This is a genomic window from Microbacterium sp. MMO-56 (assembly GCF_037146215.1).
GTDB lineage: Bacteria > Actinomycetota > Actinomycetes > Actinomycetales > Microbacteriaceae > Microbacterium.
This window is the reverse complement of record NZ_JBBCVW010000007.1, coordinates 1-56,730: the sequence shown is the minus strand read 5'-3', so window position 1 is coordinate 56,730 and position 56,730 is coordinate 1. Positions and strand designations below refer to the sequence as shown.

The window sequence follows — 56,730 nt, the reverse complement described above, 5'->3', positions numbered from 1 at the left end:
CTCCCGACGATCGATGCCGTCACGGGCGCGATGGCCGTGATGACCGCGGGCCACGGGATCGCCGCCGCGCTCACGATCGTCGTCCTCGCCTGGGGCGAGCACCTCCTCGCCGCGATCGCGCGGGGCATCCGGCGCCTGCTCGCCCAGCCCGAGGGCCCCGCCCTGCCGGGCCCCGTCGCGTCCCTCGGCATCGTCTCGTCCCGGCGCATCGCTGCGACGACCCTCCTGGAGTGCATCACGCGGAGGGGTCCTCCGGCGCGTCCGTCGACCGCCCGTTGAGACCCCGCATCCGCATCATCCACCAGGAGACCACCATGTCCACGACCGCTCCGGCGCGCCGCTCGCGCCTCCCCCTCATCCTCTCCGGCACCGTCGTCGGCGCCGCTCTCGTGCTGGCCGCGCCCCTCGCCGCCTCCGCCCACGTCCATGTCGACCCCGACGAGTCGCCCGCCGGCGCCAAGACCCGCCTCGGCTTCTCGTTCAGCCACGGCTGCGAGGACTCGCCCACGACCGGTGTGGTGTTCACGATCCCCGACGGCGTCGACGGCGTGACTCCCGTCCTCGACGGCGCCTGGACCATCTCCCGGCAGCTGGGCGACGACGGCGTGCCCACCCAGATCACCTACACCGCGATCACCCCCGTGGAGAGCGGGACCGCCGCGACGATCTCGCTCGACGTCATCTTCGCCGCCTCCGCTGCGAACACGTCGGTCGCCTTCCCCGTCCGGCAGACGTGCGTCACCGGCGAGACGGACTGGTCCGAGGTCGCGTCGGAGGGCCAGAGCGAGGACGACCTCGCCTCGCCCGCGCCGGTCGTGGCCGTCGGCGCCGTCGCGCCGACGGGTGACCATCACGCGGCGACCTCCACCGGCACGCCCGGTGCGCATGCCGACGTCGACGGCGATCACGCGGCCGCGGCGCCGGATGCCGACCCGGTGGCCCGGTGGCTCAGCGGCGGCGCTCTCGTCGCGGCCGTCGCCGCCCTCGCGGTGGCGCTGATCGGACGGCGCCGGCGCAGCTGAGCGCCCGGGGGTGCGGGACACGTCGTAGACGCGTTGTGGTCAGGCCACAATCGAGCGCCCGCACCCACCGCTTCCTTTGGAGGATCCCGGCAGGTTCCCAATAGTGGTCTGACCACAGGACTACGCTGAGATCACGGTCCCACGGATGGGTGCGGACCGGTCCCACGAGGATCGAAGGAAGCGAAGACCATGACCACCGTCACCCCCGCCGCGCAGGACGCTCTCCCCGCCGCCTGGACCGGATTCACCGCCGGCCCCTGGCAGGACGAGATCGACGTGCGCGACTTCATCCAGCGCAACTACACGCCCTACGAGGGCGACGCCGGCTTCCTCGCGGGAGCCACGGCGCGCACCACCCGCATCTGGGACACCCTGTCGGCGATGTTCCCCGAGGAGCGCGAGAAGGGCATCTACGACGTCGACGCCCACACCCCCGCGGGCATCACCGCGCACGGCCCGGGCTACATCTCCCGCGAGGACGAGGTCATCGTCGGTCTGCAGACGGATGCTCCGCTGCGCCGGGCGATCATGCCCAACGGAGGCTGGCGGATGGTCGAGGGCGCGCTCGAGACCTACGGCTACGAGGTCGACCAGACCCTCAAGACCGTCTTCAGCAACTACCGCAAGACCCACAACCAGGGCGTCTTCGACGTCTACTCTCCCAACGTCCGCGCCGCCCGCAGCTCGCACGTGATCACGGGCCTGCCGGACGCCTACGGCCGCGGCCGGATCATCGGCGACTACCGCCGCGTCGCCCTCTACGGCGTCGACCAGCTGATCGCCGCCAAGAAGGTCGACAAGCTGGGCCTCGACACGACTCCGTTCACCGAGACCATCGCCCGCGAGCGCGAGGAGCACGCCGAGCAGATCCGCGCCCTCCAGGAGCTGAAAGAGATGGCGGCCTCGTACGGCTGCGACATCTCGGGCCCCGCGGCGACGGCGAAAGAAGCGGTCCAGTGGCTCTACTTCGCCTACCTCGGAGCCGTGAAGGAGCAGAACGGCGCGGCGATGTCGCTCGGTCGCACCTCGACCTTCCTCGACGTGTTCATCCAGCGCGACCTCGAGGCCGGAGTGCTCACCGAGACCGAGGCGCAGGAGATCATCGACGACTTCGTCATCAAGCTGCGCATCGTGCGGTTCCTGCGCACCCCCGAGTACGACTCGCTGTTCTCCGGCGACCCGACGTGGGTCACCGAGACCATCGGCGGCATGGGCGAGGACGGACGACCCCTGGTCACCAAGAACTCGTTCCGCTACCTGCAGACCCTGTACAACCTCGGCCCGGCGCCCGAGCCGAACATGACGGTCTTCTGGAGCCCGGCCCTGCCCGACGGCTTCAAGGACTTCTGCGCACAGGTGTCGATCGACACCTCGGCCGTGCAGTACGAGTCGGACGAGATCATCCGCCCCGCCTGGGGTGACGACGCCGCGATCGCCTGCTGCGTGAGCCCGATGCGCGTCGGCAAGCAGATGCAGTTCTTCGGCGCCCGGGTCAACCTCGCCAAGACGCTGCTGTACGCGATCAACGGCGGACGCGACGAGGTCTCCGGCAAGCAGATCTCGCCGATCGCCGCACCGGTCGGGGACGGCCCGCTCGAGTTCGACGACGTCATGTCCCGATTCGACGCCACGATGGACTGGCTCGCCGAGACGTACGTGGAGGCGCTGAACTGCATCCACTGGTCGCACGACAAGTACGCGTACGAGCGCCTCGAGATGGCCCTCCACGACAAGGAGGTGCTGCGGACGATGGCCTGCGGCATCGCGGGGCTGTCGGTCGCGACCGACTCGCTGTCGGCGATCAAGTACGCGACGGTGACGCCGGTGCGCGACGAGCGCGGCATCGTGGTCGACTACGTCACGGAGGGCGAGTTCCCGACGTACGGCAACGACGACGACCGGGCGGACGGCATCGCCGTCGATCTCGTCGAGCGCTTCATGGCGAAGATCCGCAGCCACCCGATGTACCGGAACGCGCTCCCTACCCAGTCGGTGCTGACGATCACCTCGAACGTCGTCTACGGCAAGGCCACGGGCAACACGCCCGACGGCCGCCGCGCCGGCGAGCCGTTCGCGCCGGGAGCCAACCCGATGAACGGTCGCGACACCCACGGGATGCTCGCCTCCGCCCTGTCGGTCGCGAAGCTCCCCTACTCCGAGTCCCAGGACGGCATCTCGCTCACCAACACGGTGGTCCCCGCCGGCCTCGGCCGCACCAAGGCGGAGCAGGTGGCCAACCTCGCCGGCCTGCTGGACGCCTACGTCGGCTCGCACGGGTACCACATGAACGTCAACGTCCTCAACCGCGAGACGCTCGAGGACGCCATGGAGCACCCGGAGAACTACCCGCAGCTGACCATCCGGGTCTCCGGCTACGCCGTGAACTTCGTGCGACTGACCCGCGAGCAGCAGCTCGACGTCCTGTCGCGCACGTTCCACGGCGCGATGTGACCGACCGCACGAGCCGCATCCGAACAGCAGAGAGAAGCTGAGGACCATGGCCGCGACGATGCTCCGTCGCCATCCGTGCAACACGGTGCCCGCCTCGCCCCCCGATGACGCGGTGCGCCTGGAGGTCCCCCTCCCGGCGCCCGCCCATCGGCGGGCCGGCGCGGGCGCCGACGGGCTCGAGGTGTCCGACGCCGACCGGCACGAGCGGCTCGCCGCGATGCGCGACGGGCGTCTCGGCTCCGTGCACTCCTGGGAGCTGGTCACCGCCGTCGACGGACCCGGCACCCGCCTCACGACGTTCCTCAGCGGATGCCCGCTGCGCTGTCTCTACTGCCACAATCCCGACACGTTCGCGATGAAGGACGGTACGCCGGTCACCAGCGACGAGCTGCTCGCGCGCATGGCCCGCTACGTCGGCGTCTTCCGCGCCACCGGGGGCGGGATCACGCTCTCCGGCGGAGAGGTGCTCATGCAGCCCGCCTTCGCCGCACGCGTCCTCCGCGGCGCCAAGGAGCTCGGCATCCACACCGCGATCGACACGTCGGGCTACCTCGGCGCTGCGGCCACGGACGCCATGCTCGACGACGTCGACCTCGTGCTGCTCGACGTGAAGAGCGGCGACCCGGAGACCTACCGACGCGTCACGAGCCGCGAGCTCGAGCCGACGCTCGCCTTCGGCCGGCGCCTGGCCGAGAAGCCGGACGGTCCGGAGGTGTGGGTGCGGTTCGTGCTCGTCCCCGGGCTGACCGACGAGCCGGAGAACGTCGAGAGGATCGCCGAGTACGCGGCATCCCTCAACGGGATCCGTCCGGGGACGGTGACCCGCGTCGAGGTCCTGCCCTTCCACCAGATGGGGCGCGACAAGTGGGCAGCCCTCGGGCGCGAGTACCTGCTGGAGGAGACGGAGCCTCCCTCCGCCGCCCTCACCGAGAGCGTGCGCGACCGGTTCCGGGCGCACGGCCTGACCGTCTACTGACGCCCCGACCCACCCGGTTCCTCGTCCGGGTGCACCGATCGGCCCGCCCTCCCATCCGGGCGGGCCGATCGGCGTCGCGGCCTCAGCCGGCGGCGATCACCCGGTCCGCCTCCGCGCGCGCCCAGCGCTCCGCGTCGGCCAGCGACGCGCGGGACAGCTCGGCGGGCGGACGGTGGGCGTCCACCACCCGGCGGATCGTGTCGACGATGCCGAGGAAGCCGAGCGCACCCTCGTGGAACGCGTCCACCGCCTGCTCGTTCGCGGCGTTGAACACCGCGGGGTAGGTGCCGCCGGCACCCCCCACCTGCTTGGCCAGCGCCACCGACGGGAACGCGACCTCGTCGAGCGGCTCGAACGTCCAGGACTGGGCCGTCGTCCAGTCCAGCGGCGCCCCGACCCCCGCGACCCGGTGCGGCCAGTCGAGACCCAGCGAGATGGGCAGTCGCATGTCGGGCGGCGACGCCTGGGCGATCGTCGAGCCGTCGACGTACTCCACCATCGAGTGGACGATCGACTGGGGGTGGACGGTGACGTCGATGCGGTCGTAAGGCACCCCGAACAGCAGGTGGGCCTCGATCACCTCGAGCCCCTTGTTCACGAGCGTCGCGGAGTTCGTCGTCACGACGCGGCCCATGTCCCACGTGGGATGCGCGAGCGCCTGGGTGGGCGTGACGTCCGCGAGCTCGCGCGCGGAGCGGCCCCGGAACGGACCGCCCGACGCCGTCAGGACGAGCCGGCGCACCTCCGTGTCCGTCCCGGAGCGGAGCGCCTGTGCGATCGCGGAGTGCTCGGAGTCGACGGGGACGATCTGCCCGGGCGCCGCGAGAGCGGTCACCAGGGGCCCGCCGACGATGAGCGACTCCTTGTTGGCGAGGGCGAGCGTGCGACCGGCCTCGAGCGCGGCGAGTGTCGGACCGAGTCCGATCGACCCCGTGATGCCGTTGAGGACGACATCCGCCTCGACGTCCCGGACGAGCCGCTCGACGTCGGCGATGTCACCGAGCGCCGTGCGGTGCACGCCGAACTCCGCCGCCTGCGCCGCGAGCAGGTCGGCGTTGCGCCCCGCGGCGAGCCCGACCACCTCGAACCGGTCGCGGCGGGATCGGATGACGTCGAGCGCCTGGGTCCCGATCGAACCGGTGGAGCCGAGGATCAGGACGCGACGCATGGCGCCAGCTTATCCGGGCTGTGCGGGCTCTCCGGGGCGTTACTGGGCGGCGTTCGGTGCGACGGCCAGGATGTCGACGACGAACACGAGCGTCGAGTTCGCCGGGATCGCACCCTGCTCCTTGTCGCCGTAGCCCTCCGCGGCGGGGATCACGGCGAGCACCTGCGATCCGACCGTCTGGCCCTCGAGCGCCTTCTGGAAGCCGGCGACCACCCCGGTCGTCGTGAAGCTCACCGGAGTGCCCTTCTTCCAGCTCGAGTCGAACTCGGTGCCGTCCTTCAGGACGCCCTTGTACTGGACGAGCACGGAGTCGCCGCTCTGCACGACCGGGCCGTCGCCCTTCTTGAGCACCGAGACCTCCGTCGTGGCCGGGTCCGCCAGGTCCGCCGGGACCGTGATGGACGGCGCGCCGGAGTCGTCGAGGGTGACCGTCGGCATCCCGGCCTCCGGCTGCTGGGGCTCGCCCCACGCGGCGGTGGGCGTGACGCCCAGGACGTCCACGACGTACACGACGGTGGGCATCTTCTCGTCGCCCGTCGCGGTCGCGATCGCGATCCGCGAGCCGATCGTCGCGCAGCCGAAGATCGACCCGCCGCTCTGCGCCGACACCTGCTGCGGCAGCAGCTGCCCGGGCTGGTAGCCCGACTGCGACAGGACGTCGCCGGTGGTGCCGTCGAGGATCGTGGCGGCGTAGTCGACGAAGTCGCCCGCCTTCAGCGCCGCACCGGTCCCCTCGACCGTGACGGTGCGCTGCAGCGTGAGTCCGTCCGCGCTCAGCGGCTTGGAGAAGTCGACGGTCGGCACGGAGCCGACATCGCCCGTCGCCGTGACCCCGTCCGACACCGCACCGCTCGGGGCGGCGGATGCGCACAGATCGGCCCCGGCGCCGGTGGTCGACGCTTCCGGCGACGGATCGCCGCCGCCGGAGCATCCGGCGAGCAGGAGCGCCGACAGGGCGACGGCGGACAGGGCGACGAGCGGACGCAGGCGCACGGATGACCTCACAGGAGTGGCGGAGCGAAGATGCCGGGACACCCGGCGCGTCCCATCCTCCCCCACTTTCTTCTGTCCCGGCTGAGAGCATGCCCGGCGGGCCATGCGCGGGCCGGAATGCGCCGGGGTCTACGATCTATGCGTGACGCAAGAGCACGACAGCGCACCCGACGCGCCCGAGACGCCCGCGCCGTCCGCACCCGAGGAGGTCGACGGCGTCGGGTTCACCTACTACTTCGGCCGAGCCGTCCTGGTGCCGCTGACGCGACTGATCTACCGCCCCCGCATCGAGGGCCGCGCGAACATCCCCCGCACCGGCAAGGTGATCTTCGCGAGCAACCACCTCTCGTTCATCGATTCGCTGATCATCCCGATGTTCGCCCCGCGGCCGGTCTACTTCCTCGCGAAGTCGTCGTACTTCGAGGGCACGGGATTCCGCGGCTGGGTGAGCCGGCAGTTCTTCACGGCGATCGGCGCCACGCCCGTCGAACGGGGCGCGGGCCAGGCCGCTCTGAACGCGCTCGACCAGCAGCGCCGGATCCTGGCCTCCGGGAGGGCGATCGCGCTGTACCCGGAGGGCACGCGCTCCCTGGACGGGCGACTCTACAAGGGCCGCACGGGCGTCGCCTTCCTCGCACTCGAAGAGGGCGCGCAGGTCGTCCCGGTGGGGCTGGTCGGCACGAACGAGGCGATGCCCGTCGGCGCCAAGCTCCCCTCCCGTCGTCCCCGGGTGACGGTCCGCTACGGCGCGCCCATCGACCTGTCGCACCTCGGCCCCGCCTCGAGCGGCAAGGCGCGTCGCCTCGCGACCGACGAGATCATGGCCGCCATCCACGAGCTCTCCGGCCAGGAGCTGGCCAACGCGTACAACGAGGCGCCGGCCTCGAATCCGGTCGAGCGCCTCAAGCAGGTGCTGCCGCACGAGCGCCGCTGACGGCGGCATCTCTGCGTCCGGCCAGGGCGATCCGGCCAGGGCGGTCACGCCCCTCGGCTCAGGCGGTGACGGTCGCCTCGTGCCGCACGGGGAAGTTCACCGAGTTGGCGATGAAGCACCAGGCGTTCGCCTGCGCGTGCGCCGCCTCCGCCGCCTCGATCATCGACGCGTCCGCCACCACGACGTGCGGACGCAGCACGACCTCGGTGAACGCCCCGCCGCCCCGGCCGTCCTCGCGCATCGTGCCGGTGGCGTCGTCCGTGTAGGACACGACGACGACCCCCGCCGTGACGCACGCGTGCAGGTACGAGAGGAGGTGACACTCCGACAGGGCCGCGAGCAGCAGATCCTCGGGGTTCCATTTGGTCGGGTCCCCGCGGAACGGCTTGTCGCTGGACGCGGCGAGATCGACCTTGCCGTCCACCATCAGCGTCACGGACCGGTCGTATCCCCGGTACCCGTCCGTTCCGGCGCCCCGGTTGCCCGTCCAGACGCTGCGGACGGCGTAGTGGTGTTCTCCGATCACCTCCCCAGTCTGCCAGCACGGCCGGAACGCGCGTCAGCGGCGAAGTAGGCTCCTGTGCGTGGCAGTTTCTCCCTCGACGCCCCCCGCACCCTCCGCACGTGCCGGCACGATCGCCGTCGACCGCGCCGTCGAGCTCGCCGTCGTCGAGCGCAACGGCTTCATCGAATCCCGGCATGCGGGTGCGGCCGTCGTCCTCGACCCGGACGGCGCGGCGATCCTGAGCCTCGGCGACGTGGAGGCGCCGATCCTCCCCCGTTCGAGCCTCAAGCCGCTGCAGGCGCTCGGCTGCCTCACCGCCGGCGCCGAGCTCGAGGGCGAACAGCTCGTGCTCGCCACGGCGAGCCACGCGGGCACCGACCGCCACGTGGCCGTCGTCCGCGAGATCCTCGGGCGGGCGGGACTGGGCGAAGACGACCTCGGGTGCCCGCCGGCCTGGCCCACCGACAGCGCGACGCGGGACGACCTCGTGCGCGAGTTCGGCCAGCCGAGCCGGATCCGCATGACCTGCTCGGGCAAGCATGCGGCGATGCTCCTCGCGTGCACGGCCAACGGGTGGGACGTCGGGAGCTATCTCGACCCGGCCCACCCGCTGCAGGCCCACATCCGCGAGGTGATCGAGCGTCTCACCGGCGCACGCCCCACCACGACGGCGATCGACGGCTGCGGTGCCCCCGTGTACGCGATGAGCCTCACGGCCCTCGCCCGCGCCATGCATCGCGTCGGCACGTCGTCGGAGCGTTCTCCGTTCGCCCTGCACCGCCAGGCGGGGGCGCTCGTGCGGACGGTGCGGGAGCTCCCCTGGGCGATCGAGGGCGAGGGCCGCCCCGACACGATCGCCATCGAGCGCCTGGGGGTCTTCACGAAGTTCGGCGCCGAAGGCGTCATGGTCATGATCGCGCCGAACGGCACCACCGCGGTCCTCAAGGTGCTCGACGGAGATCGCCGCGCGACGACGGCGGTGGCGATCACCCTGCTCGTCCGCGTCGGCGCACTCACGGCCCGCGACGCCGCGGACGCCGTGGCTCGCCTCCCCCTCGCCGTCACCGGCGGCGGCCGCGACGTCGGGATGATCCGCCCGACCGTCTGAGCGTCGCCGGCGCCGCGACCGGGGCGCGATCCGTCGCCCCGGCTCAGCGACGCGCGCCCGTGGGTAGCGCGACGCGACGCGGGGGCGTGTCCGCGCGGACGGACCACGCGCGGCCGGCACCGGGGGCGACATACGGCGGGAGTTCGCGTCGTCCCGTGACGGCGCGGTACTCGGCGGCGCATCCCGCGTCCACGACGAGTTCGCCGCGCGAACGCGTCGTGCCGAGCAGCCGCCACTGGGCGAGCCAGTCCTCGGGCGCGCCGAGCACGACGCGTGGCACGGCTTGCGCGGAGCCGGCGTCGGCGACCGCGGCGATCGGGATCACCTCGACGCCCGACGCCGTCAGCCCGGCCCGCACGGCGTCCGCGCGGGGGCCGTCGGCGATCACGAGGCCGGCTGGCTCCCCCGCGCCCACCCGCCACACGGGCGCGCGATCTCCGCTCGCGGTGCCGTCCGGCCGCGACGCGTCCTCGCCGCCTCCGCCCGAGTCCGGAAGCGCGAACTGGACGAGACGGCTCCCCCACCGTCCGCGGCCGGGCGGCTCGTCCCGCAGGTGCTCGCCCGGAGCACCACCGGCGGCGACGTGATCGGCGCGCGTCGGCAGGGCCAGGATCGCGCGCCCCGGCAGCAGGTCGACGACCCTCCCGAGCGGGCCCGTCGCGCGGGACGCCGTCAGTGCGATGACGATCCCGCGGCTGCGCGCCTCCCGCGCCGCCCGCTCGAGCGCCGCCACCCATGCCGCGGCGTGGTCGGGCGGGAGGCGCGCGGCGATCGCGTCCGCATCGTCGACGAGGACGACGGTGCCCGGAGGGGCGCCGTCGAGCGCCATGACGCGGTCCCACGCATCCTCGAGGTCGCCCTCCACCCGCACGCATCGCTCCGCCTGCGCGGCGACCGTCCGCAGGAGGCTCGACCGGCCGCTCCCCGGCCCGCCGATCACCGCGAACCCCGCCGTGCCCGCGTCCAGCACGAGCGCGGACCGGCGCTGCCGGTCGGGCTCGTCCACCACGCCCAGCACGAGCGGCACGGGCGCCCTGCGGTCGGATCGCCGCCGACGTGCGGCGGGAGAGTCCTCCCGGCCAGCCGCCGTCGGCGCGGCGTCCGTCCCGACGTCCGGCGCGACGACAGCGCGCGCCTCGGCGATCGAGATCCGCTCCGGCAGGGGCGGCAGCCACGGGCGGCGGGCGGGCGCGTGGTCCGCGGAGGCGACCCGGAGGGCGTCGATCGCCGCCGGTCCGCAGCGGGCGACCCGCACCGTGCGGGGCGCACTGTCGGCGGCACGCCGCACGAGCGCCGTCCCCCGCGCCGCAGCCGCGCCCGAGAGGTGGACGGCGTCGTCCCGCCCGAGGATCGTGCGGGCGTCGGCGGCATCCGTCACCCGGAACGCGATCCGCAGGGGCGCGTTGGCCAGGACCCCGTCACGGAACGCCCCGGACGCACGCTGCGAGGCGAGCAGCAGGTGCAGGCCGAGCGCGCGACCTCGCGCGGCCAGGTCGGCGAACAGCTCGTGCAGGTCGGGGTGCGCGCCGACGAGCGCGGCGTACTCGTCGACGACGATCACGAGGCGCGGCAGCAGCCCCCGAGCCTCGTCGATGTCGCGCGCGCCGGCCGTGCGGAGCACGCGCTCCCGGTGACGGACCTCGGCGCGCAGGCTGTCCACGGCGCGCACCGTCCGGGCCTCGTCCAGATCGGTGAGCACCCCCGTCACGTGGGGAAGCATCGCCAGCGCATCGAACGTGCGGCCGCCCTTGAAGTCGACCAGCAGGAACGACACCTCCTGCGGCGTCCGGCCGCGGCACATCCCGACGATCCAGGTCGTCAGCAGCTCGCTCTTGCCCGAACCGGTGACGCCGATCACCACGGCGTGAGGTCCGTCGTCCACCAGATCGAGCACGACCGGATCCCCCGCCGTCGTCCCGACGACCGCACCGAGCGAGGACGCCGCACCTCGGTCGGCGACGGGCAGCTCGTCCACCCACGCCGCCCCGTCCACGCGATGACCGAGCGTGGTCGCGCGGGCGGCCAGCATCGCCGCGATCCGCGCCGCCTGCTCCCGCGAGACGGCCTCCACGCGCACGCGTCGCGACACCCCGCCGTGGTCCAGGCGGGCTCCGTCGACACCGCCCGCGTCGTCGAGGGTGAGCACCGCGGCGCACCGCGGCGGAGGCGGAGCTCCCGGCGCGACCCGCACGATCGGGACGTCGACGTCCGCAGGAACGGGACGATCGCCGGTGCCCACGGACACGACGATTCCGGCGGTCGCCTCCGCGTGCGGGAGGGCGGGGCCGTGCGCCCCGTCGCCGGCGAGACGCAGCCGTCCGGGCGGCTGGGCGAGGCACAGCTGCAGCAGGAGCGCTCGCGCGACCGCCGCCGCCGCGAGCGCGGGACCGACGACGGCGACCCCGGCGGCGACCGGCACCACCACCGGCGCATCGGCGAGGGTGGCGGCCCGCCCGCGCAGCGCGCGGGCCTCCCGCGTCGTCGTCTCGCCCTCGATCCGCAGCGCGCTCGTCACCTCGCCACGCCCGACGACGAGCAGCTCGTCGCGCCCCGGCACGACCCGCCAGATCTCGTCGGGGTCCGTCACGTATCCCGCGACGTCCGGCGTGCGCCGCCAGGCACGCCGTCGCTCCGCCTCGTGACGCTCCTCGATCGCGCCGGTCAGGCGGACGAGCGTCGCGGCCGCCGCGCGCCGCGCCCGGCGGCGGGTGCGGCGCGATCCGCGAAGCCCGTCGAGGAAGGAGGCCGCCGCCATCAGCGGCCCGAGCGCCGCCATCCACCACACCGTCGGGGACGCCGTGAGCCACCAGAGAACGGCGGCGCCGGCCACGGGGACGAGCGCGGCCGCCAGAGGCAGGACCGGACGCGGCGGCTCGGGGACCGATGCCGGCAGGCGCAGGGTGTCGTCGAGGTCGTGCATGGCGCACAGTCAACCGCCGCGCGGCGCCGCCCGGCGCGGCATCCCGGCGATCCGTGGACGCGTCTCCGGTGGGCTCCGATGGGGAGGAGCGGTCGAGCCCCGCCGCGGACGGAGCGGATCAGTCCTCGACGGGCGTGCGCTCCCCGGTGTACGTCCTGTGCACGTTGAGCACGATGATCGTCACGTTGTCCCGGCCGCCGTTCTCCAGGGCCGCCTCGAGCATGTCGTCGGCGGCCTCGGTCGGGTCCTCGTGCTGCAGCAGGAAATGGAGGATGCCGTAGTCGGTGAGCTCCTTGGTGAGTCCGTCGCTGCAGATGACGAACCGGTCGCCGTCGACGACCTCGAGGCGCACGTAGTCGGGAGAGACGCCGTCGGAGGGGCCGACCGCGCGGGTGATGACGTTGCCGTAGGGGTGGTTCTCCGCCTCTTCCGGCGTCAGACGCCCCGCCGAGATGAGCTCCTGCACCACCGAGTGGTCCGTCGTCACCTGGGCCAGCCCGCCGTCGCGGAAGAGGTACACGCGCGAATCGCCGATGTTGAGGGTCACCCACGTCGGCTCGGGCCCGGTGAGGTCCAGGTACACGCCCGTCACCGTCGTGCCCGTGCCCTCGTCGGTCGTCTCCGGGTGGCTCGCGATGTCGGCGACGGCCCGGGCGAGCGCCTTCTCGATGGTCTTGGGGGTCACGTCGCCCTTGTCCGCCACGGCGCCGAGGCGTTCGACGGTGCTCGCACTGGCGATCTCGCCGCCGATGTGTCCGCCCATCCCGTCGGCGACGACGAACAGCGGGTAGCGGGCGAGCACGGCATCCTGGTTCACCTCACGCCGACGTCCGCGGTGGGTCACCTCGGACCACTGCAGCTCGAGTGCACCGTCCGCGAGCGGGACGGTGCACGACGGGGTCGTGGCTTCGGGCACGGTCACACTCTAGTGGACGCGTCCCCCGGCTCCTCCGCGACGGGCGGGATCGCCGGAAGCGGGGGGACGGCGCCGGGTGAGACGATCGGCGGGACGTCTCCGGCGAGCTCCTCCCGCTCCTCCGCGCGGTCGATGGCGGCGACGAACGCGGCTCCCCCGTCGACCCCGCCGTCGGTGTCGTCCGCGGGAGCGTCGAACTGCGCGTTGTACAGGCGCCAGTACGCCCCGCGGGCCGCGAGCAGCTCGTCGTGCGACCCCTGCTCGACGATCGCGCCGGACTCCATCACGAGTATGAGGTCGGCGTCGCGGATCGTCGACAGACGGTGCGCGATGACGAACGCCGTGCGGTCCTCGCGCAGGCGCGACATCGCCCGCTGGATCAGCAGCTCGGTGCGGGTGTCGACGGAGCTGGTCGCCTCGTCGAGGATGAGGATCCGCGGATCGGACAGGAACGCCCGGGCGATGGTGACGAGCTGGCGCTCCCCGGCGGAGAGGTTCGTCGCCTCGTCGTCGAGGACGGTGTCGTACCCGTCGGGCAGAGCGTGCACGAACCGGTCCACGTAGGCGGCCGTCGCCGCCGCGACGATCTCCTCCTCGCTCGCATCCGGACGCCCGTAGGCGATGTTCTCCCGGATCGACCCGGAGAACAGCCACGTGTCCTGCAGCACCATGCCGGTACGTCGGCGCAGGTCGTCGCGGGTCATCTGCCGCGTGTCGAGGCCGCCGAGGGAGATCACCCCGCCGTCCACCTCGTAGAACCGCATGATGAGGTTCACCAGAGTCGTCTTGCCGGCTCCGGTCGGCCCGACGATCGCCACCGTGCTGCCCGGATCCGCGTGCAGCGACAGCGCGTCGATGAGGGGGACGTCGGGCACGTAGCGGAACGAGACGTCGCGGAAGGCGAGGTCGGCCGCGGCGGCCGGCGCCGTGCGTGCGGGGTCGGCGTCGGCGCCCTGCTCGTCCTCGTCGAGCAGTTCGAACACCCGCTCGGCACTCGCGACGCCGGACTGCAGCAGATTCGCCATCGAGCCCAGCTGGCTGAGCGGCTGCGTGAACTGCCGCGAGTACTGGATGAACGCCTGCACGTCGCCGATCGACATCAGGCCGCCCGCGACCTGGAGGCCGCCCACGACGGCGATCGCGACGTAGACGAGGTTCCCGATGAACATCATCGCGGGCATGATGATCCCGGAGAGGAACTGCGCGCCGAAGCTCGCGCGGTACACGTCGTCGTTCTCCGCGGCGAAGTCGCGCTCGACCTCGCGCTGGTGGCCGAACACCTTCACGACCGCATGACCGGAGAAGGTCTCCTCGACGCGCGCGTTCAGGACCCCGGTCGCCGTCCACTGAGCGACGAAGAGCTTCTGGGAGCGCTTGGCCACGGCGGTCGTGATGACGATCGTGAGCGGGATCGTGACGAGGGCGATCACCGCGAGCAGGGGCGAGATCACGAACATCATGACGAGCACCCCGACGACCGTCAGGATCGACATGATGACCTGCGACAGCGTCTGCTGCATGGTCTGGCCGATGTTGTCGACGTCGTTGGTCACGCGGCTGAGGAGCTCTCCGCGCTGCACCCGGTCGAAGTACGCCAGCGGCAGGCGATGGATCTTGTCCTCCACCGCGACCCGCAGACGGTCCATCGCGCGCTGGACGATCCCGTTGAGCAGCCGAGCCTGCAGCCACCCGAACAGCGCCGCGAGGAGGTAGACGACCAGCACCACGGAGATGACTCCGGCGAGGGCGCCCAGGTCGATGCCCGCACCGGGGGTGAACGACATGGAGGAGAGCATGTCGGCCTGCTGTTGATTGCCCGCTCGGACGAGCTGGTCGATCACCTGCTGCTTCGTCGCGGTCGCGGGCACCTGCAGCGACACGAAGCCCGCGAAGATGATGTTCGTCCCCTCGCCCAGGATCTTCGGGCCGGCGACGCTCAGGGCGACCGACAGTGCCCCGAGCACGAGGGTCGCGATGAGCCGCGCCCGGTCCGGGCGGAGGGTGCCGAGCAGGCGCCGCGCGCTCGGACCGAAGTTCTGCGCCTTGGCGCCCGGCGCCATCGCCATCGGGCCCCGCCCCATGGGGCCGCGCGGCCCGGCGGGGGCGACCGGCGCCGGGCGCGCGGAGGTCGAGCCGCTCATGCCGCCTCCTTCGCCGACAGCTGCGAATCGACGATCTCCCGGTAGGTCGGGCAGCTCTCGAGCAGTTCGTCGTGCGTGCCGAGCCCCACCGTGCGTCCGTGATCGAGCACGAGGATCTGATCCGCGTGCCGGATGGTCGACACCCGCTGCGCGACGACGATGCGCGTCGCGTCGGGCAGCTCCGCATCCAGCGCCCGGCGCAACGCCGCGTCGGTGGCGAGGTCCAGCGCGGAGAACGAGTCGTCGAAGACGTAGATCTCGGGCCGCTTCACCAGGGCGCGCGCGATCGCGAGACGCTGGCGCTGACCGCCCGAGACGTTGGTCCCGCCCTGTGCGATGGGCGCGTCCAGTCCGCCGTCGAGCGACGCCACGAACCCGCGCGCCTGGGCGAGCTCGAGCGCGCGCCAGAGGGCGGCGTCGTCGGCGTCCGCATCTCCGTAGCGGAGGTTGGATGCCACGGTGCCCGCGAACAGGAACGCGCGCTGCGGGACGAGTCCGATCCGCGCCCAGAGGGCGTCGGGATCCATCGTCCGCACGTCCTCCCCGTCGACGGTCACCGCACCGCCGGTCGCGTCGAACAGCCGCGCGATGAGACCGACGAGGGTCGTCTTGCCCGAACCGGTGGAGCCGATGATCGCGGTCGTCGTGCCCGGCTCGGCGGTGAAGGAGATGCCTCGCAGGACCGCGTCCTCCGCGCCCGGGTAGGTGAAGTCGACATCGTCGAAGACGATCCGGCCCCCCGTGAGCGGGGCGGGGACGGGGGTGTCCGGGGCATGCACCGACGGCTCGGTCTCGAGCACCGCACCGATCCGGTCGGCGCAGACGGAGGCTCGCGGGATCATGACGAACATGAACGTGGCCATCATGACGCCCATGAGGATCTGCATCAGGTAGTTGAGGAACGCGAACAGCGTGCCCACCTGCACGCCGTGGTTCTGCACCTGATCCGCGCCGAACCAGATGACCGCCGCCGACGACAGGTTCATGACGAGCATCACGACCGGGAACATCAGCGCCATGAGGTTTCCGGCGCGCAGCGCGGTGTCCATGACCTCTGCGCTGGCACGGCCGAAGCGCGCCCGTTCCTCGTCCTCGCGTACGAACGCGCGGACGACGCGGATGCCCGTGAGCTGCTCGCGCAGGATCTGGTTGACGCGGTCGATGCGGGCCTGCATCTTCGTGAAGGCCGGGACCATCCGCACGACGATGAGCGAGACCGCGAGGAGGAGCACCGGGATCGCGACGGCCATCAGCCAGGACAGTCCGGCATCCTGGCGCACCGCCATGATCACGCCGCCGATCGCCAGCATGGGCGCCGACACCATGACGGTCGCCGACATCTGGACCAGCATCTGGACCTGCTGGACGTCGTTCGTGTTGCGCGTGATGAGCGACGCGGCACCGAACTGACCCATCTCGCGCTGCGAGAACGCGACGACGCGATGGAACAGAGCCCCGCGCAGATCCCGGCCCACCCCCATCGCGAGGCGGGAGCCGAAGTAGACCGCGACCAGCGAACACGCGATCTGGGCGAGGCTCACCGCGAGCATGATCCCGCCCGTACGCCAGATGAACGGGATATCGCCGGTGATCACGCCGTCGTCGATGATGTCGGCGTTGAGCGTGGGCAGGGCGAGAGAGGCGATCGACTGCCCGAGCTGGAAGACGATGACCAGGAGCACCAGCGGCCACGCCGGAGCAGAGAAACGGACCAGGATCCTGCCGAGCACGGCGCCTCCTCCCGCGACCGCGAGCGCAGGCGCGGATCGACGTTACGCCTGAGCGCGCCCTCGCTCAAGCAAGGGCGCGCTCAGTGGTCGTGCGGTCAGACGCGCGGGGCGTCGTCGTCGCCGCGCGGGGCCGCGGGCGGCTCCGTCGTCGGCGGCGGGGTCACCGGAGGGGTGACCGGGGGCTGCGCCGGCGGCTGGTAGCCCGCGGGAGGCTGGTATCCGGCCGGGGGCTGGTAGCCGGCCGGGGGCTGGTAGCCGGCGGGAGGCTGGTAGCCGGCGGGAGGCTGCGCGCCCGCGGACGCCTGGACGGGGATGCCCTGCCAGACCGTGCGGTCGGCGAAGAACCCGTTGCCTGCCCACGGGGCGGGGGCGATGTTCGAGTTCCAGCGCGACGAGTCGAAGGCGAGGATGCCGAGCCAGACCGCCTGCAGGAGGATGTACAGGACGACCCAGGGGGTCTCCTTCTGCAGCTTGAGCCCGACGCGCCACGCGGCCAGCGCCGTCGTCACGATGATGAGGAGCGAGCCCAGGAAGCCCAGGCCGAAGGGGGCGAGGACGATCGCCGCGCCGAATCCGATGAGCGGGAGCCACGGGCTCACGTCGCCGAGCTTGTTGAACACCATGAAGTTGTAGATCGGCACCCAGGCGCGCCAGCCGCCCTGCACGCCGGCCTTGTTGAAGATCCTCATCAGGAACCAGGACGACAGGACGTACCAGCCGACGGCGAAGAGGAAGCCGAGGAACGCCGCGAACAGAGCGGCGGCGACGACGGCGGTCGAATCGGAGTAGTCACTCATGTGGGCATTCCTTCCCTCGCGGCCCCAGCCGCACGAACGGGGCCGCACCGGCCCCGTCTGCAGTCATCGTAGGGCCGACGGGCCCGGCGCCACCAGATGCGGGATCTCGCGCGTGTCGTGCGCGGCTGGATACCCTGGCCACAGCACTCCTCGGAAGGACGCCCCATGACCGACCCCCAGCCCACTCCCCCGCCGCTCCCCGACCGACCCGCCGCCGCGGGGGCGCAGGCGGCGGCGACCTCCGCCGGTCCGGCACCCGATCGCACGGGGGGCATCGCGGGCGTCGACGACACGGGCGTCCCGAGGCTCGTCGGCGAGCTCGACGACATCGGCCGCGGCTTCGTGTCGGCGCTGTTCGACATCACGTTCACCCGCTTCATCACCCGGCGCCTCGCCAGCGTGTTCTTCCTCGTCGGCCTGGTCGCGATCGGTATCGCCTTCGTCTCGGCCCTCGCCGGCGGGATCGTCTCCGGCGTCGGCGCGCTGCCGTGGAACCCGGGCGGAGGGATCGCCCTCATCGCCTCCACGGTCGTCGTGGTTCCCGTCCTCGCCTTCTTCGCGGTCGTGCTGCTGCGATTCGTGATCGAGGCCGGGGTCGCGCTCGTCGCGATCGCGGAGAACACCGAGCGGACCGCCGCGAACACCGCGCGCGACTGACGCGTCGCGCCGACCCGCGCCGGGCGTCCTCCGCCCCTCACACGACGAGGTCGAGCTCCCCTGGCGCACCGTGCCGCACGTGGAGGCCGCTCTGCTCGGCCCAGCGGACGAACGCGTCCGGCGAGGCCACGCGGGGGCGCGACAGCGCGAGCCGCCGCACGAGGTCGCCCTTCGCGTGCTTGTTGAAGTGGTTGAGGGCGCGCACCGCCCCGTCCGGGCCCGCCGTGACGACGCGCACGTACGCCGAGCGCACGCCCCCAGGCACGGGGCCCAGGGCCGCATACGCCTCCGAGCGCAGGTCCAGCACGAAGCGGGGCGCCGCCTCCGCGAGCGCGGCGGTCGTGGCATCCGCCCACATCTTCCGGAGCGTCGGGACGCCGGGCAGGGAGGCGCCCGCCGCCAGGCGGTACGCCGGGATCGGATCGAGCGCCCCGACCGGCCCGAACGGCGCCGACTGGATCAGGACGTGCGCGCCGAGCCAGCGTCGCGCCGGAGCGGGGAGCGACGCGGCATCCAGCGCGTCGAACAGCACGCCCGTGTAGCGGTCGACCGCGGGCATCGTCGGCGCAGTGCGCAGGGCGGCGTTGGCGGCGACCTCACCGCGCTGGCGCGCGGACAGCTTCAGGACCTTCGCCGCACGCTCCTCGTCTCCGCACAGCGCCACGAGCGCATCGATCACCCGCGTCCGCTCCGGCGCGAGCCCCCGCAGCGCGAGCCCTCCGACGTCCAGCGCCGGCCCGTCCCCTCCTCCACGCTTGGTCTCCGACGGCGGCAACAGGATCAGCATGCGTCTCCGATACAGCGAGAAACCACCCTCGTCGCGAGAAACACCCGCAGGGGTGGTTTCTCGCGCAGAGAGTGGTTTCTCAGCGGGTGGGGTCAGGACTGGAGCGCGGCGTGGCCGGCCACGATGGTGAGCTCGTCGGCCTCCATCGACAGGAAGCCGTCCTGCGCGCTGGCGACGACCTTCGTGCCGTCCTGCTGCGTGATGCGCACCTGGCCCTCGGCGAGGATCGCCAGCACGGGCTCGTGCCCGGTCATGAAGCCGATCTCGCCCTCGACGGTCTTGGCGACGACGAGGGACGCCTCGCCGTGCCAGACCTCCTCCTCGGCGGAGACGAGGGTGACGGTCAGCGCCATGTCAGCTGTTCTCCTTCTGGATCTGCGCCCACTTCTCCTCGACGTCGGAGATGCCGCCGACGTTGAAGAACGCCTGCTCGGCGACGTGGTCGAAGTCGCCCTTGACGATCGCGTCGAAGGACTCGATGGTCTCCTTGATCGGGACCGTGGAGCCCTCGACACCGGTGAACTTCTTCGCCATGTAGGTGTTCTGCGAGAGGAACTGCTGGATGCGGCGCGCGCGGGCGACGACGATCTTGTCCTCTTCGGAGAGCTCGTCGACACCGAGGATCGCGATGATCTCCTGCAGTTCCTTGTTCTTCTGCAGGATCTGCTTCACGGCGGTGGCCACGCGGTAGTGGTCCTCACCGATGTAGCGCGGGTCGAGGATGCGGCTCGTCGAGGTGAGCGGGTCGATGGCCGGGTACAGACCTTTCGACGCGATCTCACGCGAGAGCTCGGTCGTCGCGTCGAGGTGCGCGAAGGTCGTGGCCGGGGCCGGGTCGGTGTAGTCGTCGGCGGGCACGTAGATCGCCTGGAGCGAGGTGATCGAGTGACCACGCGTCGAGGTGATGCGCTCCTGGAGCACACCCATCTCGTCGGCGAGGTTCGGCTGGTAGCCGACCGCGGAGGGCATACGGCCGAGGAGGGTCGACACCTCGGAACCGGCCTGCGTGAAGCGGAAGATGTTGTCGATGAACAGCAGCACGTCCTGCTTCTGCACGTCGCGGAAGTACTCCGCCATCGTCAGGGCCGAGAGGGCGACGCGCAGACGCGTCCCCGGCGGCTCGTCCATCTGGCCGAAGACGAGGGCGGTCTTGTCGAAGACGCCCGCCTCCTCCATCTCGCCGATGAGGTCGTTGCCCTCGCGGGTGCGCTCGCCGACGCCGGCGAACACCGAGACGCCGCCGTGGTCCTGCGCGACGCGCTGGATCATCTCCTGGATGAGGACCGTCTTGCCGACGCCGGCGCCGCCGAACAGGCCGATCTTGCCGCCCTGGACGTACGGCGTGAGCAGGTCGATCGACTTGATGCCGGTCTCGAACATCTCGGTCTTGGACTCGAGCTGGTCGAAGTTCGGCGCCTGACGGTGGATGCCCCAGCGCTCGGTGACCTCGACGGTCTCGCCCGGAGCGGCGTTGAGCACGTCACCGGTGACGTTGAAGACCTTGCCCTTGGTGACGTCGCCGACGGGGACCGTGATGGGGCCGCCCGTGTCGCGCACCTCCTGGCCGCGGACCATGCCGTCCGTGGGCTTGAGCGAGATGGCGCGCACGAGGTCGTCGCCGAGGTGCTGGGCGACCTCGAGCGTGATCTCGGTGGACTCGTCGCCGATCGTGATCGTCGTCTTCAGCGCGTTGTAGATGTCGGGGATCGCATCGTGCGGGAACTCGATGTCGACGACCGGGCCGGTGACGCGTGCGACGCGCCCGACGACCGTCGTCTCGGCCTTTTCGGCGGTGGCGGTGGCAGTCATTGTCTGTCTCTTTCGGTGGGAACGTTACTTGCCGGATGCCAGGGCGTCGGCGCCGCCGACGATCTCGGCGATCTGCTGGGTGATCTCGGCCTGACGGGCGTTGTTGCGCAGGCGCGTGTAGTCGGTGATCAGCTTGTCCGCGTTGTCGCTCGCGCTCTTCATCGCCTTCTGCGTCGCCGCGTGCTTGGCCGCGGAGGACTGCAGCAGCGCGTTGAAGACGCGGCTCTGCACGTACACCGGCAGGAGAGCGTCGAGCACGACCTCGGGGCTGGGCTCGAACTCGTAGAGCGGATACACCTGCGAGGAGGATGCCGAGGCATCCGTCACCTCGTCGGCCTCGACGACCTCGAGCGGCAGCAGACGCACGGTCTGCGGCTCCTGCGTCATCATGCTGACGAAGCGGTTGTAGACCAGGTGGATCTCGTCCACGCCGCCCTCGACGTCGCCGCCGCGGTCGTACGCGTCCAGGAGTGCCCCGGCGATCTGCTCGGCGGTGTTGAAGTGCGGCGTGTCGGTGTCGCCGACCCACTCGCCCGCGGCCGCCATGCGGCGGAACTGGAAGTAGCCCACCGCCTTGCGACCGACGAGGAAGTACTCGACCTCCTTGCCCTGCGACCGCAGGAGCTCGGCCAGCTGCAGGCCCTCACGGAGGATCTGCGAGTTGAACGCGCCGGCGAGGCCACGGTCGGAGGCGAAGATGACCACCGCGGAACGGCGGATCGTCTCGCGCTCCGTCGTGAGCGGGTGCTGCGTGTTGGAGTGGGTAGCCACGGCGGAGACGGCCCGGGTCACGGCCCGCGCGAAGGGCGAGGACGCGCGCACGCGCGCCATCGCCTTCTGGATGCGCGAAGCCGCGATGAGCTCCATCGCCTTCGTGATCTTCTTGGTCGTCTGAGCGGAAGAGATCTTCTGCTTGTAGACCCGGAGTTGTGCGCCCATAGGTTCTGTGTGTCAGGGATTCAGTCGTCGGGACCCCGGCCTCAGCCGCGGCGACCCTTGACGATCTGCTCCTGGTTCACATCCTCCTCGTGCGCCGACGCGACCTCTTCGTGACCGGGCTTGTTGATGGCCTGCCCCTTGCCGCCCTGGAATTCCAGGATGAAGGAGTCGGTGACCTTGCCCAGCTCTGCGACGGTGTCGTCGTCGAGCACGTTGGTCTCGCGCAGCCGGTCGAGGATCGTCGTGTTGCGCTTGAGGTAGTCGAGCAGGTCGCGCTCGAAGCGGAGCACGTCCTCGACCGCGATCGTGTCGAGCTTGCCGTTGGTACCGGCCCAGATCGAGACGACCTGCTCCTCGACGGGGTACGGGTCGTACTGGGGCTGCTTGAGCAGCTCCGTCAGACGCGCACCGCGCTCGAGCTGACGACGCGAGGCCGCGTCGAGGTCGGAGGCGAACATCGCGAACGCCTCGAGCGAGCGGTACTGGGCGAGCTCGAGCTTGAGCGTGCCGGAGACCTTCTTGATCGACTTCACCTGGGCGTCACCGCCGACGCGGGAGACCGAGATGCCCACGTCGACCGCGGGGCGCTGGTTCGCGTTGAACAGGTCGGACTGCAGGAAGATCTGGCCGTCCGTGATCGAGATGACGTTCGTCGGGATGTAGGCCGACACGTCGTTGGCCTTCGTCTCGATGATCGGCAGACCCGTCATGGAGCCCGCGCCGAGCTCGTCGGAGAGCTTCGCGCAGCGCTCCAGCAGACGCGAGTGCAGGTAGAAGACGTCGCCCGGGTAGGCCTCGCGGCCCGGCGGGCGGCGCAGCAGCAGCGACACGGCGCGGTAGGCCTCGGCCTGCTTCGACAGGTCGTCGAAGATGATCAGGACGTGCTTGCCGCCGTACATCCAGTGCTGGCCGATGGCCGAGCCGGTGTAGGGGGCCAGGTACTTGAAGCCGGCGGGGTCGGAGGCGGGAGCGGCGACGATCGTCGTGTACTCCATCGCGCCGGCGTCCTCGAGCGCACCCTTGACCGAGGCGATCGTGGAGCCCTTCTGACCGATCGCGACGTAGATGCAGCGCACCTGCTTGGTGACGTCACCCGAGTCCCAGTTGGCCTTCTGGTTGATGATCGTGTCGATCGCGATGGCGGTCTTGCCGGTCTGACGGTCGCCGATGATGAGCTGACGCTGGCCGCGGCCGACCGGGATCATGGCGTCGATCGCCTTGATGCCGGTCTGCATCGGCTCGTGCACGCTCTTGCGCTGCATGACGCCGGGAGCCTGGAGCTCGAGGGCGCGGCGACCCTCGGTCGCGATCTCGCCGAGGCCGTCGATCGGGTTGCCGAGCGGGTCGACGACGCGGCCCAGGTAGCCGTCGCCGACGGCGACCGAGAGCACCTCGCCGGTGCGCGTGACCTTCTGGCCCGCCTCGATGCCGGAGAAGTCGCCCAGGACGACCACACCGATCTCGTTCTCGTCGAGGTTCAGCGCGAGGCCCTCGACGCCGTTCGCGAAGCGGACGAGCTCGTTCGCCATGACGCCGGGGAGGCCCTCGACGTGCGCGATGCCGTCGGCGGCGTCGACGACCGTGCCGACCTCGGTCGCGGCGGCTCCGGACGGCTCGTACGCGGCGACGAAGTCCTTCAGCGCGTCGCGGATGACGTCGGGGCTGATGGTGAGATCTGCCATGGTGTTCCTTCTGTTCTAGCCAGCGAGGCGCTGGCGCAAGTCATTGATTCGAGAGGAGACGGTCCCGTCGATGACGTCGTCACCGATCTCCACGCGCATGCCGCCGAGCACCTGAGGGTCGACGACGACGTTCAGGGTGACATCGGCGCCGTACCGGGAGCGCAGCGCCGCGGCGAGGCGGTCCTGCTGGGCGGAGTCGAGCGCACCCGCGACCCGGACGGTCGCGACCTTCTTGCCCCGCTGGTCGGCCACCAGCTGCAGCGCCCGCTGCAGCAGGGACCGGACGCGGCGTTCGCGCGGCTGCTGGACGAGCTGCGACGCGATGAGCGTCGTCGCCTCGCCGGCCCGGCCGCCCAGGAGCTTCTCGACGAGCGCGCCCTTGGCGGACGCATCGCCGAGGCGGCTGCCGAGGGCGAGCTCCAGCTCGGGGTTGGCAGCCACGGTGCGGGCGACCTGGAACAGCTCGCCCTCCACGTCGGTACCCGGTGCCCCGATCGCCGCGGCGCGGATCGCGAGCTCTTCGATGCCCGAGACGAGATCCTCGGTCGAGGACCAGCGCACCGCGACGGCGGAGGCGAGCAGCTGGACGACCGTGGGGCCGTACCCGGCGAACACCGTCCGGGCCACCTGCGCACGCGCCTCGCCGGGAGCGCCCCACGCGGAGAGCGCGCCGCTCAGCTGCGCCGAGTCGGCGATCTCGCGCGCGGCCGCGAACAGCCCGCGGGCGACCGAGAGGTCGCTCACGGTCGCCGCCGACAGCTCCGCCGTGGTCGTCGCCAGTGCCTGAGTGGTCGCGCTGCCCATTACTTCTGAGCCTCCGCCGTGGACTCCGCCTTCTCGAGGTCGGCGAGGAAGCGGTCCACGACGCCCTTGGCCTTGGCGTCGTCGGACAGCGACTCGCCGATCACGCCGCCGGCGAGATCGAGCGCGAGCGTGCCGACCTCGCTGCGCAGCGAGACGAACGCCGACTGGCGCTCCGCCTCGATCTGCGTGTGCGCGGCCGCGGTCACGCGTGCGGCCTCGGTCGATGCGGCGTCCTTCGCCTCGGCGACGATCTTCTTGCCGTCCTCACGGGCGGCGTCGCGGATCTCTCCGGCCTCCTTGCGAGCCTCGGCGAGCTGCGCCGTGTACTCCTCGAGGGCGGCCTCGGCCTTGCGCTGAGCCTCGTCGGCCTTCGCGATGTTCCCCTCGATGGCGGCGGCGCGCTGGTCGAGGAGAGCCTTCATCTTGGGAAGGGCGACCTTCCACACGACGATGAGGATGACGATGAAGCAGACACCCGACCAGATGATGTCGTACCAGGCGGGGATGAGCGGGTTGTGCGCCTCGCCCTCTTCCGCGGCGTACGCGACAAGATTCAGCATCCTGTCTCCTTAAGACTGGGGGGCGACTTACTGGAAGATGAAGCCGGCAGCGATGCCGATGAAGGCGAGCGCCTCGGTGAAGGCGATACCGATCCACATGAGGACCTGCAGGCGACCGGCCAGCTCGGGCTGACGGGCCACGCCCTCGATCGTCTTGCCGACGACGATGCCGACGCCGATCGCGGGGCCGATGGCGGCGAGGCCGTAGCCCATCGTCGCGACGTTGCCGGTGAGCTCGGCGAGAACCGTAGTTGCGTCCACGGGGTGTTTCCTTTCGGGGTTGGGTGGGAGAGGCGGAAGCCTCGCCCGCTCAGTGCTCTTCTGCCACCGCGAGCTGGATGTAGACCGCGGTGAGGATGGTGAAGACGTAGGCCTGGAGGAAGGCGACCAGGACCTCGAACAGCGTGAAGGCGAGGCCGAAGGCGAGCGAGCCCGCCGCCAGAGCCGACCACCAGCCGCCGAGGGTGATGAGGAAGAACTGCGTCGCGGAGAAGAACAGCACGAGCATGAGGTGCCCGACGATCATGTTCATCAGAAGTCGCAGGGTCAGCGTCACCGGCCGGATGATGAAGGTCGAGAGGAACTCGAGCGGCGTGACGATGATGTAGAGGAACGGCGGCACCCCGGCGGGGAACAGCGCGTTCTTGAAGAAGTTCTTCGGGCTCTTCTTGATGCCCGCGTAGATGAACGTGACGTAGCTGATGACCGCGAGCATCAGCGGCACGGCGATGATGCTCGTACCGGCCAGGTTCAGGAACGGGATGATGCCTGTGATGTTGAAGAACAGGATCATGAAGAACATGGTCGTCAGGATCGGCAGGAACCGCTGACCGTCCTTCTTCCCGAGGAGGTCCTCGGCGATGTTGACCCGCACGAAGTCGAGGCCCATCTCGGCGATGCTCTGGAACCGTCCGGGGACGATCCGCATCCGGCGGGTGCCCGCCCAGAGGAAGATGATCAGCCCGACGGTGGCGAGGAACTGGATCAGATGGATCCGCGTGACCGGGATGCCGAACACCTCGAACAGAACGTCCGGGAAGAACTCATCGATGGAAGGTCCGTGGAAGCCGCCGTCTTCGGCGGTCTTGGCGATCAGGGTCGCAGCTTGGGTAAACAGCGCTGGCTCCAGCTTCGGGGCACCGGCGAACCGGGGCGACGATGGTCGGTGTGAGCGTCACTGCGCACGCGTCGCACTGCTGGTGTGGGCGGCGCGAACGGGCGCAGACGACAGCCTATCAGTCCCGCGGGGGGTTCTCGCGCGCCGCCTCCGCGGCGCCCTCGGCCTCCCCCTCTTCCGGGGGCGTCGACGTCGACGGACGGACGCCGTGGCGGGCGTCGTCGATGATGTCGGAGAGCGTCGGCAGCGACACGTCGCCGACGTGCGGCACGCGCATCCGGAGCATGACGACGACGTCGACGGCGAGCGAGGCGAGGACGCTCACGACCAGGGCGACGAAGAACACGGTGCCGTTGAGCCAGTCCGCGCCGCGCAGGACGAGCAGGACGACGATGAACAGGGCGAACTTCACGATCCATCCGCCCATCACCGCACCGAAGAAGATCGGGACGTACAGCGGGTCGCCGTACCAGCGGTTCGCGACGAGGATCGTCCCGGAGGTGAGCCCGAGGAAGACCGCGGCCAGGAGCACGGCGACCAGTGCGCTCCACAGCCCGGAGGTGCCGTCGACGGCGAAGCCGACGAGCGCGCCGACGACGGCGAGGCCGACGGCCACCGCGGCCGACCAGAGCAGGGTCGTGCGGAACAGGCGGTTGCTCGACACCTCGCGGGGCGTCGAGGGATCGTTCGGGGCGGATGCCTCGGTCATGCGGTCCTCCGGGGGTCGCCGGCCGGGGTGCCGGCCGGGTCGGTGGGATCGGTGGGATGAGTGGGGTCGCGAGGATCCATCGGGTCGGTCGGATCGATCCCCGCGGTCGCGACGGCGCGCGGACGCTCGGAGGGCAGGAGCGTGACGATGACGCACGCGACCGCGCCGACGAGCAGATACGCCACGCCCGGGAGGTAGTCCCCCGGCCAGTCCTGGGTCGTGCCGAGGTACATCAGGAGCACGCCGACCGAGACGACGGCCGTCCACGCGTAGAAGATCAGGACGGCGTCCCGGTCGCTGTGGCCCATGTCGAGCATGCGGTGGTGGAGGTGCTTGCGGTCGGGCGAGAACGGCGAGAGCCCCTTGCCCATGCGACGGATCACCGCCATCCCGAAGTCGAGGAGCGGCAGCAGCAGCACCACGATCGGCAGGAGGATGGGGATGAACGCACCCAGGAGCTGCGAGCGACCGAAGACGTCGTTGTCGCCGAGCAGGCTCGGCGGGAGGCTCCCCGTGAACGCGATCGCCGAGGAGGCCATCAGCAGCCCGAGCAGCAGAGCGCCGGAATCCCCCATGAACAGCTTCGAGGGGTTCCAGTTCAGCGGCAGGAAGCCCGCGCAGACGCCGATCAGGACCACCGCGATGAAGGATGCCAGCGAGGAGTAGCTCGAGGCACCCGTGTCGCGGGCGACCATGTAGGAGTACACGAAGAAGACCGCGTTCGCGATGAGGGCCACGCCGCCCACGAGCCCGTCCAGGCCGTCGATGAAGTTGATGGCGTTCATGACGATGACGATCGCGAGCACCGAGAGAGCGAAGCTCACCCAGCTGGACACGACGAGTTGGATGCCGAGGGGGATCGCGAAGATCTGGATGCCCCCGAAGCCCACGACGATGCCGGCGGCGAGGAACTGCGCACCCAGCTTGATCATCCAGTCCAGATCCCACAGGTCGTCGGCGACGCCGACGACGACGATCAGCGTCGCCGCACCCAGCAGCGACCAGATCGCCGCGGGCTCCGCCCAGAAGATCGCGAAGTAGGGGATCTGCGACGACAGCGCGAACGCGGCGAGGACGCCCAGGTACATCGCCACACCGCCGATGCGCGGCTTGGGCGTCGTGTGCACGTCGCGATCGCGGATCTCCGGGTACAGCCGGTACCGCAGCCCCACCCGCCAGACGATCGCCGTGAAGGCGAGGGTCGCGATCGCCGTCACGACGACGGTGAGGACGTAGTACCTCACGCGGGGCCGCTCGCCGCCGACTCGGCGTCGAGCGGGTCGGGCTCGAGCAGGTCGCCGAGCACGTCCCGCAGGCGCGCGCGACCGATGGCGCCGTCGCGCAGCACCCGCACGGGGCGGGTGCTGCCGGCCGCGAGCCCCGTCGCGTCGACGATCGTGGAGGACAGCCCCGTCCGCACCGGGCCGCCGTCGAGGTAGACCGACACCGCGTCGCCCAGCATCTCGATCGCACCGTGCACGTCGAGAGCGGCGGGACGCGTCGTGAGGTTCGCGCTGGAGACCGCCAGCGGCCCGCACTCCTCGAGCAGTTCGAGCGCGAACCGCTCGGCGGGCATCCGCACCGCCACCGTGCCGGCGGTGTCGCCGAGATCCCACGACAGCGACGGCTGCGCGGGCAGGACGATGGTCAGCCCACCCGGCCAGAACTCCTCGACGAGCCGCTCCACGGGCTCGGGGACCTCCGCCACGAGCGCACGCATGGTGGCAACGCCGGCGACGAGCACGGGCGGCGGGGACTGGCGACCGCGGCCCTTGGCGGCGAGCAGGCGTGCGACCGCAGCCGCGCTGAACGCGTCGGCGCCCACGCCGTAGACGGTGTCGGTGGGCAGGACGACGAGCTCGCCCCGGCCGATCGCCTGGCGCGCCTTGCGCATGCCGGGGAGCAGCTGTTCGGCGTCGCGGCAGTCGAAGAGCTCATACATAGCGCTCCCAGTCTACGGCGGGCATCCGCGCGGTCCGGGCGGCCCGCCGGGCCCCGGCCCCGGCCCCGGTGCGCCGGGCACCTGCGGTCAGGGCCGGATGGCCGTGGTCGCCCGGTCACGCGTCGTGAGGTCGGGATGCGTCGCCGCGGCGCGCCAGCCGTCGCCGCCCAGCAGCTCGCGGATGGGGGCTCCCTGCCACTCCCCGTGCTCGATGACGAGCATGCCGCCGGGACGCAGCAGGCGCATCCCCACCTCGGAGAGCACCCGGACGACGTCGAGACCGTCCTCTCCCCCGTAGAGGGCGGACGGCGGGTCCCAGAACCGCACCTCGGGATCGCGCGGGATCGCCTCATCGGGAACGTACGGCGGATTGGAGACGAGGACGGCGACCTGGCCGTCGAGCTCGGGGAACGCCGCGGCGAGATCGATGAAGGCGAGGCGGGTCTGCGGCGCGATCCGCGCGACGTTCTCCTTCGCCCAGACGAACGCGTCGACGGAGTTCTCCGCGGCGTGGATGCGGGCGTGCGCGACCTCGGTCGCCAGAGCGAGCGCGATGGCACCCGACCCCGTGCCGAGGTCGACGCCGATGGGCTCGGCGTCGGGGCATGCGCGCAGGGCGTCGATGGCGAGCTGCGCGACCATCTCGGTCTCGGGCCTCGGAACGAACACGCCGGGGCCGACGCGCAGCTCGAGATGGCGGAAGGGGGCGACGCCCGTCAGGTGCTGCAGGGGCTCGCGCGCGGCCCGCCGCTCGACGAGGGCGTCGAAGTCCCCGAGGTCGAGGTCCGCGTCGCCGCCGCGGAGCGCGATGGCGGCGAGCTCTCCGCGCGAGCGACCGAGGACGTGGGCGGCGAGCAGTTCGGCGTCGACCTCCGGGGTCGGCACGCCCGCCGCAGCCAGCGTCGCAGCCGCGCGCCGGAGCACGTCGGAGAGGGCGGGCGCGGCGGAGTCGGGACGGTGGTGCGGTGCGCTCATGGGTCCTGCCAGCCTATCGGCGCGGTGGCAACCCTCGGCGTGATGATTCGTCACATTCAGCCCGCGCATCGTCGCGCCCGCTTAGGCTCGACAACGAATCTGGGTACCTCACGAAAGGCATTCCATGTCCGGCATCCATCCCGACATCACCAGCGCGTTCGGCAACACCCCGCTCGTCCGGCTCAACCGCGTCAGCGAGGGTCTGCCCGGCACGGTCCTCGCCAAGCTCGAGTTCTACAACCCTGCCTCCTCGGTCAAGGACCGCCTCGGCATCGCGATCGTCGACGCCGCCGAGGCCTCGGGCGAGCTGAAGCCCGGTGGAACGATCGTCGAGGGCACCAGCGGCAACACCGGCATCGCGCTGGCCATGGTCGGTGCGGCGCGCGGCTACAAGGTCATCCTCACGATGCCGGCCTCCATGTCGATCGAGCGACGCCTGCTCCTGAAGGCGTACGGCGCCGAGCTCGTCCTCACCGAGCCCGGGCTGGGCATGAAGGGCGCCGTCGCCAAGGCCGAGGAGATCGCGGCGGAGACTCCCGGCGCGATCCTCGCGAAGCAGTTCGCGAACGAGGCGAACGTCGCGATCCACCGCAAGACCACCGCGGAGGAGATCCTCCGCGACACGGACGGCGAGATCGGCTACTTCGTCGCCGGCATCGGCACGGGCGGCACCATCTCCGGCGTGGGTCAGGTGCTCAAGGAGCGCGTTCCCGACGCGAAGATCGTCGCGGTCGAGCCCGCCGACTCGCCGCTGCTGACCAAGGGCACGCCCGGTCCGCACAAGATCCAGGGCATCGGGCCGAACTTCATCCCGCCGATCCTCGACCAGGGCGTCATCGACGAGGTCGTCGACGTGGAGTTCGACGACGCGATCCGGGTCGCGCGCGAGGTGGCCACGACCGAGGGCATCCTCGTCGGCATCTCCTCCGGCGCGGCCATCTGGGCCGCGCTCCAGGTCGCCGCCCGTCCCGAGGCCGAGGGCAAGAACATCGTCGTGATCGTGCCGTCCTTCGGCGAGCGCTACCTGTCGACGGCGCTGTACGAGCACCTGCGCGAGGACTGATCCGCGACGTGAGCGACACCCCCACCGATCCCGCTGCGCGCCGACTCGGAGCCGTGGCCCGTGTCCGCGAGGACATCGCCGCCGCCAAGCTGCGCGACCCCGCGGCCCGCAGCGGGATCGAGATCGCCGTGCTCTACTCGGGCCTCCACGCGATCTGGTCGTACCGCCTGGCGCACGCCCTCTGGCGGCGCGGGCTGCGCTTCCCTGCGCGTGCGCTCTCGCAGCTCACCCGCTGGCTCACCGGCATCGAGATCCACCCCGGCGCCGTCATCGGCCGCCGGTTCTTCATCGACCACGGGATGGGCGTCGTCATCGGCGAGACGGCGGAGATCGGCGACGACGTCATGCTCTACCACGGGGTCACCCTCGGCGGTCGCACGCGCGAGGGCGGCAAGCGCCATCCCACCCTCGGCGATGGCGTCGCCGTCGGAGCGGGGGCGAAGATCCTCGGACCGATCACGATCGGCGCGGGCTCGGCCATCGGCGCCAACGCCGTCGTGACCCGCGACGCGCCGGAGGACTCGATCCTCGTCGGCGTCCCCGCCAAGATGCGCCGACGCGTCGCCGGCGACGACACGCGGGCGCTGCTGACGACGCCGGAGTACTACATCTGACGCGACCGGTCGGTCCCGCCGCGGCGCTCCTGGATCCGCCTCTTGAGGAACAGCGCCGGCAGCAGCCAGGTCGCCAGGGCCGTCACCACCCACACGATCATGGGTGCCACGATCCACGTCCACCACGGCGTCGAGATCGTCAGCCCCGCCCCCGGGATGAGGGCGGTGACCAGCAGCGCGACGAACGTAGAGACGATGCCGATGCCGCCGAGGAAGGCCGGGGCGTTGCGCTGGGCGACGCGCGCCAGCCACGGCGCGAGCACGCTCTGCAGCACCGCGAAGATCACGATCGCCAGCACGAAGCCGCCGGGGTTGCGCCAGTCGATCGCGAAGCCGGGCAGCACCAGGTCGGCGACCACGAGGCCGACGGCGGCCGACGCCAGGAAGATCAGGGAGCGGATGAGGAACGTGATCATGACGCGAGCGTAGCGCCTGCGCCGCTCACTCCCCGCCGAGAGCCGCCAGGCGCGCCTCCTCGTCGGCCGAGACGGCCGACTCGATCAGGGGACCCAGCGCCCCGTCCATCACCTGGTCGAGGTTGTAGGCCTTGTAGCCGGTGCGGTGGTCGGCGATCCGGTTCTCGGGGAAGTTGTAGGTGCGGATGCGCTCGGAGCGGTCCATGCCGCGGATCTGCGAACGTCGGGCGTCGGAGGCGGCGGCATCCCGCTCCTCCTGCTGCTTGGCGAGCAGACGCGCACGCAGCACGCGCATGCCCGCCTCGCGGTTCTGGAGCTGGCTCTTCTCGTTCTGCATCGAGACCACGATGCCCGTGGGAACGTGCGTGATGCGCACGGCGGAGTCGGTCGTGTTGACGGACTGCCCGCCCGGGCCGGAGGAGCGGAACACGTCGATCTTGAGATCGTTCGGGTCGATCTGGATCTCTTCGGGCTCATCCACCTCGGGGAAGACGAGCACGCCCGTCGTCGAGGTGTGGATGCGTCCCTGCGACTCGGTCGCGGGGACGCGCTGGACGCGGTGCACGCCGCCCTCGTACTTCAGGTGCGCCCAGACGCCCTGAGCCGGGTCGGTGGAGGTGCCCTTGATCGCGACCTGCACGTCCTTGTAGCCCCCGAGATCGGACTCGTTGCGCTCCAGGAGCTCCGTCTTCCATCCCATCGACGCGGCGTACTGCAGGTACATCCGCAGCAGATCGGCCGCGAACAGGGCGGACTCGGCACCGCCCTCCCCCGCCTTCACCTCGAGGATGACGTCGCGGGCGTCGTCCGGATCGCGCGGGATCAGCAGGCGGCGGAGCTTCTCCTGCGCCTGCGCGACGCGGTCGGCGAGGGCCGGGACCTCCTGCGCGAACGCCTCGTCCTCGCGGGCGAGCTCGCGAGCGGCCTCCAGGTCGTCCGACGCCGTGGACCACGCCTCGTGGGCGGCGACGATCTTGGACAGCTCGGCATAGCGCCGGTTGACGCGCTTGGCTCGCGCGGCATCGGCGTGCACCGCGGGGTCGGAGAGCTCCTCCTGGACCGCGCGGTGCTCGTCGATCAGCGCCTGGACGGACTCGAGCACGGGAGTGCGCTCAGCGGATGCTGTTCTCGTGCCCGTGGCCGCCGGCGCCGTGTCCGTTCGCGGGAGCCGGGATCGACTTCTGCATCTGGACCAGGAACTCGACGTTGGAGGAGGTCTCCTTGAGCTTGCCGAGGACGACTTCGAGCGCCTGCTGCGGGTCGAGGCCGGCGAGGGCGCGGCGCAGCTTCCAGGTGATCTTGACCTCATCGGGGCTCAGCAGCATCTCCTCGCGCCGCGTGGACGACGCGTTGACGTCGACGGCCGGGAAGATGCGCTTGTCCGCGAGCTGACGCGACAGGCGCAGCTCGCTGTTGCCGGTGCCCTTGAACTCCTCGAAGATGACCTCGTCCATCTTGGATCCGGTCTCCACGAGGGCGGTCGCGAGGATCGTCAGCGATCCGCCGTTCTCGATGTTGCGCGCCGCGCCGAAGAAGCGCTTCGGCGGGTACAGCGCGGATGCGTCCACTCCACCGCTCAGCACGCGACCGGAGGTCGGCGCCGAGATGTTGTAGGCGCGGCCGAGACGGGTGATCGAGTCGAGCAGCACGACGACGTCGCGACCGAGCTCGACGAGGCGCTTGGCGCGCTCGATCGCCAGCTCCGCGACCGTCGTGTGGTCCTCGGCGGGACGGTCGAAGGTCGAGGCGATGACCTCGCCCTTCACGGTCCGCTGCATGTCGGTGACCTCTTCGGGACGCTCGTCGACGAGGACGACCATGAGGTGGACCTCGGGGTTGTTCGTCGCGATCGCGTTCGCGATCTGCTGCAGGACGATGGTCTTGCCGGCCTTCGGGGGCGCCACGATCAGTCCGCGCTGCCCCTTGCCGATCGGGGCGACGAGGTCGATGATCCGCTGGGTGAGCTTCTCGGGGGCCGTCTCGAGGCGCAGACGCTCCTGCGGGTAGAGCGGGGTGAGCTTGCCGAACTCGACGCGGTTCGCGGCGTCGTCGACCGACAGGCCGTTGATCGCGTCGACCTTGACGAGCGCGTTGTACTTCTGGCGGCTCGACTGCTCGCCCTCGCGGGGCTGCTTGATCGCGCCGACGACCGCATCGCCCTTGCGCAGGTTGTACTTCTTGACCTGGCCGAGGGAGACGTACACGTCGCTCGTGCCGGGCAGGTAGCCCGTCGTACGGACGAAGGCGTAGTTGTCGAGGACGTCGAGGATGCCGGCGATCGGGATGAGGACGTCGTCCTCGCCGATCTCGGTCTCGAACTCGTCGCCGTTCTGCGCCTGGCCGCGGCGCTTGTTGCGCTGGCGACCCCGACCGGATCCCTGGCCGTCCTCGTCGGACTCCGCGGCGTCGGGCGTGTTCTGCGCGGCGACGGCCTGGCCACCGTTCTGGGCGGCACCGTTCTGGCTGGCACCGTTCTGACCGGCGTCGGTCTTCTGGCCGCGACCGCGGCTGCGCGACCGGGAGCGGCTGCGCGAGCGCGAGGGGGTCTCGCCCTCCGTCGGCGCCTCCGCCTGCGCGTCCGTCTGTCCTGCACCGGCATCGGCGGGCGCATCGCCCTCGGTCACCGCGGTCGCCTCGGCGGGCGCGGCGTCCTCCGCGACGGGCTCGTCGGCCGGGGACTCCTCGGCGGCGGCCGGCTCGGCGGGGCTCTGCTCGACGGCGTCCTCCGCGGCGGGCTGCTCCGCGGTGGGCTGCTCGGCGGGGGTCGCGTCGGCGGCGGGCTGCTCGGCGGGGACGTCGGTGCTCTTCGCGCGGCGGGGCGCGCGCTTGCGGGGCGCCCGCGCGGGCTTCTCCGCGGGGGCCTCCTCGGCGGCGGGCGCAGGGGCGTCCTCCGCGGCGGGGGCGGACTCCGCCTCGGCGGCGGGCGCGTCCTCGGCGGCGGCGGGCACGTCGGCGACGGGAGCGTCCTCGGCGGCGGCGGGCACGTCGGCGACGGGAGCGTCCTCGGCGGCGGCGGGCACGTCGGCGACGGGAGCGTCCTCGGCGGCGGGCGTCTCGGCCTCGGTGTCAGGCGCCTCGGTGTCAGGCGTCTCGGCCTCGGCGGCCGGAGCGTCGGTCTCGGCGTCAGGCGTCTCGGTCACGGGCGTCTCCTCCGCGGGGGCGGTCTCGGCGACGGGGGCGTCGACCGTGGCATCCTCGCGCGCGGCGTCGTTGTCGGTCTGGATCTCGGAGAGTGACTCCACGAGGTCTCCTTCGATAGGAATGTGGACACGGCAGGTCCGCACAGGCGCCGTCCACAGCAGGCGCCGACCCGGTTCGTCTCGGTGCCCGATGCGGGCGCACGAGAGCGGGGGGTGTTGTGCAGGGGTTTCGCAGAATTGCGACGGAGGCCAGACTCACGGACGTGCCGTGGAACCCTCCGTAGTGTTCCTCACTGTACCACCCCTGACATCGACGGCGAGCATGAGGGGCTGCCACGGTGTGTCCGACACCTCCGCGGCCACGCGCGCGGCGTCCAGGCGCTGTCCGGGCCCGTCCGCCAGCACGAGCACGCTCGGCCCGGCGCCGGATACGACCGCCGCGAACCCCTCGGCCCGCAGCGCCCGCACGAGGCGATCGGTCTCCGGCATCGCCTGCGCCCGGTAGGACTGGTGGAGCTTGTCCTCCGTCGCGGCGAGCAGGAGCTCGGGGCTCTGCGTGAGGGCGGCGATGAGAAGCGCGGAGCGCGACACGTTGAAGACCGCGTCCTCGCGTGTCACCTGCAGCGGCGCGAGCCCCCGGGCGACGGCGGTCGACATCGTGAACTCCGGCACGAAGACGAGCGGCGAGACGCCGCGGTGCACGAGCAGCTTCTTGTGCTGCGGGCCGCTCTCGTCCATCCAGGCGATCGTGAGGCCGCCGAACAGCGCCGGGGCGACGTTGTCGGGGTGCCCCTCGAGCTCGGTGGCCAGGCGCAGCAGCGTGTCGGGACCGAAGGCGGCCTCGCCCTCCAGCAGACCCTTCGCGGCGAGGATCCCCGCCACGACCGCGGCCCCGGAGGAGCCCATCCCCCGCCCGTGCGGGATGGTGTTGACCGCTTCGAGCCGGATGCCCGGCAGTTCGCGACCCACCGCCTCGAAGGCGTACGCCATCGAGCGGACGACGAGGTGCGAGGCATCCGTCGCGACCTCTCCCGCACCCTCGCCGGTCACGACGATCTCCAGCCCGGGCTCGGGAAGCGCCGTCACGACGAGCTCGTCGTACACGCTCAGCGCGAGGCCCAGCGTGTCGAATCCCGGTCCGAGGTTCGCGCTCGTCGCGGGCACGCGCACCGCGACCGAGCGCCCGGCGACCACAGCCGACCCGGTCATGCCAGGTCGAGCACGGAGGCGACCTCCGAGGTCGACGCGTCGACCACCGTGGGGGTGACCTCCGACCCGTCGGCGTTGCGCAGCGCCCACTGGGGGTCCTTGAGGCCGTGGCCCGTGACCGTGAGCACGACCTTCGCCCCGGCGGGGATGAGACCCGCCTCGGCGCGGTCGAGCAGACCCGCGACGCTGATGGCCGAGCCCGGCTCGACGAAGACGCCGACGGTCCCGGCGAGCAGCTTCTGCGCGGCCAGGATCTTCTCGTCCGAGATCGCCCCGAACCAGCCGTCCGTCGCGTCGCGCGCCTCGAGGGCGAGCTCCCACGACGCGGGGTTGCCGATGCGGATCGCGGAGGCGACCGTCTCCGGGTTCTTCACGATCTCACCGCGCACGAGCGGCGCGGAGCCCTCGGCCTGGAAGCCGAACATGCGCGGCACGCGCGTCGAGACGCCGCGCTCGGCCTCTTCGCGATACCCGCGCGTGTACGCGGTGTAGTTGCCGGCGTTCCCGACCGGGATGAAGTGGAAGTCCGGGGCATCCCCCAGCTGCGACACGATCTCGTACGCCGCGGTCTTCTGGCCCTCGATGCGGTCGGGGTTGACCGAGTTGACGAGGTGCACCGGATAGTTGTCCGCGAGCTCGCGCGCGATCTCGAGGCAGTCGTCGAAGTTGCCGCGGATCTGGATGAGGCGTCCGCCGTGGATGACCGCCTGGCTGAGCTTGCCCATCGCGATCTTGCCCTCGGGCACGAGGACGGCCGCGGTGATGCCCGCGTGGGCCGCGTACGCGGCGGCGGAGGCCGAGGTGTTGCCCGTCGAGGCGCAGATGACGGCCTTCGCGCCGTGCTCGACGGCGCGCGACAGCGCGACCGTCATGCCGCGGTCCTTGAACGAGCCCGTCGGGTTCATCCCCTCGAACTTGACGTAGACGTCGGCGCCCGTGCGCTGCGACAGCGACGCGGCGGGGATGAGCGGCGTGCCGCCCTCGCCGAGGGTGACGACGGTCGATGCGTCGGTGACGCCCAGCCGGTCGGCGTATTCGCGGAGGACTCCGCGCCAGACGTGTGCCATGTTCAGTCTCCTTCCATCCGCAGCACCGAGGCGACCCGCTCGACGACGCCGCTGGAGGCGAGCCGTTCGACCGTGTCCCCGAGATCCTGCTCGAGTGCAATGTGGGTGCCGATGACCAGACGCGCACGCGCGGCCCCGGCGCCCGGGATGATCTTCTGCTCGACCGTCGCGATCGAGACGTTGCCGTCGGCGAGGATGCCCGCGACCGTCGCGAGCACGCCCGGGCGGTCGTCGACCTCGAGCGTGATCTGGTAACGGGTCGAGGCGCGTCCGATCGGCAGCAGCGGCAGGTTCGCACGGGTCGACTCCCCCACGCCCACCCCGCCGGCGATGTGCCGACGGGCCGCCGAGACGAGGTCGCCGAGCACCGCCGAGGCGGTCTGCACGCCGCCGGCGCCGGCGCCGTAGAACATGAGGTCCCCCGCCGCCTCGGCCTGCACGAAGACGGCGTTGTTCGCGCCGTGCACGCTCGCGAGCGGGTGGGTACGACGAACGAGAGCCGGGTGCACGCGCACCGAGATCGCCTCGCGTCCCTCGTCGGTGCGTCGCTCGCACACCGCGAGCAGCTTCACGACGTAGCCGGCGGCGCGCGCCGACTCGATCAGCGCGGCGTCCACCTGGGAGATGCCCTCGCGGTGCACGGCCTCGAGGGGGACGGTGGTGTGGAACGCGAGCGAGGCGAGGATCGCCGCCTTCTGCGCGGCGTCGTAGCCCTCGACATCGGCGGTCGGGTCGGCCTCGGCATAGCCCAGACGCTGAGCATCGGCCAGGACGTCGGCGTAGTCGGCGCCCTCGAGATCCATCCGGTCGAGGATGTAGTTGGTCGTCCCGTTGACGATCGCGAGGATGCGCTGCACGCGATCACCGGCGAGCGAGTCGCGCAGGGGCCGGATGATGGGGATTGCGCCGGCGACCGCGGCCTCGTAGTGCACGGAGGCGCCCACCTGGTCGGCGGCCTCGAACAGCTCGGGGCCGTGCGTGGCGAGCAGCGCCTTGTTCCCCGTGACGACGTCCGCGCCGGCGTTCAGCGCCTGCAGCAGGTAGGTGCGGGCCGGCTCGATGCCGCCCATGAGCTCGATCACGATGTCGCTGCCCACGATCAGGGGCTCGGCGTCCGTCGTGAGCAGCTCCCGGGGGATGTCGGTGTCACGGGGGGCGTCGAGGTCGCGCACGGCGACGCCGACGAGCTCGAGGCGCGCGCCCGCCCGGTCGGCGAGCTCGTCGCCGTGGCGCAGCAGCAGCTGCGCCACCTGCGATCCCACGGATCCGGCGCCCAGCAGCGCCACGCGGAGGCGGCGGTCGTCAGTCATTCGGTGTCCTCGGTCGGTGTGCGGATGCCGGCGTCGCGCGCCAGCAGATCGTCGATGCTCTCACCGCGCACGATGACCCGGGCCGCGCCGCCGCGGAGCGCGACGACGGGCGGGCGGGGCACATAGTTGTAGTTGCTCGAGAGCGAGAAGCAGTAGGCCCCCGTCGCGGGGACGGCGAGCAGGTCGCCCGGCATCACGTCGCCGGGGAGGTACTCGGCGTCCACGACGATGTCGCCGGACTCGCAGTGGCGGCCGACGACGCGGCTGAGCGCCGGGGCGGCGGTCGAGGCGCGCGAGGCGATCCGTGCGGAGTACTGCGCACCGTAGAGGGCGGGACGCGCGTTGTCGCTCATGCCCCCGTCGACGCTGACGTAGAGACGGGTGAGGTCCTCGGAGACCCGCACGGGTTTGACCGTACCGACCTCGTAGAGCGTGACCCCCGCGCGGCCGACGATCGAGCGGCCGGGCTCGAAGGCGAGGTCCGGCAGCGGCACGCCCCGGGCACCGCACTCGCGGGCCACGGCGTCGACGATGCCGTCGGCGAGCTCCTCGATCTCGGTCGGGGTGTCGACCGAGGTGTACGCGATGCCGAAGCCGCCGCCCAGGTTGAGGACCCGCAGCCCGCCCGTCGCACGAAGGTCCGCGTACAGCTCGACCAGGCGCGAGGCCGACTCCGCGAAACCGGCGGTGCCGAAGATCTGGGACCCGATGTGGCAGTGCAGGCCCACGAGGTCGAGGGAGGGGAGCTCACGGATGCGACGCGCCACGGCGGGGGCATCCGCCAGTGGGAACCCGAACTTCTGGTCTTCGTGCGCCGTCGCGAGGAAGTCGTGCGTCTCGGCGTGCACGCCCGTGTTGACGCGGATGAGCACCTTCTGGGCGGTGTCCCCCGTCAGGCCGCGGCGCTCGGCGATCTCGGCGATGCGCTCGACCTCGATCATCGAGTCCACGACGATCGATCCGATGCCGATCTCGACGGCGCGCTCGAGTTCGGCCACCGACTTGTTGTTGCCGTGCAGCCCGAGCCGGGCGGGGTCGGCGCCCGCCGCCAGGGCGACGGCGAGCTCGCCGCCTGTGGCGACGTCGACCGCGAGGCCCTCGTCGGTCACCCAGCGGACCACCTCTGTGGACAGGAACGCCTTGCTCGCGTAGTAGACGCGGGCCTGGATGCCGTGACGTGCCGCGGCGTCGTCGAAGGCCGCCCGCACGCGGCGGGCGCGGGCGCGCACGCCGTCCTCGTCCAAGACGTACAGCGGTGTGCCGAATCGCTCGCGCAGCTCCGCGACGCCGACGCCGCCGATCCGCAGCTCGCCGCTCTCGTCACGGGCGGCCGATTCGGGCCACACGTCCGCGGCGAGCAGATTCGCATCCTGCGGGACGTCGAGCCATTCCGGCACGAGTGGGCGGTCGGGGACGGCGGACACGGCGAGCACCAATCGGGGTGGGAAATCGGGCTGCCGACGGTCACGTCACGCCCGGCAGTCCTAGAAGTCTAGGGCACCGCCGCATTCCGGCCCGCGCATGCACGCCCGCGACGGCGTCGGGCTCAGGCGCACGTGCCCTTCTGCTCCGCCGCGCCCGGCTGGAGGATCGCGCTGTCGATCTCGAACGTCGCCACGAGCGCGCCCGGTCGCACCTCGACGCCCGTCAGCGAGACCGCGGCGGGCAGGTACGGCGCGATGCACACCTTCCAGTCCCGCACGACGGTGCGCGCGACCGCGCCGAACTGGTCGATCAGCACGTCGGCGGAGACCTCCGCGTCGCCGACCCGGAGAGTCGCGGGCGTGAGCACGACCTCCCCCGCCGACACGCTCGGGGTGAGTCCGACTCCGACCGGCACCGTCAGCGAGAACAGCGAGAGGTCCATCGAGACGCCGATCTGCGGGGCGTCGATCGTGACCGTGTCGGCGGGGAAGCCGTCGATGCCGCGCAGGAGGTCCCGCAGCTGCTGCTGATCGACGGTGACGGTCGCGGTCGCGCCGCTCCAGTCGCCGCCGCGGATGGGCACGTCCTTCGCCACGACCGTGACATCCGCCGTGAGCGCCGTCCCCCCGCCCTGCTGCTGCAGCGTCACGTCGTCGGAGGAGATCGTGACCTCGCCGAGGCTCCCCACGATGAGCTGGGGCAGGATCGGTCCCGGGACGTCGACGTCGATCTGCTGGTCGGCGCGCAGATCGAGGTTCCGCACGACCTGCTCGCGGATCGTCCGCTCGACCATCCCGCGGGCGATGTACTCCCCCGCGAACCAGGCCGCGACGACGAGCCCGACGACGGCGACGAGCGCGAGGATCCAGGGCCAGCGGCGGCGACGCGTCATGTCACATGCGCTCGGGCGCGCTCACGCCGAGCAGGTCGAGGCCGTTGCGCAGCACCTGACCCGTGGCATCGTTCAGCCACAGCCGGGTGCGGTGGAGATCGGTGACCTGCTCGTCGCCCAGAGGCGTGACCCGGCAGGTGTCGTACCACTTGTGGTAGAGCCCGGCCAGCTCCTCCAGGTAGCGCGCGACGCGGTGCGGCTCGCGCAGCTCGGCGGCGAACGCCACGATGCGCGGGAACTCCTGGAGAGCGCCCAGGAGCGCGGACTCCGTCTCGTGGGTGAGCTGCTCGGGCGCGAAGGCGCTGCGGTCCACGCCCGACTCGGCGGCGTTTCGGGCGACGTTGTGGGTCCGCGCGTGCGCGTACTGCACGTAGAAGACCGGGTTGTCGTTGGTGCGCTTCTGCAGGATCTCGGGATCGAGTGTCAGCGGCGAGTCGGCGGGGTAGCGTGCCAGGGAGTAGCGCAAAGCATCCGTACCCAGCCAGTCGCGCAGATCGTCCAGCTCGATGATGTTGCCGGCCCGCTTGGACAGGCGCGCGCCGTTGACGGAGACCAGCTGGCCGATCAGCACCTCGATGTCCTTCTCGGGGTCGTCGCCGGCGGCGCCGGCGAGCGCCTTCAGCCGGTGCACGTAGCCGTGGTGGTCGGCGCCGAGCAGGTAGATCTTGTGGCGGAAGCCGCGGTCGCCCTTGTCGAGGTAGTAGGCGGCGTCGGCGGCGAAGTAGGTGTACTCGCCGTTCGAGCGGCGGATGACCCGGTCCTTGTCGTCGCCGAAGTCGGTCGTGCGCACCCAGACGGCGCCCTCCGCGTCGAAGACGTGCCCCTGCTCACGGAGGCGGTCGACGGCCTCGTCGACGAGGCTCGGGCCGCCGTCGGGGCCCGCCGCGTGCAGGGTCCGCTCGCTGAAGAAGACGTCGAAGTGCACGTTGAACTTCTCCAGCGACGCCTGGAGGTCGCCCAGCTGCAGGCGGTAGGCGCGGTCACGGGCCTCGATCAGGCGCGCGTCGGCGTCGAGGTCGCGGATGCCCGGCAGCTCGGCTTCGACGCGCTGCGCCAGCTCCTGGATGTACGAGCCGGGGTAGCCGTCCTCCGGCGTGGGCTCGCCGAGGATGGCGGCGAGGACCGAGCGGCCGAAGCGGTCCATCTGGGCGCCCGCGTCGTTGACGTAGAACTCGCGCACGAGGGTCGCGCCGCTCGCCAGCAGCACGCGGGCGATGTCATCCCCGAGCGCTGCCCACCGGGTGTGGCCGATGTGCATCGGGCCGGTCGGGTTGGCGCTGACGAACTCGAGGTTGATGCTCGCTCCGCGCTGGGAGTCGTTCGTGCCGTAGGCGGCGCCCGCCTCGACGATCGTCCGGGCCAGGGCGCCCGCCGCCGCGGCATCCAGCCGGATGTTGATGAAGCCGGGACCGGCGACCTCGACGCTCGCCACGCCGGGCACGGCGACGAGGGCGTCGGCGATCTCCTGCGCGAACTCGCGCGGGTTCGCCCCGACCGCCTTGCCCAGCTTGAGCGCCGCGTTGGAGGCCCAGTCCCCGTGGTCGCGGTTGCGCGGCCGCTCGAGGGGAAGGTCGGACGGCGTCAGTCCCGCGCTCGAGCCCTCGCGTCGGGCCTCGGCGAGCGGGGCGATGACGGCGAGCAGAGCGGCGGAGAGGGCGTCAGGATTCATAACCCGTCAATCCTACGGGCGCCCGCCCGCTTCCTCCCCCTTCCTCCTCCCCCTGCTCACCCGTCCCTCTCCCCTCCTCACCCCTTCCTCGCCCTCCCTCTCCCCGGCGAGTGTCCACGACACGCGGCGCAGGGGGCGTGCCGCGCCGCGTGTCGTGGACACTCGCCACCGAAGAGGGCGCGGCGGGGTGCGGGCGCGGCGGGGTGCGGCGGGGCGGGACGGGGTGCGGCGGGGCGGGGGTCAGGCGAGCTGGACGGGGTCGGCGAGGTCGTCGAGAGCGGGGTCGGATGCCGCGGCGGCGGCGTCCAGTGCGTCGACGTCGGCGGCGTCGTCGGGGACGACGCACGCGTCCACGTGCATCCGCTGCAGGCCGACGTAGCCGCCGTGATAGCTGAGGAACGCGCAGTCGGCGGCGTCTCGGCCGGTCGCGATCCGCACGAGCGAACGTCGGTTGGACAGCCGCGTCGCATCGATGACGTACCAGCTGCCGTCGACGTAGGCCTCGGCGACGGCGTGGAAGTCCATCGGGCGCAGGCCCGGCGCGAAGCACGCCGCATACCGCGCGGGCATGTCCATCGCGCGCAGCAGCGCGATCACGACGTGCGCGTAGTCGCGGCAGACGCCCTGCCCCGTCATGAGCGTCGTCACGGCCGAGTCCGTCCCCTGGCTGAGGCCGGGGGTGTACGTCGTGCTGGTCGCCACGAACTCGCTCACGGCGGCGACGAGGCCCATGCCCTGCAGGCCGCGGAACTGCCGCCGCGCCTGCGAGAACACCTCGTCGGACTGGCAGTACCGGCTCGGACGCAGGTACGTGATCGCTTCGAGGTCGCTCGTCGCGCGCTGCGCGACGTGGCCGTCGATGTGCGCCTCGTAGTGGACGGTGAGGGGCCCCGCCTCTCCGACGAGGCGGTGCAGACGGCTGCCGGACTGGTCGACGATCTCGGTCGGCGTGTACACGCGATCGCCCTGCGTGAACGTCAGCTCCTCGCGGACGACGGGGGTCGGCTGGGCCGCCGCGATCTGGAAGATCAGGTCGACGGAGGACCCCAGCTCCAGGTCGAGTTCGGCGGTCACGATGCGTTGCACCGAAGTATCCTCGCACGCCTCGGCCCCTCGCGGCGCGACGGAGATCGGACCGGTCTCGGAGCCTCCTGCGGACACGCGCCACCGCCGCGCGGTGATAGTCTCGATCGGTACGCCTCCGTAGCTCAGGGGATAGAGCGTTGGTTTCCGGTACCAAAGGTCGCAGGTTCGATTCCTGTCGGGGGCACTCCAGGTCCTAGGCGCACCCGTACGCAGGGGCCCACCCCTCCGTGCGGGGCGTCTCCCGATGCCCGACGCGCTCCGTCGCGTCACACGGAGTCATCTGCGTTCACAGGAGATCATGCACGCGCGCGGGCGTGCGCAGCGCCCTAGCGTCGTGCCATGACCCAGCAACTCGCCTACCTCTCCCGGCCGGCACGGACGGTCCCCGACGACGTCGAGGAGCCGTCCGGGATCCCGGCGGGTGCGGTGTCGCTGCCCGCGGACCGGCTCAAGGACCTCTTCCGCGGTCATCCCGGCGGTGTCGCGGTGATCACCGCCGACGCCGGCGACGGCCCGGTGGCGTTGACCGCGACATCCGTCTCTTCGGTGAGCGTCGATCCCCCGCTTCTCGTGTTCTCGATCTCCTCGCTCTCCTCGGCGTCTGCGACCCTCGAGCGCGCGGACGCGGTCGTCGTGCATCTGCTCGACGCCGAGGACCTCGAGATCGCGAAGCTCGGGGCGACGAGCGGGATCGATCGGTTCGCGGACGGATCCCGGTGGACGCGTCTCGAGACGGGCGAACCCGTGTTCACGGACGTCCGCGCGTGGGTCCGCTGCGTCGTGGTGGAGCGGATGCAGGCGGGGTCCTCGACCGTGATCGCCGCGCACGGGGTCGAATCGCGCGTGCGTCCCGGCGCCGACGACGGCGCGCTCGTCTACCACAAAAGGACCTGGCACCGGCTCGGCGCGCACAGCCGGCTGGGCTGACCCCGCGATGCCCTCACTCCTGGAGCGGGAGGCGGTCGCGTTCGCCCGCGATCTCACCCGCATCGACAGCGTCAACACCGGGATCCCCGAGACGATCGGGGACGGAGAGGCGCGCGCGGCGCTCTACATCCGCGACCGCCTCGCCGAGGTCGGCATCGGGTCCGAACTGATCGAGCCCGTCCCCGGGCGGGCCTCGCTCGTGGCGCGACTGCCCGGACGCGATCCGCTGGCGCCCGCGCTGCTCGTGCACGCCCACACCGACGTGGTTCCCGTGGCGGAGGACGACTGGACGCATCCGCCGTTCGGCGGCGACATCGTCGACGGGATGCTCTACGGTCGCGGCGCCGTCGACATGAAGAACTACGCGGGCACGGTGCTCGCCGTGATCCGCCACTTCGCCCGTGAGGGGATCGTTCCCCGGCGCGGCCTGGTGCTCGCCTTCCTGGCGGATGAGGAGAGCGGCGGGGTGTGGGGCGCCGGCTGGCTCGTCGAGCACCGACCGGAGCTGTTCGCCGGTGTGACCGAGGCGATCGGCGAGGTAGGCGGCTTCTCCGTCCCACTGACGGCCGATCCCCGCGACGAGCGCCGCGCCTACCTCGTCGCCACGGCCGAGAAGGGTGTGGCCTGGGCGACGCTCCGCTCTCGCGGTCACGCGGCGCACGGGTCGAGACCGACCGCCGACAACGCGGTCGTGCGGCTGGCGGGAGCGGTCGCGGCGATCGGCGCGCACCGGTTCCCCGCCGTGCGCACGCCCGCGGTGGACGGCTTCCTGGCGGCCTTCGGCGCGGCACGGGGACGGGCGTTCACGGACGAGTCGCTCGACGCCGACCTCGCCTCGCTCGGCTTCGTCGGCAGCCTCGTCGCGGCATCCCTCGCGAACACGGCGACACCGACCGTCCTGCGCGCCGGCGACAAGACGAACATCATCCCCGCCGAGGCGAGCGCGCGCCTCGACATCCGGGTGCTGCCGGGGCAGGACGACGCCCTCCGCAGCGATCTCCGACGGCTCGCCGGGGACGACGTCGAGGTGCAGGAGGGGCGGTGGTGGTCGGCGACGCAGTCCCCGATCGACGCACCGCTGATCGAGACGCTCCGCACGGCCACCCTGGCCGAGGATCCGGACGGGATCGTCGTGCCGTACCTGCTGCCCGCCTCGACGGACAACAAGCACTTCGCGCGACTCGGCATCCACGGCTACGGGTTCGTCCCGCTGCGCGTGCCGCGGGACGTCGACGTGTTCGGCCAGTTCCACGCCGCGGATGAGCGGGTGCCGGTCACGGCGCTGCACTTCAGCGCGCGCACGACCGCCCGTATCCTGCGGGACGCGTAGCGGACGGCGCACGCCGAGCGCGTCGGCGCCGCCGGCCCTCAGGCCTCGGCCTCAGCCTCAGCCTCAGACGGGATGTCCTCGGCCGGCGCCCCGGCGTCGCGCCACGCGGGGAAGCCCCCGTCGACGTGCGCGACATTGGTGAAGCCCCGCTCGCGCAGCTTCTCGGCGACCGGACCCGAGCCGCGGATCGAGCCGCAGACGATGACGATGTCCTGATCCCATTCGGTGATCTCGGCGAGCTTCTCCGGGGAGTCCAGCAGGAACTGCGCGTCGATGCGCTCGCGGTCGGCGCGGATCGAACCGGGGATCACCCCGTCCTTCGCGCGGCCGGCGTCGCTGCGCACGTCGATGACCACGGCGCCGGCGGAGAAGCGCTCAGCGGCCTCCTGCGGGGTGATCAGCGGCGCATCGTAGGTCGGGGCGGCCTCGGAAAGGGGCGATGCGGGGGACGTCTCGGTCATGGGTCTCTCCTGTGGACGGTGGGCGGATGAAAGGGAGGGTGACGGGCGGATGTGCGGATCGGCGGGCCGGACTCAGGCGGCGTCCTCGGCCGAGCGGCGCGCGCCGAGGGCGGGCAGGCCGAGGTTCTCGCGGAGGGTCGTGCCCGGATACTCGGTGGGGTAGATCCCGCGCTCCTGCAGGAGCGGCACGAGGCCGTCGACGATGTCGTCGAGCCCGCTCGGCACGAGGTACGGCGAGACGTTGAAGCCGTCCACCGCGCCGGAGTCGACGTAGCGCACGAGGAGGTCGGCCACGTCCTCGTAGCTGCCGACGATCGAGCGCCGCGCGCTCTGACGGATGACGAACTGGCGGATCGACAGCCCCTCCGCGGCGGCGGACTCTCGCCAGGCCCGCGCAGTCTCGATCGCGCGGCGCCCCTGGAAGGCCGCCCCCCGCTGCCCGTCGGCCTCGTCGATGACGGGGTCGATGTCCGGCAGCGGGCCGTCGGGGTCGTAGGAGGTGAGGTCGGTGCCCCACACCGGTTCGAGGAAGCGGATCGCCGTCTGCGGCGTGACCTGGGCGAGCCCGACCCACTCCGCCTTCTCGCGCGCCTGGGCATCCGTCTCGGCGAGCACGAAGTGCTGCCCGGGGAAGAACTTCAGCTCGTCCCGCGACCGGCCGTATGCCGGCAGTCGGCGGCGGACGTCGGCGGCGAAGGCGACCGCGTCGTCGAGACCCCCGTGCGCCGAGAAGATCACATCGGCCGAGGATGCCGCGAACTCGCGCCCCGCATCGGAGTCGCCCGCCTGGAAGATCACGGGGCGGCCCTGCTCGCTGGGCGGCAGGGGTGCGGGCGCCGTCAGCCGCACCAGGCGCCCGTCGATCGCGATGTCCTCCCCCGCCCGGTCAGTCCCGTCCCAGAGCCGCTGCGCGGCCGCTACGAACTGCTCCGCCCGGTGATAGCGGTCGGCGTGGTCGAGCCAGCCGCCGCGCCGGAAGTTCTCCCCCGTCCACGCGTTGTCCGTCGTCACGACGTTCCAGCCGGCGCGCCCGCCGCTCAGCAGATCGAGCGAGGCGAGCCTCCGCGCCAGGTCGTAGGGGTCGTTGTAGGTGGTGTTCTGGGTGGCGACGAGGCCGATGCGCTCGGTGACGGCGGCGAGGGCGGCCAGCTGCGTCTGCGCGTCCGGGCGCCCCGCGACGTCGAGATCGTGGATCCGTCCGAGGTGCTCGCGCAGTCGCAGGCCCTCGCCGAGGAAGAAGGCCGAGAACAGCCCGCGCTCCGCCGTCTGGGCGACCCGCTGGAACGAGGAGAACTCGTGCTGCGAGCCGCTGTCGGGGCTCGACCAGATCGTATGGAAGTTGACGCCTTGGAAGAAGACGCCGAACTGGATGCGTCCCGAGGAGGGCCGGCGGACGGTGCTCATGCGATCTCCCTCTGTGCCTGGCGGCCGGTCTGCGCGTCGCGGTCGGGCCGGGCGAAGCGGCCGGCGGGGCGCGCGAGACCGAGGGTGTCGCGGAGGGTCCGTCCGGCGTGCGGGACGGCCCGTCGGATGCCGCTGCCCGGTTCGTCGAGGGCGGCGAGCGTCGTGCGGCCGATCTCCTCGAGGGCGGCGTCGACGTCCCCGCTCTCGACGCTCACGTGCACCCCGTCGACGACGGGGTGGATGTCGCGCACCGTCGCGGCGAGCCGGATCGCGCCGGCGCGGTCTGCCGCGCCGATCCGCAGACGCACCCAGACCCGCTGTGCGCCGGCCGCGCGGGCGACCTCCACGGCATCCTCGTCGATCTCCGCCGGGCCGTCGGTCGGTCCGGCGTCGGCCTCGACCAGCGCGATGTCGATGCCCGCGACGCCCGCGTCCGCCACGACCAGCGGTCGGCCCTGAGGCGGCCGCGGGGTGATGAGCGGACCCTTCACGGTGTAGCGGGACCCGACGAAGTCGACGTAGTGGAGTCGATCGGCGTCGAGGTAGCGCCCCGTGGCGATGTCGGCGATGACGGCGTCGTCGTCCCACGAGTCCCAGAGCAGCTGGGAGACGGCGATCGCATCGTCTCGTTCGCGCCGGAGCTGCGCCGGCGAGAGCGGGTCCGTTCCCGCGGCGAGCGCGTCGCGCGACGTCGACCGCGCATCGGGGATCCACCCGGCGCGCCCCGACGAGGCCCAGTCGAGGCTCGCGAGCTGCGTGGCGACGTGGAAGGGCTCGGCGTACGCGGGTCGCGTGACCGGGATCAGCCCGATGCCGTGCGTGAGCGGCGCGGCGAACGCCGCGCGCTGCACGGAATCGACTCCCGCCCAGCGGTCCTCGGTCGCGAGCGGGACATCGTCGAAGGTCACCGCGGTGAGCCCGTGGCGCTCCGCGACCTGCACGCGACGAGCGAGGCGGCGGGCCGCTGCGGGGCCGTCGAGGGAGGCGAGCTGCGCACCGTCCTCGAGGGCGAAGACGACGGCGAAAGGGATGTCCGGCATGGCTCCGACGATAGGCGGGCGTCCGCGCAGCGGAACCGGATGGGTCGCCCTGTTGCTGCGTGTGACGCCACGCTACGGATGATCTCGGGTCGTGACGGGGTGCCGTTGCACCCCCGGTCGCGGGCTCCCTACCGTCAGGCATCCGGCCCGTCGACGACGAGCCTCCGCATCCGACCGCCCCGAAAGAGGGACCCATGACCGACACTCTGGCGCGCAGCACCGGCGCGACCGCGACAGCTCCGGGGGCGCCCGACCGCCAGCGGTGGGATCTGGGCACGATCCCGGTCGTCCGCACGAAGCACTGGTTCCGGTGGGCGCTCGCGGCCGTCGTCGTCTTCGTCCTCGCGCAGTTCGCCTGGTCGCTCGTGACCAACGCGAACTACGAGTGGGATGTCTTCGCCCGCTACGTCGTGTCGGAGCCGGTGCTGCGCGGGCTCGGCCTCACCCTGCTGTACACGGCGGTCTCCGCCGTCGTCGGCTTCGTGCTCGGCACGCTGATCGCCCTGGCTCGCCTGGCGAAGTCGCCGCTGCTGAACAGCGCGGCGTGGCTCTACATCTGGTTCTTCCGCTCGGTGCCCCTCGTTGTGCAGCTGGTGGTCTGGTACAACCTCGGCTACCTCTACCCCACGCTGGGCCTGGGCACGCCGTTCACGACCGACTTCTGGATCGTGGAGTTCCCCACCGTCCAGCTGATCTCGGCGTTCGCCGCCGGCGTGCTCGGACTGTCGCTGCATCAGGCGGCGTACTCGGCGGAGATCATCCGCGGCGGACTCCTGTCGGTGGATCAGGGCCAGCTCGAGGCGGCCGCGTCCCTCGGCATCCCGCCGCGGCGCCGGCTCACCCGCATCGTCCTGCCGCAGGCGATGCGATCGATCGTCCCCAACGCCACGAACGAGGTCATCGGGCTGGTCAAGGGCACCTCGGTGCTCTTCGTGATCGCCATCCCCGAGCTGTTCTACGCGGTGCAGGTGATCTACAACCGCAATAGCCGGGTCATTCCGCTGCTGCTGGTCGCCGTCGTCTGGTACACGATCGTCACGACCATCCTCAGCATCGCGCAGTACTACATCGAGCGGCACTACGCCCGCGGCACGGTGCGGGTGCTGCCCCCGACGCCGGTGCAGCGTGCCCGGGCATGGATCGCCGTGCAGTGGGCCCGCCTCGCCGACGAGCCGTCCCGCGGCGGCGAGAGGGACGCCGGGGAACGCACGGCCGCCGCCTCCCCCTCCGAGCGCACGTCGGGAGGTGCCGCATGAGCGCGACGACCGGACTGATCGAGATCCACAACGTGCACAAGAGCTACGGCGGCGTCGAGGTGCTGCGCGGCATCGATCTGACCGTCGCCCCGGGCGAGGTCGTCGCGATCCTCGGGGCGAGCGGCTCGGGCAAATCGACCCTGCTGCGCACGATCAACCACCTCGAGACCGTCGATGCCGGATCTGTCACCGTCGACGGCGAGCTGATCGGCTACGAGCAGCGCGGCGGCAAGCTCTACGAGCTGCGCGAGAAGGACGTCCTCGCCCGTCGCACGCAGATCGGGATCGTCTTCCAGAACTTCAACCTGTTCCCGCATCTGACGGCGCTCGAGAACGTCACGGAGGCGCCGATCGCGCTCGGCCGGCTGACGAAGGAGGATGCGCGCGAGCTCGCCCTCGGCCTGCTCGACCGGGTCGGCCTGGCCGAGAAGGCGAGCCACTACCCCCGGCAGCTCTCGGGCGGTCAGCAGCAGCGGGTCGCGATCGCGCGCGCCCTCGCCCTCAAGCCCAAGGTGATCCTGTTCGACGAGCCGACCAGCGCGCTCGATCCCGAGCTCGTGGGCGAGGTTCTCGACGTCATCCGCGACCTCGCCCAGCTCGGCACGACCCTCGTCATCGTCACGCACGAGGTCGGCTTCGCCCGCGAGGTCGCCGACCGCGTCGTGTTCCTCGACGGCGGCCGCATCGTCGAGCAGGGCCCGCCGTCCGAGGTGCTCGTCCGTCCGCGGCATCCCCGTGTGCAGGAGTTCCTCGCCAAAGTGCTCGCCTGATCCTTCCACCCCGTCCCCGTCACCCGACACAGAAAGCCCACCACCATGTCCCTCAGCAAGAAGCAGGGCGTCGCCCTCGGCATCGGAGCCGTCGCGGCCGCCGCGATCGTCGGCGGCATCATCGCCGCCGTGTCGCTCAACGGCTCCGCGACCGCCGCCGAGCCCGCCCCCACCGAGACCGGCGCCAACGTCGCCACCGACGATATCCAGCGGGTGCATCTCGATGCGCCCGTCCCGGAGGCCGTCGAGGCTCTGAAGAAGAGCGGATTCACCCCGATCACCCCGGGAAAGCTCACCGTCGCCGTCGGCGCGTTCGTCCCGCCGCTGAGCTACCAGCCCGACGGCACGTCTGCGGCGACGGATGTCGCGGGCACCGAGCCGAACATCGGATCGCTCATCGCCGAGGCGCTCGGCCTCGAGTACGACCCGGTGGTCGTCGCGTGGGCGGACTGGCCGCTCGGCATCCAGTCGGGCAAGTACGACCTGATCACCGCGAACGTCACCGTCACCGAAGAGCGCAAGGAGCTCTACGACTTCGCGAGCTACCGCGTCGACCAGCTGGGGTTCGCGGTGAAGTCCGACAGTGCCATCACGAAGATCGCCGGCGCCGACGACATCTCGGGCCTCAAGATCATCGTCGGTTCGGGGACGAACCAGGAGAAGGTGCTGCTCGCCTGGAACGAGGAGCTCGCGGCGAAGGGGAAGGCTCCGGCCGAGCTCGTCTACTACGACGACAACGCGGCGGCGACGCTCGCGATCCAGTCGGGGCGCGCGGATGCCACCTTCGGCCCGAACGCGACCGCCGCCTGGGCCGCGCGCGAGACCGGCGACACGAAGCTCGTCGGGCTCGTGCCGGGCGGATGGCCCCTGACGGCGAACATCGCCGCGGGGACGAAGAAGGGCAACGGCCTCATCGAGCCCGTGCAGATCGCGCTCGACGCGCTCATCGCCGGAGGCCAGTACGACGAGGTCCTGAAGGCGTGGGGCCTCGAGGACGAGCGCGTCGCCTCGAGCGAGGTCAACCCCGAGGGTCTGCCCAAGTCCTGAGGACCTCCCCATCACGGGCCGGCCGTCCCCGCGGGGGCGGCCGGCCCGTTCGTGCGCCCCGGCGCGCGAACACGCCGGCGCGCGGAAGCCCACGAACTCCGCAGATCGCCACGAACTCCGCACCAGATCGCCCCTGGCGGTGCGGAGTTCGCCACATCCTGCGGAGTTCGTGAGCGGGCGCGCGGGCGTGAGCGGGCGCGCGGGCCTGAGAGATGGGCGCTCAGGCCGGAACTGCGGCGACGTCGCCGCGGACACGCGAGAGGGGGATCTTCTCGCCCGCCTCGATGCCGATGGGCAGACGGTTCTCGCGGGGAGGGAGCGGGCAGGTCGCGAAGTCCGTGTAGGCGCAGGGCAGGTTCGTCGCGCGGGTGAAGTCGATCGTCGTCCACCCGTCCTCGCCGGGCAGCTCGACCGCGACCGCGCGGTTCGCGGCGTACGTCGTGACGCCGCTCGTCGCGTCGGTGAACAGCACCAGCAGGCCGCTGCCGTGCCCGGGGAACGCGGTCAGTGCGAACGGCTCGTCGCGCCAGGTGAACTCCAGTCGGCCGACCGCGTCGTACACGTGCGTGAGACCGTCGACGGAGGCGCCGACCTCGGTCGGCACGGGCGGGTCGAACGGCACGAAGCGAGCGTCGACGCGCCAGCGCGGATCGGGCTCGTACGCGGGCGTGCCGGGGTATTCGGCGAGGAACGGGTGGTCGGAGCGTCGGGGACGGGCGATCGTGTGCCCTCCTCGCCGGGCGAGCTCGATCACACCGGCGACGCCGCCGTCGGCGAAGGCCACGTTCACGGATGCCCGCTCCGGGATCGAACCGAACGCGTAGCGGCCGGTGATCGCCTCGCCGTCGAGGCTCAGGATCTCCCCGTCGGCGAGATCGACGACGGGACCCTCGGCGCCGGCGCTCCACGAGCCGGGCGCGCCGGCGAGGCGGACGGGCTCCGCTCCGAGCCACGTGAGCCCGGTGATCGCGTGGAAGCCGAGCGGGTCGTTGCGGCGCTGCTCGTGGGCGCGGTGCCAGCTCTCCCAGTCCTGGGCGAACCGCGCACGGTCGAGGTCGGCGGTGGTGGTCATGTCTCCTCCTGAGGGGTGGATGGGATGGGGGTGGCGCCGCTCAGACGGCGACGGCGACCTCGTCGGCGGGAGCGCGATGGCCGACGAGGGGCAGCATGGCGTGGCGGACGTCGTGCAGGATCTGCCGGTACTCGTCGAGGTCGAAAGCGTAGGGCAGCGCGACGCGCAGCTGCGTGCGCCCGTCGAAGGCGGGGTCGGATGCCAGGCGCTCCGCGATCTGCTCGGCGGTGCCGTGCAGGTCGCGCTGGAACACGACCCGTCGTGCGCCGACGACGACCGGCTGCCGCGTGCGCGGGGTGCGCCCGGCGACGTACTCCGCGTAGTGCGCGCGCTGCCCGGCGGTCGCCGAGTCGATCGGCAGGATGACCCGCTCGACCGCGACCTCGGGGCCGTCGCCTACGAAGAGGCGGCGGTATTCGGCGATGTGGACGGCCTGCGCCTCCTCGAACGTGTCGGCGGCATCGCCGTCTCCGAGGTTCCCGAGCAGCAGCTTGAGTCCGTGCTGCGCCGCCCAGCGCACCGAGCGCAGCGAGCCCCCGCCGAGCCAGACGCGGGAGCGCAGGCCCGGCACGTGGGGCTGGATCCGCGGCGTCTGCGGACCGTAAGGGGTGTCGATCGGCTCGTCGGACAGGCTGCGCCCCTCGAGCGCCTCGAGGAAACGCTCGATCAGCGCGTACGGATCGGCGTCCGCCGCGGCATCCGGCCGCCCGAGCCCACGCAGGAGCGCGCCGTGCGGCGCCGAGGTCGAGACGCCGACGTTGACCCGCCCTCCCGAGAGGGCGTCGATCGTGGCGAAGTCCTCCGCGAGGCGGAAGGGGTTCTCGTAGCCGAGCGGCACGACGTCGCTCTCGAGCCGGATGCGCCGCGTGCGCTGGGTCGCGGCGGCGAGCAGGGTCAGAGCCGACGAGGCGCCGCGTTCGAGGTGTCGCTGACGCACGCCCGCGACGTCGAAGCCCAGCTCCTCGGCGTCGGCGATGAGGGCGAGCGTGTCGTCGAGCCCCGCCCCCGGATCGTCTTCGGGATAGCTGCCGGCGAGGATGATGCCGACGGAGGGCACGATCGCCGGCGCTCCGGCCGACGGGTCGAAGGTGCTGCTCATGCGGTGGTCTCCGATCTGAGGGATCGCCCGGAGCGGGCGGCGCCGTCCGGGTCGTGGAAGGTGCGCACGACGTTGTCGAGCGCGGTGACGGTCAGCTCGAGCGAGGCGAGGTCGATGCGTTCGTCGTGGCCGTGGAAGAGGCGCCGGAACGTCCCGTAGTCCCAGCGCTCGCTGAGGACGCCGAAGCCGTAGGCGGGGATGCCCCGGCGTCGGTAGAACCGGCCGTCCGTGCCGCCGACGCCGAGCATCGGCAACAGCTCGGCGCCCGGGCGCGCGCGTCGCACGGCCGAGCCGATCGCGTCGAACAGCGGGGTGTCGACGGGCGAGAGGGTCGCCTCGCCGAACCAGTCGCCCTCGATCTCGATGTGCTCGATGAGGTCGCCGAGCGCCGCGCGCAGCTGCCCGTCGACCTCGTCGCGGGTCACTCCGGGGAGCACCCGGATGTCGAGCTGCACCGTCGCCTCGCCCGGGATGACGTTCCCCTTCTCGCCGGCACGCACGATGTTCGGCGAGACCGTCGTGTGCGTCGAGGCGTGGGCAAACCCGGCGAGGGCGCCCAGCCGCGGCAGGGCGTCGTCGATCCGGTCGGCGTCCAGGAGCGCGGCCGTCGTGTCGGGGTCGAGCTCGAGCGCGCGGGCGTAGTCGCGCCACTGCGGCGTGATGACCGCCGCGGAACGATGGCGGGCGAGCCGGGTGACCGCTTCGGCGGCGATGACCGCGGCGTTGCGCGCGCCCCACGGCGCCGAGCCGTGACCCGGCGTGCCGGTGACGCGCAGCCGGCGTCCGGCGCCGCCCTTCTCCCCCACCATGACCGTGATCCCCGGCGCGGGCCCCGCGTGCGCTCCGCCCGACTCGGTCAGGACGTAGTCGGCGTCGATGAGGTCCAGCCGGTGCTCGGTGAGCCACTCGACGCCGAAGCGGCTGCCGTTCTCCTCGTCCGCGACGGCGGCGAACACCAGGTCGCCGCGCGGGCGGAAGCCCTCGACGGCGAGGGCGCGGACGACGACGGCGTACGCCGCGGTGAGGTTCAGCATGTCGATCGCTCCCCTGCCCCACAGCACGCCGTCGACGATCTCTGCGGCGAACGGGTCGCGCGACCAGCCGGCGGGCTCGACGGGGACGACGTCCGTGTGACCGACGAGTGCGAGGGCGGGCGCCGTGGCATCCGTGCCCTCGATGCGGACCACGAGCGACGTGCGCCCGGGGTGCGGCTCGACCGTGACGCCTTCGAGTCCGGAGCCCTCGAAGAAGCGCAGGAGCGTATCGACCTGACGGTGCTCTCCGCCGCCGTCGGGCGTGCCGTCGTTGACGGCGGCCCCGCGGATCAGCTGCTGCAGGAGCTCGACGCTCCGGCGTCCGAGGTCGCTCACGCCGCCTCCTCCCGGTCCCGCCGGCGACCGGGGATCGCCTCGATCAGCCGGCGCGTGTAGGCGTCGACCGGCGCGGTGAGGACGGATGCCGTGGCGCCGTGCTCCACGACGCGCCCGCCCCGCATGACGGCGACGCGGTGGGAGATCTCGCGCACGACCGCGAGGTCGTGGCTGATGAACAGGTAGGCGAGCCCCGAGTCGGCCTGGATCTCGGCGAGGAGGGCGAGGATCTGCGCCTGCACCGACACGTCGAGGGCTGAGACCGCCTCGTCGAGCACGACGAGATCGGGGCGCAGCGCGAGGGCCCGCGCGATCGCGACCCGCTGCCGCTGCCCGCCGGAGAGCTCGGCCGGACGCCGACGGGCGACATCGGCGGGCAGGGCGACCTGATCGATGAGCTCGCCGACCCGCTCCGCACGTTCCCGCCGGTCGCCGACGCCGAAGGCGCGGAGCGGCTCGTCGACGATCTCGGCGATCGAGAACCGGGGATCGAGCGAGGCGAACGGGCTCTGGTGGACGAGCTGGAATCGGCGACGGAGCGCACGGAGCTCTTCGCGTCCGGCTCCCACGAGATCGGCGCCGTCGAAGCGGATCCGACCTGCGGTGGGCCGCTCGAGACGGAGCGCGAGGCGGGCGGTGGTCGTCTTGCCCGAGCCGGACTCCCCCACGATGGCGAGGGTCTCCCCGCGCGCGACGGTCAGCGACACGTCGTCGACTGCGACGAGAGCGGGTCGGCCGGGCAGCGGGAATTCCTTGCGGAGCCCGTCGAGTTCGAGCAGCGGCGGGGCATCCGTGGCCCCCTCCCCGGCGCCGGCGGGCGAGCGCTCGTCGAGGCGCGCCCGCGGCACGGGAGTCGCGACGCGCGGCCCGGCCGCACGCAGCCCCGGCGCGGCGGCGATGAGCGCGCGGGTGTACGGGTGGGTCGGCATCGACAGCACCCGGCGCGCGGGGCCCTCCTCGACGATGCGTCCCTGCTGCATGACGATGATCCGGTCGGCACGGTCGGCGGCGACGCCCAGGTCGTGGGTGATGAGCAGCACAGCGGTGCCGAGGTCGCGCGCGAGCAGGTCGATGTGGTCGAGGATCTGCTTCTGCACCGTCACGTCGAGGGCGCTCGTCGGCTCGTCCGCGATCACGAGCTGGGGACCGGCGGCGAGCGCGGTCGCGATCAACGCGCGCTGCTTCATGCCGCCGGAGAGCTGATGCGGGAACTGGCGCGCGCGGGCCTCCGGCTCGGGGATGCCGGCCAGGCGCAGCAGCTCGACGGCGCGCGCGTCCGCGCCGCGCCGCCCGGCGAGGCCGTGGATGACGGGCTCTGCGCATTCTGGGTGGGGTGAGGCGCTCGGGCGTGGCGTGACGGGGTGAGGTGGGTCGAGGCCCGGAGGATCGGTAGCGACCAAGCAACCTGTTCGTCCGGAGAC

General features: G+C 71.9%; 52 protein-coding genes and 1 tRNA gene (1 of these 53 only partly in view). 15 read left to right on the top strand and 38 right to left on the bottom strand.

Annotation, left to right across the window (positions count from 1 at the left end):
* The 4 genes from WFI00_RS08235 to pflA all read left to right on the top strand — a co-directional run.
* A protein-coding gene (locus WFI00_RS08235) for a hypothetical protein (RefSeq protein WP_336631735.1) crosses the window boundary here: on the top strand, positions 1-279 show its 3' end. It extends 345 nt beyond the left edge of the window; only the last 279 of its 624 coding nucleotides appear in the window; the start codon falls outside the window, past its left edge; the stop codon is at positions 277-279.
* A gap of 35 nt (positions 280-314) precedes the next feature.
* Entirely contained in the window at positions 315-1,022 is a 708-nt protein-coding gene (locus WFI00_RS08230) for a DUF1775 domain-containing protein (RefSeq protein ID WP_336631736.1), read from the top strand.
* 189 nt (positions 1,023-1,211) lie between these two features.
* On the top strand, positions 1,212-3,473 hold the full coding sequence (pflB, locus tag WFI00_RS08225; RefSeq protein ID WP_336631737.1) for a formate C-acetyltransferase: 2,262 nt from the start codon (positions 1,212-1,214) through the stop codon (positions 3,471-3,473).
* 46 nt (positions 3,474-3,519) lie between these two features.
* The gene (gene pflA / locus WFI00_RS08220) at positions 3,520-4,449 is read left to right on the top strand and encodes a pyruvate formate-lyase-activating protein (RefSeq protein ID WP_336631738.1); all 930 of its coding nucleotides are present in this window, start codon (positions 3,520-3,522) and stop codon (positions 4,447-4,449) included.
* Between the two features lie 82 nt (positions 4,450-4,531).
* On the opposite strand, the gene WFI00_RS08215 is transcribed toward pflA, so the two are convergent.
* Both WFI00_RS08215 and WFI00_RS08210 read right to left on the bottom strand, forming a co-directional pair.
* On the bottom strand, positions 4,532-5,617 hold the full coding sequence (locus WFI00_RS08215) for a 1-deoxy-D-xylulose-5-phosphate reductoisomerase (RefSeq protein WP_336631739.1): 1,086 nt from the start codon (positions 5,615-5,617) through the stop codon (positions 4,532-4,534).
* 39 nt (positions 5,618-5,656) lie between these two features.
* Positions 5,657-6,610 carry an FKBP-type peptidyl-prolyl cis-trans isomerase gene (locus WFI00_RS08210; RefSeq protein WP_336631740.1) on the bottom strand — a complete coding sequence of 318 codons (954 nt, stop codon included), beginning with the start codon at positions 6,608-6,610 and terminating at the stop codon, positions 5,657-5,659.
* A 142-nt stretch (positions 6,611-6,752) separates the two neighbouring features.
* On the opposite strand from WFI00_RS08210, the gene WFI00_RS08205 reads away from it, so the two are divergent.
* The gene (locus WFI00_RS08205; protein ID WP_442928315.1) at positions 6,753-7,544 is read left to right on the top strand and encodes a lysophospholipid acyltransferase family protein; all 792 of its coding nucleotides are present in this window, start codon (positions 6,753-6,755) and stop codon (positions 7,542-7,544) included.
* 58 nt (positions 7,545-7,602) lie between these two features.
* Here the strand turns inward: WFI00_RS08205 and WFI00_RS08200 are convergent, their stop codons facing one another.
* Positions 7,603-8,070, bottom strand: coding sequence for an OsmC family protein (locus WFI00_RS08200; RefSeq protein ID WP_336631741.1), 468 nt, complete (start codon positions 8,068-8,070; stop codon positions 7,603-7,605).
* A gap of 58 nt (positions 8,071-8,128) precedes the next feature.
* Between WFI00_RS08200 and WFI00_RS08195 the strand changes: the two genes are divergently transcribed.
* Positions 8,129-9,157, top strand: a complete 1,029-nt coding sequence (locus tag WFI00_RS08195; protein WP_336631742.1) for an asparaginase — start codon at positions 8,129-8,131, stop codon at positions 9,155-9,157.
* A gap of 43 nt (positions 9,158-9,200) precedes the next feature.
* On the opposite strand, the gene WFI00_RS08190 is transcribed toward WFI00_RS08195, so the two are convergent.
* The 5 genes from WFI00_RS08190 to WFI00_RS08170 all read right to left on the bottom strand — a co-directional run bounded on the left by WFI00_RS08190 (position 9,201) and on the right by WFI00_RS08170 (position 17,661).
* Complete coding sequence (locus WFI00_RS08190; protein WP_336631743.1) at positions 9,201-12,077, bottom strand: FtsK/SpoIIIE domain-containing protein; 2,877 nt, start codon at positions 12,075-12,077, stop codon at positions 9,201-9,203.
* A gap of 118 nt (positions 12,078-12,195) precedes the next feature.
* Positions 12,196-12,993: a PP2C family protein-serine/threonine phosphatase gene (locus WFI00_RS08185; protein ID WP_336631744.1), complete on the bottom strand. Its 798-nt coding sequence runs from the start codon at positions 12,991-12,993 to the stop codon at positions 12,196-12,198.
* A 2-nt stretch (positions 12,994-12,995) separates the two neighbouring features.
* On the bottom strand, positions 12,996-15,134 hold the full coding sequence (locus WFI00_RS08180) for an ABC transporter ATP-binding protein (RefSeq protein ID WP_442928314.1): 2,139 nt from the start codon (positions 15,132-15,134) through the stop codon (positions 12,996-12,998).
* Positions 15,131-16,864, bottom strand: a complete 1,734-nt coding sequence (locus WFI00_RS08175; protein ID WP_336631745.1) for an ABC transporter ATP-binding protein — start codon at positions 16,862-16,864, stop codon at positions 15,131-15,133. Before WFI00_RS08175 ends, WFI00_RS08180 begins: the two co-directional genes overlap by 4 nt.
* Before the next feature lie 95 nt (positions 16,865-16,959).
* Complete coding sequence (locus WFI00_RS08170) at positions 16,960-17,661, bottom strand: large exoprotein (protein ID WP_336631746.1); 702 nt, start codon at positions 17,659-17,661, stop codon at positions 16,960-16,962.
* Positions 17,662-17,826: 165 nt separating this feature from the next.
* Here WFI00_RS08170 and WFI00_RS08165 point away from each other — a divergent pair, with 165 nt between their 5' ends.
* A complete protein-coding gene (locus WFI00_RS08165) occupies positions 17,827-18,318 on the top strand; it encodes a DUF4282 domain-containing protein (protein WP_336631747.1) in 492 nt (163 codons plus the stop codon).
* A 37-nt stretch (positions 18,319-18,355) separates the two neighbouring features.
* Here WFI00_RS08165 and WFI00_RS08160 read toward each other — a convergent pair whose 3' ends face one another.
* The 13 genes from WFI00_RS08160 to prmC all read right to left on the bottom strand — a co-directional run bounded on the left by WFI00_RS08160 (position 18,356) and on the right by prmC (position 29,642).
* Entirely contained in the window at positions 18,356-19,105 is a 750-nt protein-coding gene (locus tag WFI00_RS08160) for a YaaA family protein (protein WP_336631748.1), read from the bottom strand.
* 92 nt (positions 19,106-19,197) lie between these two features.
* The gene (locus WFI00_RS08155) at positions 19,198-19,458 is read right to left on the bottom strand and encodes a F0F1 ATP synthase subunit epsilon (protein WP_336631749.1); all 261 of its coding nucleotides are present in this window, start codon (positions 19,456-19,458) and stop codon (positions 19,198-19,200) included.
* Between the two features lies 1 nt (position 19,459).
* Positions 19,460-20,914: a F0F1 ATP synthase subunit beta gene (gene atpD, locus WFI00_RS08150; RefSeq protein ID WP_336631750.1), complete on the bottom strand. Its 1,455-nt coding sequence runs from the start codon at positions 20,912-20,914 to the stop codon at positions 19,460-19,462.
* Between the two features lie 24 nt (positions 20,915-20,938).
* On the bottom strand, positions 20,939-21,853 hold the full coding sequence (locus tag WFI00_RS08145) for a F0F1 ATP synthase subunit gamma (protein WP_336631751.1): 915 nt from the start codon (positions 21,851-21,853) through the stop codon (positions 20,939-20,941).
* 41 nt (positions 21,854-21,894) lie between these two features.
* Entirely contained in the window at positions 21,895-23,535 is a 1,641-nt protein-coding gene (atpA, locus tag WFI00_RS08140; protein ID WP_336631752.1) for a F0F1 ATP synthase subunit alpha, read from the bottom strand.
* Between the two features lie 15 nt (positions 23,536-23,550).
* Positions 23,551-24,339, bottom strand: a complete 789-nt coding sequence (locus WFI00_RS08135; protein ID WP_336631753.1) for a F0F1 ATP synthase subunit delta — start codon at positions 24,337-24,339, stop codon at positions 23,551-23,553.
* Positions 24,339-24,899, bottom strand: a complete 561-nt coding sequence (locus WFI00_RS08130; protein WP_336631754.1) for a F0F1 ATP synthase subunit B — start codon at positions 24,897-24,899, stop codon at positions 24,339-24,341. Before WFI00_RS08130 ends, WFI00_RS08135 begins: the two co-directional genes overlap by 1 nt.
* A gap of 27 nt (positions 24,900-24,926) precedes the next feature.
* The gene (gene atpE / locus WFI00_RS08125) at positions 24,927-25,160 is read right to left on the bottom strand and encodes an ATP synthase F0 subunit C (protein ID WP_336631755.1); all 234 of its coding nucleotides are present in this window, start codon (positions 25,158-25,160) and stop codon (positions 24,927-24,929) included.
* 49 nt (positions 25,161-25,209) lie between these two features.
* Positions 25,210-25,995 (bottom strand): F0F1 ATP synthase subunit A, encoded by a 786-nt coding sequence (gene atpB, locus WFI00_RS08120; RefSeq protein WP_442928316.1) that lies wholly within the window; start codon positions 25,993-25,995, stop codon positions 25,210-25,212.
* A 139-nt stretch (positions 25,996-26,134) separates the two neighbouring features.
* A complete protein-coding gene (locus tag WFI00_RS08115) occupies positions 26,135-26,725 on the bottom strand; it encodes a hypothetical protein (RefSeq protein WP_336631756.1) in 591 nt (196 codons plus the stop codon).
* Complete coding sequence (locus WFI00_RS08110; RefSeq protein WP_336631757.1) at positions 26,722-27,969, bottom strand: MraY family glycosyltransferase; 1,248 nt, start codon at positions 27,967-27,969, stop codon at positions 26,722-26,724. Before WFI00_RS08110 ends, WFI00_RS08115 begins: the two co-directional genes overlap by 4 nt.
* The gene (locus tag WFI00_RS08105) at positions 27,966-28,667 is read right to left on the bottom strand and encodes an L-threonylcarbamoyladenylate synthase (protein ID WP_336631758.1); all 702 of its coding nucleotides are present in this window, start codon (positions 28,665-28,667) and stop codon (positions 27,966-27,968) included. The genes WFI00_RS08110 and WFI00_RS08105 overlap by 4 nt, the downstream gene beginning before the upstream one ends.
* A gap of 87 nt (positions 28,668-28,754) precedes the next feature.
* Entirely contained in the window at positions 28,755-29,642 is an 888-nt protein-coding gene (gene prmC / locus WFI00_RS08100) for a peptide chain release factor N(5)-glutamine methyltransferase (protein WP_336631759.1), read from the bottom strand.
* A 124-nt stretch (positions 29,643-29,766) separates the two neighbouring features.
* Between prmC and cysK the strand changes: the two genes are divergently transcribed.
* The gene (gene cysK / locus WFI00_RS08095; protein WP_336631760.1) at positions 29,767-30,705 is read left to right on the top strand and encodes a cysteine synthase A; all 939 of its coding nucleotides are present in this window, start codon (positions 29,767-29,769) and stop codon (positions 30,703-30,705) included.
* An 8-nt stretch (positions 30,706-30,713) separates the two neighbouring features.
* Positions 30,714-31,319, top strand: a complete 606-nt coding sequence (gene epsC / locus WFI00_RS08090; RefSeq protein WP_336631761.1) for a serine O-acetyltransferase EpsC — start codon at positions 30,714-30,716, stop codon at positions 31,317-31,319.
* On the opposite strand, the gene WFI00_RS08085 is transcribed toward epsC, so the two are convergent.
* The 10 genes from WFI00_RS08085 to WFI00_RS08040 form a co-directional block, all read right to left on the bottom strand.
* On the bottom strand, positions 31,310-31,735 hold the full coding sequence (locus WFI00_RS08085; RefSeq protein ID WP_336631762.1) for a hypothetical protein: 426 nt from the start codon (positions 31,733-31,735) through the stop codon (positions 31,310-31,312). The genes epsC and WFI00_RS08085 overlap by 10 nt on opposite strands.
* 25 nt (positions 31,736-31,760) lie before the next feature.
* The gene (prfA, locus tag WFI00_RS08080; protein WP_336631763.1) at positions 31,761-32,837 is read right to left on the bottom strand and encodes a peptide chain release factor 1; all 1,077 of its coding nucleotides are present in this window, start codon (positions 32,835-32,837) and stop codon (positions 31,761-31,763) included.
* A 10-nt stretch (positions 32,838-32,847) separates the two neighbouring features.
* The gene (rho, locus tag WFI00_RS08075; RefSeq protein WP_336631764.1) at positions 32,848-34,977 is read right to left on the bottom strand and encodes a transcription termination factor Rho; all 2,130 of its coding nucleotides are present in this window, start codon (positions 34,975-34,977) and stop codon (positions 32,848-32,850) included.
* 153 nt (positions 34,978-35,130) lie between these two features.
* Entirely contained in the window at positions 35,131-36,084 is a 954-nt protein-coding gene (thrB, locus tag WFI00_RS08070; RefSeq protein ID WP_336631765.1) for a homoserine kinase, read from the bottom strand.
* Complete coding sequence (thrC, locus tag WFI00_RS08065; protein ID WP_336631766.1) at positions 36,081-37,151, bottom strand: threonine synthase; 1,071 nt, start codon at positions 37,149-37,151, stop codon at positions 36,081-36,083. Before thrC ends, thrB begins: the two co-directional genes overlap by 4 nt.
* Before the next feature lie 2 nt (positions 37,152-37,153).
* Positions 37,154-38,461 (bottom strand): homoserine dehydrogenase, encoded by a 1,308-nt coding sequence (locus WFI00_RS08060; RefSeq protein ID WP_336631767.1) that lies wholly within the window; start codon positions 38,459-38,461, stop codon positions 37,154-37,156.
* Positions 38,458-39,885: a diaminopimelate decarboxylase gene (gene lysA / locus WFI00_RS08055; RefSeq protein ID WP_336631768.1), complete on the bottom strand. Its 1,428-nt coding sequence runs from the start codon at positions 39,883-39,885 to the stop codon at positions 38,458-38,460. The genes WFI00_RS08060 and lysA overlap by 4 nt, the downstream gene beginning before the upstream one ends.
* A 122-nt stretch (positions 39,886-40,007) precedes the next feature.
* Positions 40,008-40,778, bottom strand: coding sequence for an LmeA family phospholipid-binding protein (locus WFI00_RS08050; protein WP_336631769.1), 771 nt, complete (start codon positions 40,776-40,778; stop codon positions 40,008-40,010).
* A 1-nt stretch (position 40,779) separates the two neighbouring features.
* Positions 40,780-42,447 carry an arginine--tRNA ligase gene (locus tag WFI00_RS08045; protein WP_336631770.1) on the bottom strand — a complete coding sequence of 556 codons (1,668 nt, stop codon included), beginning with the start codon at positions 42,445-42,447 and terminating at the stop codon, positions 40,780-40,782.
* A 240-nt stretch (positions 42,448-42,687) separates the two neighbouring features.
* The gene (locus tag WFI00_RS08040) at positions 42,688-43,533 is read right to left on the bottom strand and encodes a transglutaminase-like domain-containing protein (RefSeq protein WP_336631771.1); all 846 of its coding nucleotides are present in this window, start codon (positions 43,531-43,533) and stop codon (positions 42,688-42,690) included.
* A gap of 111 nt (positions 43,534-43,644) precedes the next feature.
* Here WFI00_RS08040 and WFI00_RS08035 point away from each other — a divergent pair.
* The 3 genes from WFI00_RS08035 (at position 43,645) to WFI00_RS08025 (ending at position 45,790) form a co-directional block, all read left to right on the top strand.
* Positions 43,645-43,717 (top strand) — tRNA-Arg (locus WFI00_RS08035).
* Between the two features lie 155 nt (positions 43,718-43,872).
* Positions 43,873-44,460: a flavin reductase family protein gene (locus WFI00_RS08030; RefSeq protein WP_336631772.1), complete on the top strand. Its 588-nt coding sequence runs from the start codon at positions 43,873-43,875 to the stop codon at positions 44,458-44,460.
* 7 nt (positions 44,461-44,467) lie between these two features.
* Positions 44,468-45,790 carry a M20/M25/M40 family metallo-hydrolase gene (locus WFI00_RS08025; protein ID WP_336631773.1) on the top strand — a complete coding sequence of 441 codons (1,323 nt, stop codon included), beginning with the start codon at positions 44,468-44,470 and terminating at the stop codon, positions 45,788-45,790.
* A gap of 38 nt (positions 45,791-45,828) precedes the next feature.
* Here the strand turns inward: WFI00_RS08025 and WFI00_RS08020 are convergent, their stop codons facing one another.
* The 3 genes from WFI00_RS08020 to WFI00_RS08010 all read right to left on the bottom strand — a co-directional run bounded on the left by WFI00_RS08020 (position 45,829) and on the right by WFI00_RS08010 (position 48,695).
* A complete protein-coding gene (locus WFI00_RS08020; RefSeq protein ID WP_336631774.1) occupies positions 45,829-46,251 on the bottom strand; it encodes a rhodanese-like domain-containing protein in 423 nt (140 codons plus the stop codon).
* 72 nt (positions 46,252-46,323) lie between these two features.
* A complete protein-coding gene (locus WFI00_RS08015) occupies positions 46,324-47,655 on the bottom strand; it encodes an NtaA/DmoA family FMN-dependent monooxygenase (RefSeq protein ID WP_336631775.1) in 1,332 nt (443 codons plus the stop codon).
* Positions 47,652-48,695, bottom strand: coding sequence for a nitrilotriacetate monooxygenase (locus WFI00_RS08010; RefSeq protein ID WP_336631776.1), 1,044 nt, complete (start codon positions 48,693-48,695; stop codon positions 47,652-47,654). The genes WFI00_RS08015 and WFI00_RS08010 overlap by 4 nt, the downstream gene beginning before the upstream one ends.
* Before the next feature lie 194 nt (positions 48,696-48,889).
* On the opposite strand from WFI00_RS08010, the gene WFI00_RS08005 reads away from it, so the two are divergent.
* The 3 genes from WFI00_RS08005 to WFI00_RS07995 are packed head-to-tail and all read left to right on the top strand — an operon-like array spanning position 48,890 to position 51,768.
* Entirely contained in the window at positions 48,890-49,951 is a 1,062-nt protein-coding gene (locus WFI00_RS08005) for an amino acid ABC transporter permease (protein ID WP_336631777.1), read from the top strand.
* Positions 49,948-50,721: an amino acid ABC transporter ATP-binding protein gene (locus WFI00_RS08000; RefSeq protein ID WP_336631778.1), complete on the top strand. Its 774-nt coding sequence runs from the start codon at positions 49,948-49,950 to the stop codon at positions 50,719-50,721. The genes WFI00_RS08005 and WFI00_RS08000 overlap by 4 nt, the downstream gene beginning before the upstream one ends.
* Positions 50,722-50,766: 45 nt before the next feature.
* On the top strand, positions 50,767-51,768 hold the full coding sequence (locus tag WFI00_RS07995; protein ID WP_336631779.1) for an ABC transporter substrate-binding protein: 1,002 nt from the start codon (positions 50,767-50,769) through the stop codon (positions 51,766-51,768).
* Positions 51,769-51,988: 220 nt separating this feature from the next.
* Here the strand turns inward: WFI00_RS07995 and WFI00_RS07990 are convergent, their stop codons facing one another.
* The 4 genes from WFI00_RS07990 to WFI00_RS07975 all read right to left on the bottom strand — a co-directional run.
* A complete protein-coding gene (locus tag WFI00_RS07990; RefSeq protein WP_336631780.1) occupies positions 51,989-52,840 on the bottom strand; it encodes a DUF1684 domain-containing protein in 852 nt (283 codons plus the stop codon).
* Positions 52,841-52,880: 40 nt separating this feature from the next.
* Positions 52,881-53,939 (bottom strand): LLM class flavin-dependent oxidoreductase, encoded by a 1,059-nt coding sequence (locus tag WFI00_RS07985; RefSeq protein WP_336631781.1) that lies wholly within the window; start codon positions 53,937-53,939, stop codon positions 52,881-52,883.
* Complete coding sequence (locus WFI00_RS07980) at positions 53,936-55,309, bottom strand: M20/M25/M40 family metallo-hydrolase (RefSeq protein WP_336631782.1); 1,374 nt, start codon at positions 55,307-55,309, stop codon at positions 53,936-53,938. Before WFI00_RS07980 ends, WFI00_RS07985 begins: the two co-directional genes overlap by 4 nt.
* Positions 55,306-56,730 (bottom strand): ATP-binding cassette domain-containing protein (locus WFI00_RS07975; protein WP_442928313.1); only part of this gene is annotated, 1,425 nt, incomplete at its 5' end. The genes WFI00_RS07980 and WFI00_RS07975, both read right to left, overlap by 4 nt.

Bases quoted from the DNA above. Each gene is read 5' to 3' on its own strand.
- WFI00_RS08230 (WP_336631736.1), top strand. From the start codon at position 315: ATGTCCACGACCGCTCCGGCGCGCCGCTCGCGCCTCCCCCTCATCCTC.
- pflB (WP_336631737.1), top strand. From the start codon at position 1,212: ATGACCACCGTCACCCCCGCCGCGCAGGACGCTCTCCCCGCCGCCTGG.
- pflA (WP_336631738.1), top strand. From the start codon at position 3,520: ATGGCCGCGACGATGCTCCGTCGCCATCCGTGCAACACGGTGCCCGCC.
- WFI00_RS08215 (WP_336631739.1), bottom strand. From the start codon at position 5,617: ATGCGTCGCGTCCTGATCCTCGGCTCCACCGGTTCGATCGGGACCCAG.
- WFI00_RS08190 (WP_336631743.1), bottom strand. From the start codon at position 12,077: ATGCACGACCTCGACGACACCCTGCGCCTGCCGGCATCGGTCCCCGAG.
- WFI00_RS08180 (WP_442928314.1), bottom strand. From the start codon at position 15,134: ATGAGCGGCTCGACCTCCGCGCGCCCGGCGCCGGTCGCCCCCGCCGGG.
- WFI00_RS08170 (WP_336631746.1), bottom strand. From the start codon at position 17,661: ATGAGTGACTACTCCGATTCGACCGCCGTCGTCGCCGCCGCTCTGTTC.
- WFI00_RS08165 (WP_336631747.1), top strand. From the start codon at position 17,827: ATGACCGACCCCCAGCCCACTCCCCCGCCGCTCCCCGACCGACCCGCC.
- WFI00_RS08160 (WP_336631748.1), bottom strand. From the start codon at position 19,105: ATGCTGATCCTGTTGCCGCCGTCGGAGACCAAGCGTGGAGGAGGGGAC.
- WFI00_RS08155 (WP_336631749.1), bottom strand. From the start codon at position 19,458: ATGGCGCTGACCGTCACCCTCGTCTCCGCCGAGGAGGAGGTCTGGCAC.
- atpD (WP_336631750.1), bottom strand. From the start codon at position 20,914: ATGACTGCCACCGCCACCGCCGAAAAGGCCGAGACGACGGTCGTCGGG.
- WFI00_RS08145 (WP_336631751.1), bottom strand. From the start codon at position 21,853: ATGGGCGCACAACTCCGGGTCTACAAGCAGAAGATCTCTTCCGCTCAG.
- atpA (WP_336631752.1), bottom strand. From the start codon at position 23,535: ATGGCAGATCTCACCATCAGCCCCGACGTCATCCGCGACGCGCTGAAG.
- WFI00_RS08135 (WP_336631753.1), bottom strand. From the start codon at position 24,339: ATGGGCAGCGCGACCACTCAGGCACTGGCGACGACCACGGCGGAGCTG.
- WFI00_RS08130 (WP_336631754.1), bottom strand. From the start codon at position 24,899: ATGCTGAATCTTGTCGCGTACGCCGCGGAAGAGGGCGAGGCGCACAAC.
- WFI00_RS08115 (WP_336631756.1), bottom strand. From the start codon at position 26,725: ATGACCGAGGCATCCGCCCCGAACGATCCCTCGACGCCCCGCGAGGTG.
- WFI00_RS08105 (WP_336631758.1), bottom strand. From the start codon at position 28,667: ATGTATGAGCTCTTCGACTGCCGCGACGCCGAACAGCTGCTCCCCGGC.
- prmC (WP_336631759.1), bottom strand. From the start codon at position 29,642: ATGAGCGCACCGCACCACCGTCCCGACTCCGCCGCGCCCGCCCTCTCC.
- cysK (WP_336631760.1), top strand. From the start codon at position 29,767: ATGTCCGGCATCCATCCCGACATCACCAGCGCGTTCGGCAACACCCCG.
- WFI00_RS08085 (WP_336631762.1), bottom strand. From the start codon at position 31,735: ATGATCACGTTCCTCATCCGCTCCCTGATCTTCCTGGCGTCGGCCGCC.
- thrB (WP_336631765.1), bottom strand. From the start codon at position 36,084: ATGACCGGGTCGGCTGTGGTCGCCGGGCGCTCGGTCGCGGTGCGCGTG.
- thrC (WP_336631766.1), bottom strand. From the start codon at position 37,151: ATGGCACACGTCTGGCGCGGAGTCCTCCGCGAATACGCCGACCGGCTG.
- WFI00_RS08060 (WP_336631767.1), bottom strand. From the start codon at position 38,461: ATGACTGACGACCGCCGCCTCCGCGTGGCGCTGCTGGGCGCCGGATCC.
- WFI00_RS08050 (WP_336631769.1), bottom strand. From the start codon at position 40,778: ATGACGCGTCGCCGCCGCTGGCCCTGGATCCTCGCGCTCGTCGCCGTC.
- WFI00_RS08045 (WP_336631770.1), bottom strand. From the start codon at position 42,447: ATGAATCCTGACGCCCTCTCCGCCGCTCTGCTCGCCGTCATCGCCCCG.
- WFI00_RS08030 (WP_336631772.1), top strand. From the start codon at position 43,873: ATGACCCAGCAACTCGCCTACCTCTCCCGGCCGGCACGGACGGTCCCC.
- WFI00_RS08025 (WP_336631773.1), top strand. From the start codon at position 44,468: ATGCCCTCACTCCTGGAGCGGGAGGCGGTCGCGTTCGCCCGCGATCTC.
- WFI00_RS08020 (WP_336631774.1), bottom strand. From the start codon at position 46,251: ATGACCGAGACGTCCCCCGCATCGCCCCTTTCCGAGGCCGCCCCGACC.
- WFI00_RS08015 (WP_336631775.1), bottom strand. From the start codon at position 47,655: ATGAGCACCGTCCGCCGGCCCTCCTCGGGACGCATCCAGTTCGGCGTC.
- WFI00_RS08010 (WP_336631776.1), bottom strand. From the start codon at position 48,695: ATGCCGGACATCCCTTTCGCCGTCGTCTTCGCCCTCGAGGACGGTGCG.
- WFI00_RS08005 (WP_336631777.1), top strand. From the start codon at position 48,890: ATGACCGACACTCTGGCGCGCAGCACCGGCGCGACCGCGACAGCTCCG.
- WFI00_RS08000 (WP_336631778.1), top strand. From the start codon at position 49,948: ATGAGCGCGACGACCGGACTGATCGAGATCCACAACGTGCACAAGAGC.
- WFI00_RS07995 (WP_336631779.1), top strand. From the start codon at position 50,767: ATGTCCCTCAGCAAGAAGCAGGGCGTCGCCCTCGGCATCGGAGCCGTC.
- WFI00_RS07990 (WP_336631780.1), bottom strand. From the start codon at position 52,840: ATGACCACCACCGCCGACCTCGACCGTGCGCGGTTCGCCCAGGACTGG.
- WFI00_RS07985 (WP_336631781.1), bottom strand. From the start codon at position 53,939: ATGAGCAGCACCTTCGACCCGTCGGCCGGAGCGCCGGCGATCGTGCCC.